This window comes from Butyrivibrio sp. XBB1001 (assembly GCF_000424505.1).
Classification (GTDB): domain Bacteria; phylum Bacillota; class Clostridia; order Lachnospirales; family Lachnospiraceae; genus Butyrivibrio.
Genome location: NZ_AUKA01000003.1, coordinates 1 through 57,671, shown reverse-complemented (window position 1 = coordinate 57,671; position 57,671 = coordinate 1). Strand labels below are relative to the sequence as shown.

Genomic DNA, 57,671 nt, shown 5'->3' with positions numbered 1-57,671 from the left:
AAATGCAGATGGGGCGCCAACTTCTCAGATCCTTTGACCTGGGCTGAGCCCTTTACAGATGACTATGAATATACTTTTTGGAATAGATGTAGTGATACGAAGATTTCTTTTTTAAATGCCAGATGGAATTCCATGATCCAGCAGGCCAGCAGTATCAACTACAGTCAGAAGCGGCGCTATATCGCCTTTGCAGAAGCTGAGAAGTTCCTGATAAATAATGCGATAATCGTCCCCATCTCCATAATGAATGGTGATGGCTACGAGATGTGCAACCTGAACGAATTCGAAGGAGAGTTCGCACCCTACGGCGCAGCAAGGCGCCGCTACAAGCACATGCATCTATATAATAGTTCCATGAACATGGACGAATACAAGGCCGCCTATGATCAGTGGCTGAAGGGATTCTGATATATTTGCTAAAAAGGGTAACAGCAACATAAAAATACAAAAAAATCATCCATCTCAGGACTTCCAGCGACCGTACTTCCAGCAACTTCCTGCGGACAAAATCAGAAAAAATCCAGCATATCCTAATTCAAACATATTAATCCAAGACATGAAGCGAAAGATCATGATACTCGGAAGAAAGCGAGAATCTCTCTGCAACTCCTGGGGTTATGTAGACATCGCCCTCAGTAGTCACAAGGATCATGTCAAAAGAGCTTTCCTGTCCCGTAACATCTGCGCCATTTTCTGTGCCATCATTAGCTACAATGTCACCATTCGCGCCATTTTCTGTTTTGTCATTGGCTGCGCTGTCACTATCTTCAATATTTCCTTCTTTGTCATTAGCTGCGCTGCTTGAATCTGCGCTGGCAGCGGAATACTTGCGGTAATAATCTATAGCCCCATCACGTCCTTTTACAAAAAGAGCTGTGGAAAGGGCGTCACACATAAGGCCATCCTTACCTATTATGGTAACGGAGATAAGGCCGTTCCTTGCTGGTTTTCCAGTTGAAGGATCTATGATGTGCCAGTAAGTCTCACCATTTTCCTCAAAATATCTCTCATATCCGCCGGAAGTGATTATTGCCTCGTCAGAAGCCTGTATCACACCAAGGATTCCACTATCACTATCCTTAAATGGGCTCTTTACAGCCACATTCCACTTGCTTCCATTAGGCTTATTGCCCACACACTCTACATTTCCGCCAAGATTTATTAGTGCGCTTGTAACTCCATTGTCGCGGAAGTATTGGGCTAGCTTCCTGCTGGTGTAGCCCTTGGTTACACTGCCAAGATCAACCTGCATTCCCTTTGGAATTGTGCAGAGTGTTGCTGCGTCTACTTCTTCAAGCGTCACACTTCTGTAATCCACATTTTCAAGGAGTCCAGCAATTTCCTCATCTCCAGGCACCTGGTACTCTCCAGTAGTAAAGCCCCAGGCCCTGAGCACTGGGTAAATTGTGATATCAAGAGCTCCGCCTGTACTATCGCAATATCTAAGGGCTTCCTTCATGATCTGTGCTGGCTCCTCGGAAAGCCTTGCTGATCCTGCTGCGTTAAGCCCTGCAATCTCACTATTTTCATCTGTAACAGACAGCTCTTTTTCCAAAGTGCGGATCTGATTCTCCGCATCTGCCAAAAAACCTTCCGCTTCTTCACCGCCATACACCTGAATATCCATAACCGTATCCATGGCAAATATAGTGCTGACGTGCATTATCTCCTCACCAACTACTCCGCCGTCTACAACCTTTGGAAACTGCAATTTACCAATTCCGCAACCAGAAAGAATGGCAACTGATAAAATCAGCGCCATTCCAGTCATTGCTTTATGTTTTATATTTCTTCTTATCTTTTTAAAGCTAAACCACATATATACTTTCTTCCACAAATCTTTTCTGTTCCTCGATGTGATTTTTTGCCAGAGTTGATCATTACTTGATGCACTTCGCTTATTGGTTTTCACTCAAAAGCTCCGCTCACCGCATCATCCTGAAACTTAACTATCTCAATGGCAGATATCATGCCGCTTTCAATGGTGACATTAACGCCAATCTTGCCATTATTGCCCATTCCCTCGCCGTAATAGGTTCCATCTATATAATGATAACTTTCTGAAGACTCAACTTCAACTTTTTTTGGTCCAGAAGCCAATATTTCTCCTGCATCTTCGCGTTCACTTGTTCTATTTGTCGATTCTGCATTATCACTTATTTTTTTGTTTGCATCTTCGTTTTCACTAATTTTTTGGGACTCTTCATCGTTTTCACTTGTTCTTCTGGCGCCGGCAACCTCTGGATATTCCCCATCATTACCATAAGAATTCCCGCCATCAGCCTCGTTATCCACAATTACTGTCGGTAAGTTCCCACCATTATCCACATAATCCTCTGATTTGTTATTCCTAGCATTATTTGCCGCCACAGCAAAACTCCCGGCCACAGCAATCAGCAGCACCGCCACCGCAGAAATAACCTGGGCTCTTAACATTTTTTCTTTTGCATTCTTATAGACCGATCTGAAAATCACTAGCACCTGGGTAATGCACAAATCAAATTTTCCTTTATTCTGCATCATTCCGCCAAGCCACTGTAATGCAAAACAAGTAAAAAATTATTTTTGCATCATTCTTTGGCACTCGAGTAATGCACAAATCAATTTTTTCTCTTTTTTGCATCATTCCGCCAAGCCACTGTAATGCAAAACAATTAAAAAAATATTTTTGCATCATTCTTTGGCACTCGAGTAATGCACAAATCTAAATTTCCTCTTTTCTGCATCACTCTGACATGTCCAAATAATGCAAAACAAGTAAAAACAAAATTCTTGCATCATTCACTAGCACCTGAGTAATGCACAAATCAATTTTTCCTTTATTATGCATTACTCGAGCTAGTCTTAATTATGCAAAACAAGAAAAAACACTACTCTAGCATCATCATCCGACGCTTGAGTAGTGCATATATCAATATATTCCATTTCTTGCATCATTCAATTGAACCTAAGTAATGCACAAATCAAATTTTCCTTTATTCTGCATCATTCCGCCAAGCCCCTGTAATGCAAGTTTTAAAATTTCTTAAGTTCCGTATAAGCCATGGGGATTGCAACGAACAAAGATAGCACATCTGCGCAGGCCTGGGCCATCTCTACGCCTGTGATGCCAAGGAATGTAGGCAGGATCAGGATCATAGGAATAAAGCAGATTCCGTTTCTGGCGGAAGCTGTGATAGAAGCCTTGACGCCCTTGCCGATAGACTGCAGCATCATGTTACTGATGACGATTGCTCCTGAAAGAGGAAGTGTGCAGGCCTGGAATCTAAGAGCCGCAACACCAACAGTAATCGCAGCAGAGTCCTTTGAAAAGCCAGAAATAATGTATGGAGCAAAAATGAAAGCTACGGCGCCGATACCAACAAGAACAATTGTTGAATACTTGACGCAGAACTTAAATCCCTCTTTTACACGGGCTGTGAGGCCTGCGCCGTAGTTAAAGGAGCAGACTGGCTGATAGCCCTGGCCAAAACCGATAAGAGCTGCTGCCAGCATCATCATGATCCTGCCCGCAACACTCATACCTGCAATTGCAGCATCTGAGCCAATTGAGCCTGCTGTATAGTTTAGGATAAGTGTAGAAATAGCGGCAAGGCCCTGACGGAAAAGAGATGGTGCCCCGCCGTTAATGATTTCTTTTATATAATGCCAGTTGAGATGCACATTCTGAGGAAGAAGCTTTATGTTCTCCCCTTTGCTAGTGCCAATAAGAAGAACCAAAAAGCTGGTTCCCTGGCCCATACCTGTTGCAATGGCTGCGCCTCTTACTCCAAGATGGAACACCAGAATAAGAAGTGGATCAAGTATCATGTTCATAACTGCACCGCACATAAGACCAATCATGGCATAGTAAGCTGCTCCCTGGAATCTGAGCTGATTGTTTACCACAAACTGTGCCATCATAAATGGGGCGCCAAAGAGAATTATTCTCATATACTGCATTGTAAATTCAAGAGTCTGGCTAGACGCTCCTCTTCCAAGAAATCCCGCAATTGGTCCTGCGAAGATATTTCCAACAATAGCAAATATCACACCCAGGATAAGTGCTAGCGCAAAGCCTGTAGAAGCCATTTCGCTGGCTTCCTTATAATTGTCTGCTCCTAGCATTCTTGATAAATAGTTGCCTGAGCCATGTCCGCAAAAGAAGCCTGTAGCCTGGATCAGTGCCATTATTGTAAATACAAGTCCAACTGCTGCTGTGGCAGAAGTGTTGATCTCTGCAACGTCAGATACTCTGGCAACAAAAAAGGTGTCCGCAGTATTGTAGATTGCTGTCACCATCATGCTGATAATTGTTGGAACTGACAGTGTCAGTATCAGCTTGGGCACAGGAGTCTGTGTCATGTATTCTCTTCTGTTTTTACCTGTAACTTTTATTGCCATTTTTATTCCTCAATTTCTTTTATTTCCAACAAATATGTACTAATCATGCAGAATGCAGGATACGCCCCTCGCTATGCGAGAACCTAGTCCAGTATGATTATCGATTTTATGAGGAAAATCAATAATCTATCTTCCTGCACAATTCACACAACAATAACAGCTCTGCTGCCACCACTCTTTTCCTTGGTGACAACTATCTGCTTGTCGATTTTTTCCTTAAGCTCTGTGACATGGGATATGATTCCCACCAGGCGGTTACCCTCAGTGAGCCCTGCAAGAGCATTATAAGCAAGCTCCAATGAGTCAGAATCCAAAGTTCCAAAGCCCTCATCCACAAACATTGTATCGATCTGAATGCCTCCGGCAGATGACTGGATCTCATCAGAAAGCCCCAGTGCCAGTGAAAGAGCTGCCATGAAGGATTCTCCTCCAGACAGAGTTTTGACGCTTCGTCTCGTACCATTGTAGTGATCGATGACGCCAAGGTCAAGTCCGCTCTGCCCCTTGTTATTAGTAGCCTCTTCCAGGCGCTTTAGCTCGTACTGGGCATCAGACATCTTCATAAATCTAAGGTTCGCTCTTGCGATTATCCTGTCAAAATATGTGGTCTGAATATAGGTCTCCAGCATGATCTTCTCCTTGCCGGAGAGCTTGCCGCTTGCAGTATCTGCAAGAGAATTCATCCAGGACAGGCGCTTTTCTGCCTGGGATAGCTCTTTTTGCTTTTTCTCAATACCTACTCTTACCGCTTCGTTGCTCTCAATCCTTGCGTTTGCGCTGGTATAAGCATCAGTCTGTAAAGACCTCTCTCCCTCAAGCTCACTCTTTTTAGTAAGAAGTGCCTCCATGTCAGGAGCCTTAGCACCTTCAAGAGACTCCTCAAGTCCCTTGATTTGCCCCTTTAAGAGGCTTATCTTCTGGGCATGGCTCTTAAGCTCTTTGTCTGCCTTGTCAAAAGAGCTTTGTATTGCCGTCACTTTAAAGCCCAGCTCGCCTATCTTTTCTTCAGCCTTAGCCCTATTCTCAAAGCTAAATCCTGCCTTTAGGCTCTCGCACTGCTTCTTATCAGCTTCACGGCGGCTCTTATCTGCTGCAAGCTTCTCCTTCAGAGAGGAAGCCAGCTCTTTTAACTTATTAAGCTCACTTTCAGTTTCAGGAACAATCTTTTCAAGCTGAGCTTTTCTGACTATGCGCTGGTCCTCAGCCTTAATAAGGCCGGCTACCTCCGAAATCTTCTCAGATAAACTTTTCGCAAGCTTCTCCGAAGACTCTTTCATATCTTCCAAGCTAAGAGGCTCAGGGCCTTTCATATCATTCCTATAATCTATACCTGAAAAAAGCTGCCCTTCACCATCGTAACTCTTTCCTATACCGCCACCAGCAGCATTCTTACCTATTCCACTATCCGCAGCAGTACCACATGCAGCAGCATCACTTCCAGCACCGGCACTTGTGATAATATCTCCCACAAGCTCCTCATACTCTCTCCTTGCATGCTCAAGGCTTACGTCAAAAGAGCTGCCAAGCTCGCTGCACTTTCTGCTGGACTCTGCTACCTCTTCTCTGGCTATGTCCGCATCTTTCTTGGCCTTTTTAAGCTCAGCATCAGTTGGAACCTCCATTGACAGTGACGCAGGACTTGGGTGATTTCTTGAACCGCAAACAGGGCAAGGCTCGCCTTCGACAAGGGTTGTGGCAAGCACTCCCGCCTGGCCATCTCTGTAGAGCTTAAAGATATGCTCATAAAGACCGTTCTTTTCCTGGTAGATACGATCAATATCTTTATACTCTTCCCTGGCCTTTTCCAGCGCCTTCTCATCCCTTTGAAGTGCTGTAACCTTCTTATTTAGGACATCCAGCTTGTCTTTCCTATCTTCAAGACCCTTTTTTTCTGATAAAAGATGTTCTTTATTTGCTCCAACATCCTGATAACCAGAAAGTTCCTTTTTAAGCTCCTCAATTTCAGAAGCCTTTTCCTCCTGAGCCTTTATAGAAGCCTCGATACTCTTTTCCAAGGCTACTATATCTTTTTCAAGCTTACCAGTAGCAAGAAGTACTTCCTCATATTCCATATATCTTGGAAGTTCTGCCTCTATCTGGGCCTTCAGCCTGCTGTAATCATCCTTTTTAGGAAGCTCTTTTTCCGCATCTTCAAAGGCTTTCTTAAAGCCCTCTTCCCTTGGAAGCTCCTTTTCAAGCTCTGCCCTGGCTTTTTCAAGGTCTGCTACAGCTTTTTCAAGCTGCTTGGCCTTTCCAATATTCTCATTTACTTCTGAAAGCACCTTATCAAGACCCTCTATCTGCTGCCTTGCCGCATCCTTCCTGGCCAGGTCTCCAGACAGGAGCTTTTCAATAAGCTCCATCACATCGTCTATGACCATCTCTCCGGCTCTTGCCTTGTCCGCTTCCAGCATGAGCTGATCATCAGCCATGCAGACTATGCCTGAGATGTACTGTTTAACACTCTTTCTGGCATCCTCACAGGCCACATAGCTCTTTTTGCGCTCAGCCTCAAGCTGATTCTGAAGAGTCTGATAGCACTCAGTCTTAAATAGCTTTCTAAAAATCTCCTGACGCTCCTTGGTATCAGCCAGAAGGAGCTTTAAAAAGTCTCCCTGGGCCAGCATTGCTATCTGGCTAAACTGGCCTCTGTCAATTCCGAGAAGCTCAGTAACTGCGCTGTTTACGTCCTTGACCTTGGTTATCACCTTGCCATCAGGCATGTGAAGCTCTGCGTTTGGAAGCTCTTTTTTTAGTCCCTCTCCGCGCTTTGCAGGGCGCATGTACTCTGGATTTCGCTTTATGAAATACTCTTTTCCCCCATGGGTAAAAGACATCTCGACAAAGGTAGGTGTGTCGTCATCTGCGTACTTGGAACGCAGCATGTTGGCTTCCCTGCTGCCTCCGCTGGCCTCTCCGAAAAGAGCAAAACAGATAGCGTCAAAAATAGTGGTCTTGCCTGCTCCGGTATCTCCCGTTATCAGGTAAAGCCCTCTTTCGCCAAGCTCATTCATATTTAAATCTATAGCCCCGGCATATGGTCCAAAGGCTGAAATCTTTATATTTTCTGGTCTCATCTCTATTCCTGTATTCTCCCCTACGTTCCCCTTTATTATCTCAAGATACTTACAGTCTATTAGCTAGCTTCTCTTTATTTATTCCAGATACTCTCTATTAGTCCGCTTACTAGCTCACGCTGTTCATCGCTCATTTCCTGGTTGTTCTGCTTTTCATAGAATTCCTCAAAAAGCTCTATTGGAGACTTCCTCTCAATATCTGTAGCCCCCTCGATAACCTTATTTTCCCTGGTTCTCGTATTATCATAGGTAAGCTTCATAAGATTGGGATAAATGATCCTGAGTTTACTGATGGCATCAGGAATATCCTCTTCATCAGTCAGAACAGCATGGATGTAATCTTCTCTCCTTGTTCCCTCGTAGTTTCTTTTATCTGAAAGTTCCTCGTAGGTTCCTCTGATCTGGCGAAGGTCTCGCAGAGGCTCAAAGGGCACAAGCTCTATCTGGACCTGGCCTTTTTCTTTTACCGTGACAACTGTCAGCGACTTATGATGGTCCTTCTCGGAAAAGGAGTATTTAAGGGGCGTTCCGCTATATCTGATTGTGTCCCTCTTAACCTTCTGAGGACCGTGGATATGTCCAAGGGCCACATAGTCGAAATCATCAAACACAGAAACATCGACGTTATCAAGGCCGCCAACAGTGATTTCCTCTGATTCGCAGCGCTCTGCCCCGGTGACAAACTGGTGGGCAACCAGGATGTTGCGCTTTGTAGGATCTATACTACCGTCTGCATGCTCTAGCGCAACCCGCACTGCATCTGTGTAGTCCTTAATATCCTCCTCAGGGTAAAAAGACCTCACTACTGCAGGCTTAATAAAGGGCAGCATGTAAAGATTTACATCACCGCTCTTTTCTGAGTACTCATCAGGTATTGTAAAATGCATAAGTTTTCCATCATAAGCTGGAGATAAGTGGATTCCTGCCTGGTCTATGATACGTGAGTTTTGCGCAAACCTCACAGCAGAATCATGATTGCCACTAATGGCATAGACTTCAAGCTTACGCTTTGCAAGCTTACTTAAGAAATCATCCCATAGCCTTACAGCTTCCTCTGAAGGCACGGATTTATCGTAGATATCCCCCGCAATAATCACTGCGTCGGGCTTTATCTCATCAATTCTGTTGATGATCTGTATCAGAATGTATTCCTGATCTTCTATCATTGAAAATTCGTTGACTCTTTTTCCAAGATGAAGATCTGACAAATGTACTAGTTTCATGAAACTCCCCTACTTTCTGCAGTTTCAACCTGCACTTAATTAGTATAACATATAGGGGTCTTCAATGTGGTCCAATAAATAACCCACCTTGCCATTCATAGATATTTTACTTGAATGCTAAGGTGGGTATGATTTCAAATTAAGGACTCCCAGTATCTGCTGGCTTCCTCCATCTTTTTTATAACGCCCTTATCTCCTGGTCCTTTTACATTTTCAAAAAGACTGCTGATACCTTCTACAGCTCCGTGGCCCAGATTATCATATATAGGGTACTTGTAGTCCTCTCCGGCATGCCAGAATTTTATTTTCCCATTAAAATCATTGGAAGGTTTTTTATCGTACTCTTTAGCCAGTTGATAAGCAGTATCAAGGCTCTTTTTCATATTATCATAGTCCTTATAACAGGACTGATTTATGGCCTTGAGAGCAAGGCAGAATACCTTGACCTTTGTAAGATAGCTTGTCTTCCCATTGGAAGTGGCATCAACTATATCTATGCACCAGTCCATGAGATCTGCTGCCTCATTGTAGGAGGCTGGCTTATCCATGGCCATAAGGCTTACATTCATTCCGGTAGCAAACTCTATACTCTGCACGAGTATCCCTGAAAGGGCCCTGGTATACCTGTCCAGGGTTTCTTCTTTCTTGCCCAGCGCGCGATAAGCCTGGGCAATGCCTATTTCCGCAGCACCTCTGTAGTTAATCTCTTGAAATTCCTTGATAGACTCATTGGGATAGTCGCTTATCTTGAGTTCTGCAATCTTGTATCTTATTGACATTTCATTGTCATCAATTCCAGTATTCTGATCCACATAGCGAAGTGACTCCTCAAATAGCTCAAGGGCTTTCTCCCTATATTCTTTCTTGAAGTTCTTAACAGCGCTGACCGTCACATAGGCATTGGCGCATTTATTTAAAATACGGTAGTTCCCTGGATATCTGACTATAGCCTTTTCCGCTTCCAAAATTGCCTCATCATAATGACCGTCAGACAAAAGTTTATCTATCCTGTCTATAATGTCATCTACATTCTTGGAGGAAATGGTATAGCCAAGTAGCGTATCAACAGATATGTCAAAAAAGTCTGCCAGGTCCATAAGGGTCATAATATCAGGGATGGTGCTGCCACTCTCCCACTTAGACACAGCTCCTACAGTAATACCAAAGGCCTCAGCCAGTCCTTCCTGGGTTAGCCCCATTTCTTTCCTGTATTTCTTTATATTCTCATGCAAGTTAAGCTGCATTTAAAGATTCCTCGCTTTTTAACGTATTAGTCAAAGTGCGTGAAACAATTATGTATAGGCAGACCACAAGGTCAAAGATTCCGGCAAGTACAAATATCGCACCTATTGGAAGGAATGCTGCCAGAGCACTCACAACAAGAGACATTATTGGTGTTACTGCTTGTCCTATGGCATTCATAATAGATGCTGCTCTTGCAAGATACTGTTCCTCGATCAGTTCAATAAATTCTACTTGTAAAAAAGCTGAGAGGAGCGAAATAAATATTCCCAACATAAGGCTTATAAAAGCCACAAACACATACATAAATACTACACTTTCGTAAGCAGGCTTTGCAACAATAATGGAGATAAAATATAAGCCGATTGCAAGTCCTCCACTTATCACAAATATTTCTTTTCCTATAAATTTGCTAAGAATAGGATATGCAACAGTACCTATGAGACTTCCAACAGTAACTGTGATACCAAGAACTGATAAAACTTCTGCGCCACCTCCGAGAACTTCGCTTGCAAGTGGAGCCTGAAGGCTGTTAAGCGGAACCAGAATTCCGTTTAAAAATGCTGTAAACATAACGAGGAATCTGGCAACTTTACTGCTAAGGACATATGAAAAGCCCTGCTTAAGTGTTGAGAAATAGTTACTTAAATTGCCTTTTGCATCGGATGGCTCATCATTTCTAATCTTTACAGTTGAGATCAGAAAGGCTGATAAAAGAAATGTCGCCATATCTATATAAATTGCTCCGGCAGTACCGATGAAAGCAATGATACCTGCTGCAATTCCCATTCCAATAAGTTCAACTATAGTACCAAGTGCTGTAGACAAAGACATTCCATAGGATAAATCCTCTTTATCCAGGACCTTAGGTGTTACTGCTGAACCTGCAGGAAGTCTAAAGGCCTCTGCTGTTGAAATCACAAAAGTTGTAATAACAAGCATCCAGGCTTCCAGAAAGTTAAGTAAATAGCCTGTTGCAATAAAAGCCACACATATAGCTCTTATGATATCAGTAACAACCATAACCGTTTTCTTGCGCTTTCCTTCTACCCACGCCCCAGCAAGTGGCATTATCAGAACTGACGGAAGCTTGTTCACACCATATATGACAGCTGACCACATAGCATTGCTGGTAAGCTCATAGATAATCCAGGCTGATGCAATCGCATCTACAGAATCACCAAAACGGTTTATCAGTGCTGCAATCATCAATTTCATGTACTGAAAATTCTTTAATATGTTTTTGTATCCTGTACTTTTATTCATATACGCTTATCTCCTTGCTTTTTGATAATTAAATTCTATAAAAGGCAGCGATAAAGCGTAATACACAGGTATTATCAGTAGGAGTAGTAAAACTTTCCTGTTAGGAAAGTTTTATTCCGCCCTTGCAAATCAATAGCATAAAGTAAATTATTATAATTATTATGTAATATATACTTGACATATTGCTATTAGGGTATTATTATAAAATCACAACAAGAGCAAACGACGTCGCGATCAAATAATATTATCAATGAGTAATCTTTGGAGGTGTATGATGGGAAACAACATTTTTGACATTTTGACAACAGTAGCAGTATTTCTGGCACTCTTCCTAATTATCGTAATTATCAGGAAGAAGCTAGCAGGAGACAAGAAGCATTATGACGAGAGGCAGATTCTTGAAAGAGGCAAGGGCTATAAGATCAGCTTCATGACAACAATATTGCTCAATGTCCTTTACTCAGTCTTCTTTTATGGTCCTACTAAGGATATTGTGTCACCACAGTTTGTAGTAATAACTATTGCCCTTATCGGAATCGCTATCTACGCAATTTACTGTATTTTCAATGATGCATATCTTCAGGTTGGACAGAAAGTCGGTACCTGGATGACACTAATTGCATTTGTAATAGCCTGCAATTTACTGGCATTTTTCGCAAATAGTACCAAGGGCTTTACTGAGGATGGGCTTGCAACAGGCAGCTCTATTAACCTCATGCTGGCTGTATTGTTCGGCGCAATCCTTGTATCATTTCTGATCAAGCGCTTTATGGAAAAGAGAGGTGACTCACATGAAGAATCTTAAGATGAAGGCTGCCAGAGCGGGCATGGATCTGTCACAGCAACAGCTTGCAGAAATGTGCGGAGTCTCCAGACAGACAATAAATGCTATAGAAAAGGGTGATTACAACCCCACTATCAATCTTTGTATTTCAATTTGTAAGGCCCTGAACAAGACCTTAGATGAACTGTTCTGGGAATAAGTCGAGTAGAAGGCGATTAGTCTTCAATAATGAAGCCTGGAGCTGCTACAGTTCCAGGCTTTTTGCATTATGAAAGTACAATATTACGGATTCTTCTGGTAAGATGACCTGTGCCATAATCTCTCATCTGTGTCAGCATGATCATGGTTGTCCTGCTCTCCGGGTCATTCATAAAGTAAGCTCCCAGCCAGCCATCCCAGCCGTATTCACCCTTGTGGCCGATGATAAGGGCCTGTTCAGGGTTAGTCATGATACGCATGAGATTTCTGTATGAGTGTCCCTCGAGACCATGCCAGTTATCGAAGGCGTGCTGAGGGCCTTCCTTGAGGGAAGCATCAGTCATAAACTTAACTGTAGCCGGAGTCAGGATTTCTTTTCCCTTGTAGGTTCCGTTATTAAGTAGCATCTGCCCGAAGTGAGCATAGTCATCAAGTGTTGAGAAAAGGCCTGCTCCGCCTGATTCAAAGGCATTTGGGTTTCCATCATTTCTTATGATGAGATGGTCTCCTGAAAATTCTCTAAACTCTCCGCCGTGAACCTCATAAACTCGTGACAGGCGGGATTTCTTTTCCTCAGGAACAAAAAAGCCTGTATCCTTCATTTCAAGAGGGTCGAATAGTCTCTCCTTCAAAAAGTCGCCAAACTTCTGGCCTGTAGCCTTCTCAATTACAGCTCCCAGAACGTCTGCGCTTGTTCCGTACTGGAAATAGCTTCCGGGAACAAACTGAAGTGGGAACTTACCTATCTCATCAGCAAATTCAAGAGTTGTCATCTGATGCTTCTGTCGCTCATCCTCAGACATTTCCTTATAATCTGCAACATCATATGGATTTTCAAGCCTTCTAACAGCATCTATAAAAAGAGCTGACGTAGCTCTCTCAGCTTCTGTGTTAATTCCAGGATAAACAAGTCCTGAAGTCATGTTCAGAAGGTCAAAAATTCTCACCTTTTTATCATCAGGTACCTTCTGTATCTGGCCATCAATAAGGCACGTCTGGTTCTTGAAGCCCTCAAAAAAGTTTTCCACAGGCTCATCCAGATCAATGATGCCATCCTGCATAAGAAGCATTGCTGCTGCCGCAGTAACTGGCTTTGACTGGGAGTAAAGGTGAACAATAGTGTCACGGTTCATTGGTATATCTTTGGCTATATCAGCGTGACCACTCTGGGCATAGTAAGTTTCCTGCCCGTCCTTGATCACAAGAAGGTTAACTCCTGCAACCTCCTTATTGGCCACAGCCCTGTCCATGGCCTGCTGTATCAGTTTCTGCTTGTTTCTCATTACATAACCCTCGCTTTAGTTGTAATTGCTCCATTCATTTTAGCTCAAAACAATTACCATATCCACAAGGATTCATAAATAGCTCTTTTTTGTTTATATTTTTACTCTTTTACAAAGTGGCAACCTTGATTTTCTTCATGGCTGCCCTGACTGGCCTATACAATACCAGCATCAGTACAAAGTTTCCAGCGCAGTGGATAAAATCCCAGGGAATCCCGGCTATCCACCATACAAATCCGGCTCTGATGCCGCTTGCAAAGCCGCCGCTGCTCCAGCCTATCACCACATAAGGGATGGAACATAATGCGCCAAAGCAAAGTCCGAAGATTCCTGACACAATAGCCCAGAAAATAGCCGAATCATTCTTCCTGAGAAGCCAGGCTATCAGTACCAGTAGCGGCCAAGCATAGAGATACATTATCCACCACAGATTCATGCCGTAAATACTGCCCTCAATCAGGATAAAAACAGGCACAACAGCCACTATTTTCCATCCAAAAAAGAGTGTGAACATGATGATCCAGAAGCTTGTGAGCTCAATATTGGGTAAAAAAACAAGTGCTGCCTTGGAAACCTCTATTACCGCAACCATAAGCCCTATCTGGGCAATATCCAGTATTGTTATTCTTCCAGAAGTACTATTTGACATACTATAAATTACTGTGCCTTTTCATAAGTCCATGTGTATGTATCGCCATCAGTTACAGGCTGTGAATCGCAGCCGTACTGGCCATATTCGCCGTTAACATAAAGAGCCCAGTAAGCTCCGTCTGTAGCATAGTCTGCTGTCTCGCCGTTAATAGCTGAGATCATGATTCCGTACTCAGAATCTGTTCCATCATAGCTAAAGCCCTGGTCATGAAGCTCATCCATAGCGATACGGAGGAACTCTGCATCTGTATCAAGTTCGTAGTCAGTTGTAGCGCCTTCACTGTTAACAACCTCAACTGTGATGTGCTTCTCACCCTTTGTAGCCTTTGGTCCAAATACCTTCCAGCATACTGCAAATGCAGCTACGAGAACTACAAGACATACTAATCCAATAATAATCTTCTTTGTGTTGTTTTTCATAATATTCTCCTTCTTCCAACATTTTTCCTATCAAGAATATCACAGAAAAAATCCTGAATCAAATAGGCCTCCATGCTAGATGAAGGCCTGTTTATACTAATTTACTTGACTAGATTGTAGCAGGATTAATTTGATGTTGCTGATACTGTAGCCAAAGCTGCGATAAGAGCAACCATCATTACTTGCTGCGCGATCAGTATCGAAATTGCCCCGCTCGTTACAGAGGCATTTGCTGCAGGCTGATTTTCTCCATATACAGTGCCCACAATCATTGTGCCCAGCATAAGCTTGATCTGGGGAGTCATTTCAAATATTCCAAATCCCTTTTTGCCCTTGAAGGACTCTACAACCTCTATTACTTCTGCAACTACATCACCTGTCTCTTTTCCAAGATTTACCAGTATTCCAAGTGATGGAAGCTCATAATCTTTTCCATAAGAATATCCAGCATCCTTAAAAGCTTCGAAGAGTTCAACAGCCTTCTTGCTCTTTTCCTTGCTGTCTCCTTCGAAGGTTGTGAGAACCTGAGCCAAGGAATACGCTGCATTATCGTGCAGTACGAAGTCAACTTTAAATTCAATAAAGCTCTCTTCCAGCTCTGTGAGTATCTGCTCAACACTCTTATCTGTCATAGCCAAAAGAACTGCAAATCCCGTGTCCTCATCTGATGTAAGGAAGGGGTGAGAAGCCTTCATTCCCTTTAATATAGCCTCTGTCTTCTCAACAATTTTCTCAACGTCGTTAGCTCTTTTAGCATCGCAAATTGAAGTTGCTGCAAGGGCTCTGTAGCTTGAGCCCAAAATATTCCCGCTCTGAAGCCTTTTATAAACTTCGATCACATCATCAAGGTACTGCTCAGGATTGCCACTGATAGCCATCTTAGCGGAAACTATAAGCTCGTTATTTCCTCTTATTTCTGATAAAAGCCCAATCTTTTTCCTGAGGATCTCTCTGCACTCCTTAACAAGCTCAGGATCTGCGGTTCTATTCCTCTCTGCAAAAGCAGCTCCTGCAACAGCTGTTAAAAGCCCGTCTTCAAATAAAAAAGCCTTATGAAGCAGTGCTTTGTTCTCAACCAGCAGTTCCGCTCTTCTCCTAACAATATCATTCATACTTTCTCTCTCCTTAAACACATTTGTACAGGGCATGGATTCTGTCACGTCCTGCGTAATCCTCGCCCTTCCTACATCATACTCTCTAGTAACTTGATGTAAAAGGAAAACATGCGATGTCATGCGGGTTTCCGGGTGCAACCATTATCGCTTACAAGATGTATAATGTATGATATAGGTGTCAAAAATCAAATATTCAATAAAAAGGTGGGTTTCAATATTCATGGATGATTTATTCGCATATATTCTGATTGGGATTTTAATAATCACTCCTCCAGTAGTCAGCATCTATAACTTCATAGGTCTGTTCCACAGATTCAGGAACAAGGTTGCAAGGAATATCATCTGGGCAGTCACAGCAATAGTCGGTGTTCCAGAAACAGTGCTAAACCTGGAGTTTCTCTGTGATGTAAGTTTTGAAAAGTCCTGGACTGAGCAGCTGTACAACGACATGCTTCATCAACCCATATGGATTGATAGTTACCCTACACTTATTATTCTATGCACTGTGGGAGTCATTGGCTTTATAATCCTGGCTGGAACCGACTCTGCAAAGGTTCCACCCCTTGTCACTGTCTTGTCCATGGCTGCAACTTACATCCTGCTGGGCTTTATGATAGTGTGCTGCATACAGATTTCAAACCATACATTTGAAAAATTCATCGCTCTTAGCTACATACTTCCCATTAACATGATCTTTATAACCTTCAATCTGTTTAGGGAAAAGATAATGGAGTGGAACGGATGTGAGCTTCATAATAGCGACGATTTTGGGAAAAATGCTTTCATCAAAAAGCTTAACGAAAGTCTCCTTCGCTCTGAAAAATGGCCACTTTACGCCTTCATCTTAATGATTCCGCTGCTTGGCATAGTTCTTTTGATACTAATTTTATTTGGTCAGCAGCCAGATGCTGTGATAAAAGCCTTTACAGAGACAACCAACTGGGCCTTGTCAGGTCAGGAGGGCCCACAAAACCTGTACTATGATGAGCACTATCTGTGTACTGTTGCCGCTGGTGGCCATAAAAAGATTGTAAAGCCTGTGAGAAAGGGCATTCGCCACGGACATGACGTTATCGTAAACAGACAGCTCATGATAGCTAACGCCTTTGAAAACGTTCTTGAAGAAAAGACACCACGCTTCCACAGGGCAGTTCGCAATTTCTATGATAAATACGGCTTCCCAATTGCTGACCACATCAGGCATAACAAGGTTGCCTGTGATGTAACTTATTTTGTTATGAAGCCTCTTGAGTGGATTTTTCTTGTAGTTCTATATCTTGTGGATGTAAATCCGGAGAATAGGATTGCAGTGCAGTACCTGCCTGAGATGAAGAGTCACTAAAAACATAAGGGATTGGAGAACATATGATAAAAGAAAAATTGTATAAAGCCTGCGCAGCTACCTTATCACTTCTTATGCTTACAGCCTGCACAATGCCTAAAGCCAATGAATCTGAAACCAAGTCCAATCAAGATTCAAAATCACAACCAGATAATGCTTTAACTGTATCGTCATATACCGATGAAAATGCTCGCGCAAGAGAGTTTTCCACAGACACCGAGTACGGAGTTTACATTGGAGTTGAATATGATGAGCTGCCAGAGGATATCAGCTATGATGTACTGGTAATCGACGCCCAGTACTACACTAGTGAGGAGCTTGATCAGCTCCATAAGACCAACAAAGAAATCTATTCTTATCTCAATGTTGGGTCCCTTGAAGACTTTAGGCCTTATTATGATCAGTTTAAAGATATAACTCTTTCCCCTTATGAAAACTGGGATGGAGAATATTGGATTGACGTCTCCAAAGAAGAATGGCAGGAATATATTGCCAAGCAGATTGCTCCTACTCTTGCAAGAGGCGGAGTAGATGGTTTCTTTATTGATAACGCGGATATTTATTACATGTATCCTACAGATGAAATCTATGATGGTCTCACAACCATCCTAACCACAATAAAGAAACTTAACAGAAAGATCATCATAAACGGTGGAAACGACTATGTCACAAGATACCTTGAAGAGAATGGCACACTTACCCCCATCCTTGACGGTGTCAATCAGGAAAGCGTATTTACCTCTATCAACTGGGATGAGGGCACTTTTACCGAAAGTGCAGCTGATGACAGAGAATACTTCCTCGACTATCTCTCCCAGGTAGCAGCAGATGGCAAAGCGGTTTATGTTCTTGAATACACTAAAGATGAAGCCCTTGCGGAGATGGCAAAATCTAAGTGCCACGAGCTTGGCTACAAAGTCTACGTTTCAAAAAACCTTGAACTAACTGGTGATTAAAAAAAGGGCCAATGATAAAGCAACTGTCATTGGCTCATTTTTTATCTTTTTCTTGCTGCAGCTCTTTTTTCTGCAATCTCAGCAAGGCGCTTGTTTATCTGATTACGTATAAAGTCTTGATCTGACTCTTTTACCAGGTAATACATATATGAGTCTAAAACAAGACTCTGAGGAAGTCCTCTTCCTACCACCTTAAAATTCCTAAAGCCCAGATCTATATAATCCTTCATCTGGTCTCTGCTAATGAAGGCGGGCTTATCTTTGCAGTCGGCAAAAGATCTCTTTTCCTGCCTGTTAGGGCAGTTAAAGGGCCTTGCTATCTCGTATTCAAGCTGGTGAAGAGACTCATCCTTGTAGTGGTCTATTCTCTTTGGACAATTAGGGAAGCATATTTCATCCACCAGAATTTCCACTCTGTCAGCCACAGGTCTTAGGCTCTCCAAGACTTCCCTGTTATGATTCAGGTCATAGTCAAGAACCACCATGAAATAGTCCTTTTCAAGCTCTTCATGGAGCTTATCAGGATCAGTTATCCTCTTGGTAGTAGAGGATATGAACTTGAAATTCGGATACTCTTTTCTAAGATAATCCTCCAAAACAGGCCTGTTGACCAGAACCTGATTCTCCCCGTTATCAGCAAGACGCATTATCAGGTTACAATAGGTGTCGTAAACGTGCTTTTCCTCTATAAGAGAGTTGGTCCAGGTAAAGCGCACAGGAACGTGTTTGGAGTTAAAGAGCTTTATAGTGCGCTCAATCTCGTTCTTTGGGCAAAATCCCAGAACTGTTCTGCCTCCGTTCCATATTGCTCCCGGAAAAGTGCCATAAACACTCCCCACGCGATAATTGTCATAAAAGCTGCTTGGAAATTCCCTCATCAGATCGATAAGGGTGCTGTTAAGATCCCGGAATACGCTAAATCCAGGCAAATGCCAATAAATATAATCCCTCATGTTTCCCCCGAAAACTTTATACCTTCTACTGATCTTATGTTTCTCCCCTGCACAAGAATCAGCTTGCTCGTACCCCATTACAAGCATATTTAATTATACACTCGAAGGCAGTATTTTACTAGGAAAACTATGAGGAATTTCCATCAAAATCCTTCTTATTTATTCGTCTTCAGGATTGTGCCCTGATTTAAAATCAAAACTGTCAGTCTGCTTGTAAAAATATACATCACCGGTTTGGTTTGTCCACATCTTTTCCCCATCGCAGGAAAACTGAACTCCAAATACCATGCCGCAGGTATAGGCATCTAAAGTAAGTTCATACATATAATTTCCATACCTTCCATCGCTAATACCAACAAATTTATCTAATTCAACATCTGGAATGCTCACTCTGCGTTGTCCATCTTCATCAATATAAAAAACTATCTCACTTCCATCCTTGCTGACCCATGTTCCAAGATACTGATCAAATATCTGTTCCTGTCTTGCCTTTTCTTTAAGGGCCTCTTCTGCTCTCTTTTTACTAGCAGCCTTTTCTTCCTCTGTATAAAAAGTATCAACATCTCCTGATAAGTGGTCTCCGCCGGCAGTGTCATAGCTTGTCTCTACAAGGGAATAATTATCTGAATCTAAATATCTAACTTCAAAATCTCTCCAGTCGCAACTATCCTTGAATCTAAAGGATGTAACGCTCCTTGGATCATCAGAGTATATGATGATCCTGTTACTCTTTACCTCAACGTTATCATAGTTAAAGTTCTCCATTTGGTCGCTTTCTAGGTCTCCTCCCCAGTAAACCACAACCTTTTTAGGATAGTAGATTGTTTTGATGATATAAAAAGAGGTTAGGTTGTCAGTCGTTTTCCTATCCTTGTATGTATAAGTATCACGAACAGGGGATTTCTTTTTATCCTGCTTGTTTTCAGGTGTACTTGACTCTGAACTGTCTTCATCTATATTTGATGCATAAATATCATGCTGTTCTGAGGCTGGCTTATCCGGATCAGCATAGACATCCGGCTGTTTGGCGCAACCTGTCAGCAGAGCCAAAGAAATAGCTCCAGTAATTATCATTTTCTTACCTAATACTGCGTTATTCATTGTGTTATCATAGCCTTTCAACTCTCAGTTTTTCGTAACATACAATTTAATGCAGAAGGGCACCTTGTTTGCGCCCTTCATTAATATTACATATGGCATTGGGATTTTGTCCCACTTTTTATCCCTTTACCTCAATAAAGTCTGTCGTATTTTTTCTAAATATGGTATTGTATGATGTAGGCATCAAAAATCATAAATGCGTACATGCTTGCATGTTAAGCATTTTGACTTTATGATTCGTATATCATCATATTTTTGTAGATAGAGGAGAATTTCAATGAGTGATCAGTATATCGGTACAAAATGTGTACAGGCTGGCTACACACCAGGAAACGGCGAGCCTCGTCAGATTCCAATAATCCAGTCCACAACTTTCAAATATGATACAAGTGAAGATATGGGTAAGCTCTTTGACCTTGAGGCTTCAGGATATTTCTATACAAGACTTCAGAATCCAACAAATGATCATGTGGCTGCCAAGATTGCAGCTCTTGAAGGGGGAAGCGCAGCAATGCTGACATCTTCCGGACAGGCAGCGAACTTTTTTGCCCTGTTCAATATCTGTGAGTGCGGAAGCCACATCGTAGCTTCATCTTCAATCTATGGTGGAACCTTCAACCTTATTGCTGTAACAATGGCTAAAATGGGTATCGAGGTAACATTTGTATCACCAGATGCATCAGAAGATGAGCTCAATGCAGCATTTAAAGATAATACAAGAGCTATGTTTGGTGAGACTATCGCAAACCCAGCTCTTACAGTTCTTGATATTGAGAAATTTGCCAAGGTTGCACACGCACATGGCGTTCCACTTGTTGTGGATAACACTTTCCCAACACCTGTAAACTGCAGGCCTATTGAATGGGGTGCAGATATCGTAACTCATTCAACTACCAAGTACATGGATGGACACGGCGCTGCTGTTGGCGGAGCTATTGTTGACTCAGGAAAATTTGACTGGATGGCTCATGCTGACAAGTTCCCAGGTCTGTGCACTCCAGATGATTCCTATCACGGAATTACATACGCAGAGAAATTCGGAAAAGAGGGAGCTTTCATCACTAAGTGTACAGCCCAGCTTATGAGAGACTTTGGCTGCATTCAGTCACCTCAGAATGCCTTCATATTAAATCTTGGCCTTGAATCCCTTCATGTCCGCATGCCTAAGCATGTAGAGAACGGACTTGCTGTTGCCAAGTTCCTTCAGGAACAGCCTGGTGTAGTCAAGGTTAATTATCCTGGTCTTGAGGGAGATAAATACTACGAACTTGCCAAGAAGTACCTTCCAAATGGAGGTTGCGGCGTAGTTTCATTTGAGCTCGAAGGCGGAAGAGCTGCTGCCGAAAAGTTTATGAAGAAGCTCAAGGTATTTGCAATTGAAACTCACGTAGCTGACGCTAGAAGCTGCTGCCTGAATCCTGCAACTTCTACACACCGCCAGATGACTGACGAGCAGCTTGCTGCAGCAGGAATTCCTGCAGGACTTATCAGAATCAGCTGTGGTCTTGAGGACAAGAACGACCTTATCGCAGATCTTGCTAATGCACTTGCGTGATCACTGCATTACTAGAGGCTTTGCAATATATCTGCCACTTAGATTTGGGTGGCAGGTTTTTTCATATCATAAATTGTCTTCGCCCCACTTTTTCATCTGTAAAAGAATAGGTATAAGGCTCTTGGCTTTTGAGGTAAGATTGTATTCTACGCGGACAGGCATCTCATCATACTGCTTTCTCTCAACAAGGCCGTCTGCCTCTAACTCTTTTAATGAAGTAGCAAGCATGGTATTTGTTATGCCACTTACTGCGCGATTCAGTTCTCCATATCGCACCACTTCTCTGTTGTCGATAACACAGAGGATCATTATCTTCCATTTTCCTCCGACAATGTCCAGGACTTTCTTAAGTCCGCATCCCTTACCCGCAATATCTTCACACAATGGCTCTTTTTTGGCTATTTTACTCATGGTATAGTTTTCCTTACTAGGTATATATTTTTTGCGTACTTGATATACTTTTTATACCACCTATAATAAGATCGTTGAACAAAGAAAGCAATAAGAATCTTTCAAGGAAATTATTATGAAAAAGGCAATTAATGACATTAGTAGATGCGTGGCTTGCGGCGTCTGCGCTCTGCAATGTCCCAGAGAAGCAATACAGATCTATAGAGGCTGTTATGCCCTTGTAGATGAGGCAAAATGTGTTGGATGTGGCATGTGTGAAAAGGCCTGCCCTGCTGGCACTATAAAAGTAGAAAACAGATAATTTTGGGAGGCGTTATGACATCAAATAAGAAAAAGCACTGGTATGATTACCTGTGGATATGGTCAATTGTGTATTTTGCATTAGGCTTTTTTAACATTCTATTTGCATGGCTTGGCATGATAGATTTTATATTGCCACTGGTGTTTGCAGCAGTATTTGGAAATAAGTGGTTCTGCAATCATATGTGCGGAAGAGGTCAGTTATTCTGGGTCCTGGGAAGAAAAGCTAAATGTTCCAGGAGAAAGCCTGCGCCAAAGTGGCTATCTTCAAAGTGGTTTCGATATGGCTTTTTAATCTTTTCCTTACCATGTTTGGAACTATGATCTTCCAAACCTATCTGGTCTTCTCAGGAGCAGGGACACTCAAAAAGGCGATAAAGCTCTTTTGGACGTTTAAAGTTCCGTGGAAGTGGGCGTATAATGGTAGTATCTTCCCTGATTGGGTGGCACAGTTTGGCTTTGGGTTCTACAGCCTTATGTTAACCTCAACTCTCATAGGTCTTATTGTGATGGTACTGTATAAGGAGCGAACCTGGTGCACTTTCTGTCCTATGGGGACAATGACACAAGGCATATGTAAGATCAAAGAAAAGAAAGGTACGGAGAAAAAATGACATTAAATGAAAGAGCTAATAAGGCAGTAGAATTAAAGACTTCAGGCAAGTTCAACTGTGCACAGTCAGTAGCAGTTGCACTGGCTGATGAAACAAGCCTGACTGAGGAACAGTTGCAGCAGCTTACTGCAGGTTTCTGCGCAGGAATGGGCAATCTTGAAGCTACCTGCGGTGCACTGATAGGCGCAGGTATGATAACCGGTCTTAAAACTCAGGGACAGGGTACTCTTGGTAAAACAAAGCAGATTCAGGAAGAGTTTGCAAGAAGATGTGGCGCACTTAGATGTAAGGATCTTAAAACAGTCACTGATGGAAAGCCTCTCTGCCCTTGTGAAGAGTGCGTTAGAAATGCAGTAATGGTCTACGGCGAAATAATGGGCCTTGAGTAAAAAAAGTATGTTTATCAAAAGCCATGCGTGTTACTGCGCATGGCTTTTCTTAGCAAATCCTATTTCTTCTAGTTTATCTATCATTGCTGTTGCTAAGGCCAGGTGGCCCTTCTCGTTAAGGTGCTCATCATCTACGGGACTTGGCTCAGCAAAATCTGATGCCGCAAGAAAATGCGTTCCACGCCTTGCTGCGATCTGCTTATACACAGCTTTTAGCTGTCTGCTGACTTCTATAGAAGTCTTGTCGAACTCAGGATCCTTTTCCGGAAGCCATACCTCTTTTCCCAGAGCAATTGGAGAAACCACCAGGATATTCTGAGGTTTGAGGAATTTCTCAAGTTCATCCAGGCACATTTCAAGCCCTTTTCCAATGACAAAAGAGCTGGCATTGAAAACCTTTTTGCAGTCGTTTGTACCTAGCATGATAACTGCTGCATCCAGTGGATAATTGCTCTCAAGAGAAAGCCTCAGTGTCTCTGCGCCTCTCCTAAAGGGTCTTAGAGCATCCTCAAATATAGTTGTTCTGCCACAAAGACCATCCTCTATGATCCTGGTCTCTGGAAGTGCCTGCTGAACAAGGCTGGTCCACCTTGTGCCCCAAGGGTATCTTTCCATAGTTCCGGGGATAAGTCCCCATGTATTTGAATCACCAAAAAATAAAATGTTCGCCATTATAACCCCTCATAGTAAAATGCTGCGTAACCAATTGGCCTAAAAAAACATGAATCTCATTACGCAATTAGCTTACAAATATATTATGAGAGTATTATGGCGAACCGTAAAATAAACAAATCTGATAGTCACATATAACGCTTGGCTATCACTATTATAGTTCTATTCTGATCAAGGCTTGCAATTGTAGCTTTTCACATGGCTATAAGATCTTTTATAACTTCGGAAGCAATGATAAGTCCTGCAACTGATGGAACAAATGATACGCTTCCCGGGGTGCTGCGACGAGGGTGTGGATTGTTTATGTTACTGGTATTATCTTTGGATTCAGGCTTTATTGGCTCTTCTTCAGAATACACAACCTTTAATTTTTTGACTCCTCTTTTTTTGAGTTCTCTTCGCATTACCTTAGCCAGAGGGTCTACATTAGTCTTGTAGATATCAGCCACCTTAAATCTTGTTGGGTCTAACTTGTTTCCGGCTCCCATTGAACTCATGACAGGGACATCTTTTTCTTTTGCCTTCATGATAATCTCAATCTTGGCAGTCACAGTGTCCACCGCATCTATCACATAATCGTAGTCTTCAAATGGGAACTGGTCTGAGTTCTCAGGCAAAAAGAAACACTGATGGACGTTGACTTTAAGTTCTGGGTTGATGTCCAAAAGGCGTTCTTTCATGACTTCAACCTTGCTTCTCCCTAAGGTGCTGTGAAGAGCAATAATCTGCCTGTTCAGGTTTGAAAGAGCCACTGTGTCGTCGTCGCAAATGTCTATTTCTCCAATTCCAGCACGGGCTAGAGCTTCACAGACAAATCCGCCTACGCCGCCTACGCCGAAAACTGCAACTCTTTTATTTGAAAGTTTATTTACTGCTTCTTCACCCAGAAGAAGCTCAGTTCTTGAAAATTGTTCGTTCATGTTTTCTCCGTTATTATCTGCCTTGTCAAAAAGTCTCGACAATGCCCGCTTACTTCATACCAAAACGCTTTAGATCTACCTTGCCATTTATGACTGTTACACCTTCCTCATACAGGAATTTCTCCTGCATGTTCACGCCGCCAAACACAAAGGCTTCTGCTAATTCGCCTTTAGAGTTGACCACACGGTGACAGGGAATACTGTCGTGATCAGGATTCTTGTGAAGTGCATTGCCAACGGCTCTTGCCATCTTCCTATCTCCCGCCATCTCTGCTACCTGCCCATAGGTTGCAACTTTCCCCTTAGGAATCTTTTTAACTGCCTCATATATGCGGCGTGTTGGGGTATCTGCAATCATCTTGTAACTGTCATCAATCCGCGCTGTGACTTGCTCAAGCTCTACTGTCCCGTCCAGAAGAATTGTCAGCCAGTTGCGCTTGTTCATATGGTAGCCCGGCATAAAACCTGGCGTCCGCCCCATCATCATTATGATCTCCGGATCTGCCTTGACATTGATGATTGGTATTTCGTCGTCGGTTGGTAGCCCCAGCTTTTTTCCTGAAACTGACATTATTATGGCAAACCATTTCTGTGAATACAACTCCTTGAATGTAGCATAATCCGGGTACTGATGCCAGGGGTGTTCCGGGGAAATGTTGTATTTTTTCTTTATGTAGGATTGGACGGCTTTTGTGAGGCCATTGGTATCGGTGGTATCAATGATGTTCTTGCTACTACTCATGAAAATGCCTTTCTTGCCTTTTTCGTGTAAGGTGTTCTGAGGAGCCTATAAATTTGTCACTAGTTTATCTTCGCAACTTCATATTCTTCCAGGCTTCGGCCCAAAAGCTCAATTATCCTGAGTTCATCAACTGCGTCATACACAGCATTGTGGACTTCGCAGTACCGCATGTCTCCTGACAACATTCTTGTAATGGGCTCAACGCCGTAATTGGACTTAAGTCGACCAGTCTTGCAACATGGAAGGGAATCATCAATAGCCCTGTTATACTGCTTGTAGGCTGCAAGCCTCATGATATCGTACCATTCAAAGCCACCAAGCTCAGGCAAATGGCCAAGATCAAACTTGCCATTGTAAGCGTAAATACTGCTGATTCCAAGCTCTTGCAGATAGCTTTTTATAGCTTGAAGAGCCTCTTTTCGAGATGCTACATGTTCTTCTGTAGATAAGAGCAGTTCCTCACTCGATGGCTTGCCTGACTCTCTATAGTTAAGTGGGGCTTCACATATATTTCTTTTTACATGATAATGCAATACCCCAGAATACATTCCGCCTGATCTATATTCAGGATCGATGATGTAATACAGGCAGTCTGTACATTTAAAGGTCGTGGCATCTGCAATTGCCACTCCTATTGACATTACCTGATCTCGCCAGTTAGTCTCTGTATCTATTACAGCAAATCTGCTGCCTATAGCAGATTTCGAAGTTTTAGGCGAAAGGCCCTTGCAATTCTTGTTTTGTAGTTTATCTTTTACTTCTGGTGTAGCCTTTTCTAGGGCTTTACTTGAACCGTTAGTACTATTTGCTCTATTTGAGGCTCTTGTTGCACTTCCTGCTGCCTGTCCCTTAGAAGCCCCAGCTTTTAACATTTCCAAAAAATCTATTGATGGATTAGAACTCATTATTATCTCTTTCTTAGGTTTTATCGTTTGTTGCAATCACACTCCGATTCAAACAGAATTGGGCAATTAGAATTTTTAGCCTTTTCTAGATAATTCTGAAATTCTGAGGTCGCATTCCTGTCTAGTAATCTCGCCATTGTTGCATAGAGCCATAAGGCTCACACTATTATCTCTTAACTTATATCCAAGCACCAAGATAATGATGGCAAAAACAGGTCCGATTGCACTAATCCATGTTAGCACATTCCAGCAGCCATATGCACCTGTTTCATCAACGATTCCTGTAACAGCATCTGCGTTAATTGCCTTGAAACCAAACAGGGCTAAAAGAAGTAACGATATACTGCTCATAAGAGCCGCTGACAATTTGGTAACACAAGTCTGGATGGAAAATGTTATGCCCTCCTGTCTTACGCCCGTTACATACTGACCATATTCCACGCAATCTGGAGTAAACATATACACTAGAACGTTATATCCAACAAGTCCAACTCCTCGAAGTGCCATGGTAATACTAAGTGCAACAAAGCTGCCATATCCCATAAAAAACTGAATTACTGAGGAAAAAACAAATATCGCAAGACATGCAATATAGAGCCAGAATTTGTCTATCTTTTTGGAGAGCACAGGAATAAATGCAGCAACCACAATTGCCGGAATTATTGCCATAGCAAGAAGAAGTGTCCCTTTTTCCGTATCCCCCAAAACATACTGCGCAAATGTTGGAATAACCGTCTGCACTGTATTTGTGAGTCCAACCAGGAAAAAAGCTATGTAGAAAATAATAAGATATTTATTTTCAGAAAGCGCTCGAAGCATTTCTTTTGCTGTTGGAGATTTTGTTTGCACCTGAGATCTTTCTTTTCCAAATATGAGAATAGGAAGCATCATTGCCATTGAAACTATAGAAAGAGATATGGATAGCAGTTTCCACCCCATGCCTATATAGAGGCTTTCAATTGCCAAAGTCGCCACAACTGCACCGGATGTGCCTGTTACACGGCCAATTGAGAGTATGGAATTTCGTTCATCAACTTTATCAGTCATGGCTGTTGACAATGCAAAAATAGGTGTGTCGCACATAGTGTAGGCCACAGACCACAGGCAATATCCTATTATAACCCAGGCACACTTAGCAGAAATACTAAGTCCCTGAGGCATGCAAAAGATAAAAACTGTAGTAAGCGGGATAAGAAACCAGGATATTTTTAGCCAAGGCATGAATTTGCCGCCTCTCAAATGACACTTATCCACAATTCTTCCAAAGATAATATCATTGATAACATCCCATATCTGAGGTGCAATGATCACGGAAGCAGCAACCTTTTCACTTATCCCATGATTTAGTAAAAATAGACTGATGTAGCTAGCGATAATCATATAGAACATATTTTGACCAAAGAAATACAGATAGTAGCTTATTCTTTCTCTTTTCGATGTTTGCATGCTTTACTCCCCAACAGTCTATGTAAGATGCTGAAAATATCAATTCAGAAACCACTAAACTTTTTACTCGTTGTCACAATATCGTTTACTTAGATTATATCAGATTATTTGCATATAAAAATCCCCGAAAAGCCACCATTTGTGGCCTCCCGGGGAACTATAAATACTCTCTAATACTCTCTCAAATCCTTAATGTGAACTTATTCCACTACCCCAAATCCGAGGATAGTAAACTTCTTGTCTTCGTGGCCTTTAGCCATGCAAATCTCAACAACGTGGCTTGTAGATTCCTTCTCGTTAAAGAGGATAACTGCGTTGCAGTGAGTCCAGCCAACCTTGAGTGGATCGGCGTCCATAATCTTCTGGCCATCAACATAGACTTCTGCTGTGCCATAGGCTGTGCTTCCCGAATCCTTAAAGAGGAGGAGGAGCTTACTACAGGTGAGCTTTAATCTGAAGGGGTCATTTTCTGTACTAGCATGTGCCCAGTTGTATGGGAACTCAGCTACAGGCTCGATCTTCTTGTCCATTTCAACCATCTGAAGCTCTTTATCTTCGCTGTTAAAGGAGCCTTCACTCATAAGAGTAATGTGGTATTTTCTGGATAGTCTCTTAAGCTCGTGTTTATCAACAAGTTCAACCTTCTCAAAATCGGCGCCGATGACAGGTGTGATCTTATCAAGTTCCTTCTCATCAAGGCTAAAGCTCTCGCTTACAGCTTTTCCATTTACTTCATCAACAAGATTGATGAGGCAGTCGCTCATGACTTGGTGTCCAAGGTTACTAGGATGGAACTGGTCATAGAAGAACTGGTTCTTGGATATTACTCTTCCATCGTTTGGAAGAAGTGTAAACTGAGGTGTAACTGCATCCATGATGCTGACCATAGGAAGGTCATAGCGAACTCCTACTGGTCCTAGTCTGTCCTGAAGATTCCAGTCAAAAGAAAAGACTGCAAACAAAAGAACTACCGCTGGCTTCCATGGAAGTGCAAGGGCCTTTCTTACAAGGCTCTCATAGCATACGCCCTTTGTTTCATCTCCTTCATCATTTACAGCAAATTCTATTACAATAAGGTCTGGCTGCTTGGCGCCCTGGCGGAGAATATCTCTTTCAAACCTGCACATACCAAGCTCAGAAGGTGTTCCGCCTACACCAGCCTTAATAAAATCAACTTTTCCGCCATTTGTGTATTTCTTTTCAAAGGTCTCTGCAAAAAGCCTTGGATAACACTTTTCATGGATGGGAATAGCACCTGCTCCCTGTGTTATTGAGCCTCCTATAAAGGCAAGACATACGTCCTCTCCCTTTCCAGCCTTCTGAAGAACTTTTTCAAGTCTTGCTGTGTTACCCGTCTGCATAAGGCTTCGGTTTATCATTTCCTTATAACCCTTGGATGCAAAATCAACCATTGTATCAATAGGCTGGATTGGAGCTACAAATCCATTATTCAAATAAAATCTAACATCTACAGATGCCTGAATTCCGGGCTCCGGGAATTCAAATCTGATCTGACCAGGCTCCTTGTCGGAAGCCTTCCAGTCAACATCTGACATCTTGATGATTCTTTCCATTCCATCAGTTTCAAAGTCCAGAGTAATCTGTGTGGATGTTGGATCTGTCTGTGTTTCTCCATACATCTGAAAGACAAATCTTACCTTTTCATCTGGCACTCTGCTGGATACACTAACTCCGATCGAGTGTACCATTTTCCTAAAGCCCTCTGTGGTCTTAAGGAGTTCTAACATGTAGTCATCTGTGATATTTCCTGAAAGTCTGGCTGCATTTATGAGTCTTCCATCACTCTCATAAATAAACTGTATTCCTCTTCCATCTGGCTGAGGTGCACCGTATATATCTTTTCCCTGCATGATAAAGAAAAATGGTTTTTTCTTGATAGGATCCTTAGGTGCCTTGGGTCCTCTAACTTCTTCCGTTCCCATTACGAATACCTTCCCGTAAAAGCTTTCTTCAAATTATCTGTGAAAATAGGTAAAAAAAGGTAAAAAAATGGAGCGGCGCCGAAACGCCGCCCCAAAAACATATCAGTTTTAATTATTTGTTAGCTTCGTCAACATAAGCCTTCCATGTATCACGGATAGCTTCAACCTGCTCTGATACAACAGCGCCAGGTCCGATGTTCCATACGAAGTCTGAACCAAGGTTAAGGTTAGGAACCATTCCGTGGAATGCAACTGTACCCTTCTCAGTCATCATTGTGATTGTCTCATCAACTGCTCTCTCATCGAACTTACCGTTTCTAGCTGTTGAGATGTATCCGTTGTAATCAACGTACTCAGCATCAGGAGCGTTTGTCCAGAGGTTCCAAGCAAATGCAAGCTTCCAAGCCTTCTCAGCATCGTAGCAAGCTGGGATAGCAACTGGGTTGTTTGACCAAACGTTGATGTAGTCATCCATCTTAGGTCCCTTAGGGAACATTACGAAACCAATTTCATCCTGCATATCCTCAAGGAAGTTACCAGGGCATCCTGCATACTCATCCTCTACAAGGAATGCTGCCTGACCGTTAATGAACTGCTCTTTGTAGTAATCCCACTCAGCGCCCTCTGGGTTAGCAACTTCTGCATCATACTTATCAAAGATGCTTACTGTCCACTCAAGAGCTTCAAGTGTCTCAGGAGACTCAAGGTTATAAACGAACTTGCCGTTTGCATCCTTATCGATGTAAGAACCGCCGTTTGAGAATACAGCTTCTGTTGTCATAACACCTTCGTTAAGTGTAAGACCATAGATATCTACTGTACCATCGTTATCCTTATCCTGCTGAACCTTTGAAAGAAGTTCTTCGAACTTATCCCATGTCCATGTTCCATCTGCCTGCATATCATAGATTGAATCAGGATCGATACCAGCTTCTGTAAGGATTCTCTTGTTGAAGTATACACCAGTTCTTGCCTCTGAATATCCAGCGAACATAGCATAGATTGAATCTCCCTTAGCATACTGCTCATGGAGAAGGTTTCTCTGGAACTTGTCCTGTGAGAAATCAAGGCAATCAAGTGTTGAAAGGTCATACATAAGGCCGTTAGCCATAGCAGATGTGATAGCTGGATCATCACGAAGTGTGAAGATGTAGTTCTCATCGCCACCTGTTGTAGCATAGTCTACGAAGTCTGTAGGTGTTGAACCCCAGTCTGACATAGCCTGTGACTTCATTGTGAAGTTGTATGTCTCCTGAAGCCAATCTCTGTAGTTCTTAAGAGATTCTTCATAGTCGTTCTGAGGCTCTGCCTCATCGCCTGACCACCAGTCACGGATAATGATTTCCATTCCGCCGAGGTCGATTGGGTTGCCGTCTGCATCTGTAATGATCTTATATGGATCATATTCGTCAGATGTAGTTTCCTCTGCTGCTGCAACTTCTGTAGAAGCTTCTGCAGTAGCTGTTTCTGTTGTTGTCTCAGCTGGCTGCTGAGAATCTGTTGATGCTGGAGCTTCTGTCTGAGGTCCGCATCCTGCCATGCTTGTGAGCATAGCTGCTGCTGCGATAGCAGCTGTTGCTTTTGTTGTTAGAGACTTTCTCATACTCTAATCCTCCTTGTTAATGTAATCCCCTTAGGATATGTTTAACGGAAAACATCTTAACTTTTATTATAGTTTTTTGCATGGTTTTCCGATAACCAACTATTGCTAAAAAAGAAACAAAATTCTCAAATATTGCTAAAGTTGTTAGACAACTTTAACGAGGTTTCTCACCGATAATATACGGTGGTAGTGGGTGTATAGGTGCTTCTCACTACTATGTTCGCGATATCACGCATGGCTCCAAAGTGCTTCTCACCACTTTGTTCGCGATATACGCATAGCTCCACGCTTCGCGTTCTCGCTATGCTACGTCCATTCGGAACTCGGAATACTCATTTCATTCGTATTCCTTTATTCCTCATGTCCGTTATGTCATTTCATAAACACAGCTTTTTGTGCGAGCACAAAGCTGTGTTTACTCATTCCAAATATCGCTCACATCTTAATTCCCGTTGCAGAAATACTCTCAACGAATGATCTCTGTGCGAAGAGGTAAAGAATGATCAAAGGTACGATGATCATGAGTGTACCTGTTGCCAGGATACAGTTTGAATATGCTATTGAAATTGTTGTCTTAACTCCGTTGATTCGCTGGATGTAAGCACCAAGGCTGTCTACGATTCTTGAAAGAGCTGTGCTGACAAGCTTGGTATTTCCAAGGAACATTCTGGAGTAAAATCCGTCTGTCCACTGCCATACAAATGCGAACAAAAAGCAAGATGTGATAATTGGCTTAGCCTGTGGAAGCATGATTCTGATGAAGGTCTTAAGTGTTCCGCAGCCGTCTACATATGCAGCCTCTTCAAGGTCTCCAGGGATGTTACGGAAGTACTGACGGATCATGTAAATGTAAAGACCGTTCTTAAGTCCCATACAGCCTGCGCTCATCAGATAGTAAGGAATCTTTGAACCACGAAGGTTGATGCCTTCTCCATTGATAAGCTTGAAGATTCCAAGGATATCAAAGTATCTGAAGTGAAGGTGCAGTGAGCTTGCGATTGTCTGTGGTGGGATAAGGATTACAAGGATAACCATTGCAAACCAGAATTTCTTTAAAGGGAACTCGAATCTGGCAAAACCATATCCAACTAGTGTACATACAGCAATCTGAAGGCCTGCTATTGTCAGGGAGATAAGAAGTGAATTCATAACTGCCTGCTTGTAGCTCATAAGCTCTGCTGCGAGTCTGTAGTTACCTGTTGTAAAGTGCTCAGGAATTGAAATAACTATCGGGTTATAAAGGTCTTTTTCTGTCATAAAGCTGACAGAGATTTTGTTTAAGATAGGCTGGAGGATAAGGAAACACATACCAAACAAAAGTATGAATCTTACAATGCTTACTCCCCATTCCATTATTACCTTCTTAAGAAGGTATCCACCTGAGAGTCTATTTCTTTCCCAAAATGTTAACTTTTTATATCCTGTTTTTGATTCCATATTAGTCATAGTAATAAACCCTCTTAGATATGAAGAATGATGTAACTCCTACAAAAGCAAGTACTAACAGGAAGTATATCCACGACATTGCTGATGCATTTCCGTATTGCTGCTGGTCGATCATAACCTTCTGGATCTTTGTGATTACTTCGTTATCTGATCTCATACAGAAATCAACAACTGTGTAGATCCAGTTTACAAGGAACAGTGAGCTGATCATTGGGAAGGTGATCTTCCAAAGGCTCTCCCACTTTGTACATCCTTCGATATCAGCAGCTTCATACATACTTGATGAGATTGTCTGAAGTCCTGAGAGGAAGATGATGATCTGAATACCGGAAGCAAGTGCTACATCATAGATGTTATCAATTACTTCGAAGACCTGTTCATAAGCTCTTACACCGACGCCTGCAGTTCTGAGGATTGTCTCAAGAGCATCTGTTACGCTGATGCCGCTTGTTGTCTGCTCGATAGTGCTTGCAAGCTGGTCCATAAGCTGGTTGTTGGACTCAAGTCCAACGATAACACCAGATGAAAGGATAACCGGCAGGAAGAAGATTGCTCTTACAAGTGCTCTTCCCTTGAACTTCTGGTTAAGTATCAAAGCTACGAAGAAGCTGAATACTATGATTGCCAGGGAGTAAACCATCATTCTGGTAAGCTCCTCCCAGAGCAATCTGTTGTACTCTGGGTCTACCCTGAATGCAAATATGTAGTTTGTAATTCCATTAAGAGTCTTTGTAACCTGTCCTGCTGCAAGATCAACCTGGCAGAAACTCATGTAACATGACTCAAACAGTGGCTTGACCATAAAGACCAAAAAGCCGATTATGAACGGTGATATGAAAAGATATCCCGATAATGCCTTACGCTTTTGCAAGCCGGCTAATTTGTTTTTCTGCTTACTCATGATAAATGCCTCTCTTATCTTGTTACAACATAGTCTCTTGCTGGAACCTTGACTCCACCAACTGTGTACTCACTGTAACCATAGTTTACATAAACCTTAGTTCCATCTGCATATTCTGTGCAGGAAACGTCTGCATTTATGTTTTCATGTCCAACCATTTCCTGATTGAAGGTGTGACCAAGTTCGTTGTTGTATCTGGTGTAGATAGCTAAAATGTTGTCCTTCATTGCATCGTAGTATGCACCATAGTACTGGGTGTAAAGTGTCTTCTGTGTTGCAAAAGAGCTTTCTTTCATTACTTCGAAGCAAAGGCCTGCGCCGTACTCTGCTGAGTAAAGGACTTCGTTTTCCATGTTTCCACATGTATTTACAGGACTTCCTGTGTAATCTACTCTTCCGTGGATAGCCAGCTGGAAGAAAGGAATACACTCATCAAGTATTGTATACTCTGAACCTCTAAGATCCATTCTTGTAACCATCTTTGCAAAAGGAACTGCATAATCGTTACCCATGTTGATCATTACTGGGGTTCCGTTGTCGTTGTAATTCTTAAGCTGCTCAACCTGTTTGTTAAGAACTGCCTCACGAGAATTCATATTCTTTCTGTAGAAATCAGATGAAAGATCCATTCCAAGATCATCAAATGATGCTCCAGCGCCATACTTCTGTGCTGCCTTAACCAGGTTATCTGAATACTTACCAGCAAGATCTGTGTGAAGCAGGTAGTATCTGTTATCTGAGTTTTCTCTCTCTGAATAAGTTACGTTACTGTAAGCATAGAGCTCAGCTCTTTCTTTACTGATAAGCTTAGCTGCATCTCTGTAAGAGAAGAATCCATCAAGTAAGTTACTATCAAAAGCGTACTGTGTGATACCGTTGAGGTATACCTGATTTCCATTTGCCTCTGCAGCACTTACCATGTTTGTCAGATCTTTTTTGCTGCCAAGAGCATGTATTGTCTTGACCTTGCTAAGAACCCTCTGGTTGACACCGCCGTTGCACCAGCCAACCATCTTGATGTGCATGTTTGTTACTCCTGAGTTAGTAAGATCTGTAATGATCTCAGAAGCTTCATCATAGCTTGTAAGCTTTAAAGGTCTTGATACTGGAATACCAACAATCTGTTTTACCTTATCGATAGATCCGATAACTTCGATTGCTACTGGTGTGCTTGTATCATCTACAAGATCAAGGTAACCAGCATATTCTTTCTGGAGATACTCGCCATATTTCTTGGCCATATCTACATAGCTGCCTGAGTTAACAAATGAATATCTCTGAACCAGTGACTCATCAGGAAGATCTGTTATGTACTCGTAGATCTCACTGTTTGCGATATCACCAACATCGTACTGTTCTCTCTGGCAGATGCTGTACTTGGCATTTACGAAGTTGTAGCTGTGGTTCTTGCCAGCAACATCGGCCTGAATTGATGCATAAGCTCTGCCGTTTTCAAGGATACAGATGAAGGAATCATTTCCTTCTGAAACACCGTATACTCCGTAGTATGCTCTGGTGTTATGTACTACAGCGTCTCTTGAAAGGCACATATCCCAACCATATACGTTGGTGTAGTAACTACTCTGTGAAGTCTTACCGTTGTTAAAGTTTATCAGCGCTCCGCCGCCTTCTGGAACAACCATGAAGCCCTTATCATTAGGTCCGCCTGCTCCAAAATATGGAAGAGGAGTGATTGTGTAAATAGGTGTCTCAGGATCATAATCAAGGTCTGAGAAAGGAACTTCTACTACCAGGTCTTTTCCGTCAAGCTTGTAGATGATACTTGCGTTAAAGATAGGTGTGTCTGATGACTTGGATGAAAGATCAAGTTCTTTATCTGCTGTGTAGTCATCGTAGGTGTAACCTGCTGCTGCGAACTTATCCTGAAGTGTCTTTCTTACGTTTTCCTTGGCTCCTGAACGAAGAACATATATTACTTCTGTCTCAAGGATAGGATAATTTGCAAGAAGTTCATCTTTGTTATCCTTGGCTGTGAGCTTGTTGATGTCGTACTTTTTGTAGTACTGCTTGATGTAGTCGACATCTTTTTTCTCCATATTACCAGTAAACTGCTCAAATCTTGCCTTAGTAAGAACTGGTGGAATAGTGAACTCTTTTTCTACACTACCAAGTGAGTAATTAACTCTGATTTCGTTCTCTCCAGGAACAATCTCGTAAATTCCGTTTGTAGCACTGAATGCATATGAGTTATAAGTTGTCTCCAAGCCCTGTGTTATTGAGTAGGACATGATAAATGGAGACTGGAGGAAGTTCTTTTGATCATCAAGCGCTTTCTCATCCTCAGCTGCATCCTTGGGATTTGAATACCAAACCTTGCCGCTGTCCTTGACCTCAAGTGAAAACTCTGTGGTCTTGGGATCCATTGTAAGTTTGAGTTGTCCGTTATCTACTACTACCGGATCCTCGCCGCCGCCAAAAGCATAGGGAGGAATTGGCTCTTTTACCTCTGTGGGAGTCTTTGTGTTAGCCACATATACTATCGCCCCCACAATTACCAGAGCAATTATTATAGAAGGAATAAGTGGCTTAACTGCCTTCCATATTTTCTGAAGTACTGGATTTAGTTTTTTGTTTGTGTCTTTGTTCTTATCTTTTTTCAACTTCGTCACCCCTTCATTCCTACATTCGGAACATCAATTCTTTTGCCAGGGAAATGAAATATGCAACTCCCTGTGAAATCATGCTAAAGAAGATCATCAGAATAAAGATCATGACTAGCATTGCAAACAGTGTTGCCACTGTGAAAAGAATATTCTTTCCAGCGGAGTATTCGTGGATCTGCCCCATGGCTGCGATGACGAGAAGTGCTGCCCACACAAGGGATAATGCACTGACTACGCTGTAGAATTCCGCTTCCTCAACAGTTACGAAGTTACTAAAAATCATAAGTGGGAACTGGATAAGTGGATAAGGAGTAAGTGCGTAGCAGGTTGCCATGTATACCTGGCCCAGCTTACCTTTTCCATCAAACAGTGTTGTCAGTCCCCAGTTTCCTACTACCCAAAGGGCCAGTGGGAAAAGAATACTTGCAAGATACAGGAAGATGTTAATGCCTTCCCAGTAAACAGTTATGAAAATGAAGCTTGTGTAGCGGAGTTTTAAGATTCTTATAAGAAGTGTAAGGAAAAGAATCGTATTAGCCGCTGCCATCGTGCCTCTTTTTTCATGAGTCAGATCCCAGAAGCCATCCAGCGGATGTGTGATGCAATAGAGCGCATACTTCAGGGAGTCAATATATTTATCTTTTGGATTATCAATCGGTTTAGTGTTTGCTATCATATCTCTCACCCTTTTTTCTCTACTACAAATATATCTGCTGTATCTATCTCGTGGCGTATGCTCTTGACCTTGCCAATGCTGAGAGGAACAAGGAATAACAGAAGGATTACTGCTACTATCCAGCCTATATGCTCCTCAACCCAAATCTTTCTGTACTGCTTGTAAGCTTTGGAGTAGTTCTCAGCGTCATATTTAAGTTCGAAGTACTTCATGGCTTCTTCATAATTTTCCTGACGAAGAAGTGATCTTCCGATTCCGATATAAGCCAGATCGTAGTTACCGTTCTGGTTCAGAACTTCCTGCCATGCATCACCTGATGTCTCATAGTTACCTTTATCGAATTCCTCTACAGCCTGGTAAACAAGATTACCGAACTGTGTTGGAACAAGGACTGTGATTGAGCAGTCAAGACTATCAACTACATAGAGCTCATGACCGATGTGCTCGATGGCTGAAGGTCTTCTGAAGTAACCATCCATGTTTCCGTTACCACCAAAGGCAAATACCATCTTACCCTGGTCATCGTAACCAAAGAGTCGTCCTCTGTTACGGTCAAGACATACATATACGTCGTTGTCCATAACTGTGATATCAGTAAGGATTGATGGTCCTTCATAACCACCACCAGATCCAAGATAAAGGTCTCCACCTACAGACCAGTCGCCGTTTGAAACCAGGATGTCATTGCCCATGAGGTTAAGCTTTCTTACAGCGTTTTCATCTGCCTGTGCCTGTTCAAGAGTACGAGCCTTTGTTGCATATATGAAGCCTTCATAGTCCATGAAGATGTTCTCATACTCTGTAGGAACGAAGGATTCCATCTTGGCTCTCTGTTCCTGAGATGCCAGTTTCTTCCATATATAATCTGTCCAGTCAAAGGTTACTGGTGTAGCTCCTACAAATCCTGAGAAAGTACCATCATTCTCATACTTTATAAGACCTTTGTTGATACCAGTTGCTATGCAGTAAACACGCTCTGCTGTGTCAACCGCAAGCTTGGTTGGCTGAAATACAAGCTTGGGATCAAGTGTGTTGTCAGTTGGCTTAACAAATTCCATGATGAAGTTCAGGTCTTTATCAACCTTGACAACTCTTGCATTTCCATTGTCTGCTATGAAGATGTTTCCATCCTCAGAAACAGCTACATCTGTAGGGTTATTCAGCTCTTTTGGTCCGCTACCACCATTTATCTTGTCGATAATTCTCACAACCTCAAGCTGTTCTGGTGAAACCCTGTTAAGTTCTATGATTCTGTTGTTTCCACTGTCGCACAGGTAAAGTGTATTACCTTCTGCAAAAAGACCTTGTGGATTCTTGAGCTTTAGATCAAGTCCAAGTTCTGATGAGGTGAACACTTTGCAGGGATTATAGAAATCTGCACTGTTCACATAATCGCCCCAGTAATCGTAATTGTAGGTGTATCCACCCTCACTGGTACTTGTTGCTTTAACCTGAAGTGGCTGAAGAAATGCTGCAGTTATCGCAAGTATTGCCATTCCAGTTCTCATTAAGAAATTCTTCTTACGCATATCGCTTCAACCTTTCAAATTAGTCCTTAAGTCCTGAGCTTGCCATTGTTTCAAGGATCTGGCTCTCAGAGAATACAAAGATGATAATAGGAACTATCATTACTACTACAAGAACCGCAGCTCCCTGACCTGTTCTTGCGATACCACCTGCCTGAATCTGCTGAAGAGCAAATACAAGGGTTTTTCTTTCTTCTGAATAAATATATGTTGATGCTTTGTTATTCCACAGTCCCTGAACTGAGAAGATGATCAGTGTCATCCATGCCGGCTTAACGTTTGGCATTACGATTCCTGAGAATACTCTCCACTCATTGGCTCCGTCGATCTTGGCAGCCTCAATAAGTGATGTAGGAAGTCCTTCCATGAACTGCTTCATAAGGAAGAGTCCCATAGGAGAAGCAAAAGCAGGAATGATGATTGACCAGTATGTATCGATCCATCCCAGTTTGTTGAGGATCAGGTAGTTAGGAATTGCTGTAACCCAACCTGTGAACATCATGGCAACTGTTACAATCTTGAAAAAGACCTTGTTGCCAGGGAAATCGTACTTGGCAAGTACGAAAGCACCCATTGATGCGATTATAAGGTGTCCTGCTGTTCCGCAGAATGTGATAAATACTGTATTGAACAGGTATCTTGTAAATGTTACCCAGGATTTGCCCATTGTTACGAACAAATCTGAGAAGTTATCAAGTGTAGGATGCTGAGCAAAAATCTTTGGTGGGAATTTGAAAAGCTCATCCAAAGGCTTCAGTGCAGCATTTACTGCATATATAATTGGGAATGCCATTACAAATGCTACCAGCAGGAGGAAAATGTAAAGAGCTATATCTCCGGCTATTGATCTGTTTGGCTTTCTTTTCTTTAATATCTTTGCGCTCATATCAAGTACCAACTCTCCTTAATAGACTCTGGATTGCCTTGTTACAAAGTATCATCATAAGGAACAGGATTGTAGCTATTGCACAGGCATAACCCATTTCAAATCTGGAATAACCATAGTCAAACAAGTGTGTTACGATTGTTCGTGCTGCATAGTCTGTACTAGGATATCCGCAAAGTGCCATTGTTACATCTGCCACACCAAAGGATGATGTGATGGTCATAACAGCACCGAACATAAGCATTGGCTTCATGCTTGGAAGTGTTATGTACCAAAGTTCCTGCCATCTGTTCTTGATACCGTCCATGTAACCTGCTTCAAACTGTGATCTGTCAACACCCTGAAGACCAGCTACGAAGGAAAGGAATCCGGATCCCATACTCATCCACAAAATAACCAGCATACATATAGGAAGCATGTACTTTGGATCAATGAGCCAGAGCCTTGGTGTATCAATGATTCCCAGGTTCATCAAAAACGCGTTTACATATCCGTAAGCATCTCCTCTAAAGAACACTGAGAAGATAACATAGCAGTTACCCGCAATGGATGGGGCGTAGAACACGATGACGGCTATGCTTCTGATCCATCTGGGTAGCTCATTTATGAGCCAGGCAAAAAGGAAGGATAGAATATATCCAAGGGGGCCTGTGATCAGAGCTATCATCAACGTGTTCTTAACGCCTATCAGAAAAATATCGTCCTGAAGAATCAGTGAGATATAGTTCTGCAGTCCAATGAACCGAGGAGGTTCAAGTATGTTGTAATATGTGAAGCTGTAATAGATTGACGCTACTACAGGGAACACATAAAACATCGTAAAAAGTATTGCGTAGGGTGCCAGGAAGAGGTAGCACATCTTACGGAGCTTTGCCTTCTTCCAGGCTACTTTCATATTATGTTTTCGAAGTGTCAAATACTTCTGAAAATATTCCTTCATTTGCCCTTTTCTCCCAACTTACTTAGTCATCTACTGGCATACCAAATTCGATACGTTTCTTCTTTATCTCTTCATCTATAAGTATTGAGTAGTCAATTATGGTCTCTCGTGAGTCAACCTTCTGATTGATAACCTTTCTTATAGCGTTTGAAATATGTCTTCCAGTGAAGTATCCACCAGGAACCTCTCTGATTCCTACTGTGTTATCCCACTGCTTGCTCAGAACTTCGATATCGTCTGTACTCCAGGAGAGGTTAGCAAAAGCATCTCTGTTAGCTGTTGCATATCTTGCAGATGAACCAAGGAGTGCTTCGATCTCACGACCAAATCTTACCTGTGTATCTGCGTTTGCCCACCACTTCATGAATTCCCAGGATGCAAGTCTTAATGCTTCATCATCTGTCTTGATCATCATTGTGGCGCTACCTGTGATGAAGTCTGATCTGTCAAGCTTGCCATCTCTGTATGTTCCAGGAATAAGAGTGAAGTCCCAAAGACCTCTTATCTCAGGTGCTGAAACCATAAGTGTGTTATAAGTAGAATAAGGTGCAATACCAATTGGCATTTCTCCTGAACGGAATCTACTTACAAAGTCATATACTGTAGGAATACCGTAATCATTAAAGTATCTAACGTAGTCATCAAAGGCTGCAACGCCTGCCTCTGTATTAACTGTTGTCTTGGTTCCTGCCTCGTTGTACATATCTCCACCGTACTGATAGAGAAGTGAGAAGTACATTGAAAGGTCAGGTGCGTTTGACATAACTGCTGTTGTAGCTGCTGTAGCACCGCTGCTTCCTGCTGCTGTAGGGATACCGATTGAAAGGTTGTTACCCTGAATTGTAGGAAGAAGCTCTATAAGTTCTTTCCATGTATTAGGAACTTCAAGTTCCATTTCCTCAAGTACGTCTTTTCTGTAGAACATTACGTTGAAGGTCTGTGTCTCTGGAATACCATAGATGTGACCATCAAGTCTGTACTGCTCGTAGGAGCTTTCTGAGTAGTGGGAAAGAACTTCTTCCCAGCCCTCAAACTGAGTGATATCTTCTGCTGCTCCACGGAGTGCGTAGTTAACTGGCTGATCTGCACCAACTGAAAGAACTACGTTTGGTCCACGTCCAGCAAGTACTGCATTAAGAAGTGCTCCTGGATCAACGATCTCTACGTTAACCTTAACTCCAGTTGAAGTTGTGAAATCATCATCTACCATTGTCTTAAGGATTGTACCCTGGTCACGACCTGTAAGTACCCAAACCTTAACTACTTCATCGCCGCTCTTTTCATCGTAAACATCACCGACTGAGTTGTAGTCTACAAAGAATGAAGCAACGAAGGACTTGATCTCGTGTCCTGCCTTTGTAAAGAAGTTTGCTTTATCCTTCTTTGGAGTAACATCTGTTCCTGAAATTACCAGGTAATCTACATCGAGCTTGGTCTCACTCATGTTAAGTGAAGCTGTACCCATTGATGTGATGTTGTCCTTAAAGGTTGTAAACTCTGTTGTGATCTTCTGTGGCTTTTCACAGAATCTTTCAAGCTGCTGTGCAATAGTCTGTGCTGTTGCTACGTTGTCAGCCATCTGTCCTGAGTAAGCAACCATATCATCGACTATCTTGTAAAGTCTCTTTGACTCAAGTTCCATAGCCTGCATGATCTCAGGATATGTTGTATCAATATGGTAATCTCTGTATACATCAGGTGCTGCACCTGTATAAACAAGGATTCTTCTATATATCTGGTTAAGTCTGTAAGTGGAATCTTCCATTTCCTCAAGGATTGCACCCATTCCTCCAAGAGTTGCCTCAAGTCTTATTGTGTGCTGTCCCTTTGTAAGATAGAAGTTATAAGGTGTTCCATCTTCAGCTGCAAGATCTTTGCAATCCCAGTCGTTTGCATATTCAAAAGAGATTTCTGAAAGAGCATCAAATGGAACCTGTCCATCAATAAGAACTGTTCTGTTTGATACTGAACCTCTTGCGTAGTTCTGACGTGCCTTGATCATGATGTTGTAGTAACCATCCTCTGGCACTTCGAAGTTCCACTCGATCCACTGTCCTGAGCTTCTCCAGGTCTCACCACCAACGTAGTTGAGAACTGTTGTTGTTACGCTGTTAGGTACTGTGGTTGGCGAGGAACGATCGTATTTAGCATATAGGGAGGACTCTGATCGAAGGCTGGAATCCTCGCCCTGTACCACCAAATTAAAGTTCCTTGCTGCATCTGATCCTGCGTTCTGAGGATTCTGCGCAAGGTATTCCTCATAAGTAGGTGTTGCCTTGATGGCCTTAAGCTCAACATTTGAAATAAGCATTGGCTCATTGTCCGCATTGAATGTCAGCTTGTTCTCACCCTTATTAAAATAGAAGACATAGGGTTCAGCTACAAATCCCATATCGTCTCTGAAATATGCACTCTGCCATCCGAAGTATTCAACCTGACGAGGTCTGATCTCATTGCCCTGATTATCAACCTTGACATCGCCACCATCCATCCACATTCTTGTAAAAGAAATGTTTCTGGCATCCTCGAAAGGAAGCTCTCCGTTGATCATAACTGTTCTCTCAGCAGGAACTCCTCTTGACTCTGGAAGCTTGTAATCAACATAGAGTCTGTACATTCCAGCTTCTGGAACTTTTACATTCCATGTTATGCTAGAGCCTGTCTCTGTAAATACTGCATCCTTCTTGTCATCTGTGGCAGCCTTCTCAACCTTTACAATTCCGGTTGATTCATAGTCAAAAACATCTACCACAACATCTTTTGAAGGATGAGCATCTTTCATGTGCTCGTTTACATATCCTGTGTAAGCTCCAACTCTTTCCATACCCTCAATTTCCTGGGTGAGATCAGTTCCTTCGTATTTCTCATGGAAGTCTGTTTTCTCACGGTGAGAAAGAACTACACACAAACAAATAATTGCTGCAAGAATACCAAGTACTATCAATAGTTTTTGTAAAGTCTTATTCATATCCTTAAGTCCTTTAGTTAGTTTCTGCAAAAACCCAAAACGCTGGCTTCGGTTTGTATAGATCATCAAATAGTAGCGGGCATTGGGCTTTTTCTTTATTGCTTCCTCCACCTACTGTAGATCTGTGCTGAAGCCATGAATACTTGTCAACAGTTCCCCAGAAGGTAATACCTGTAACCTGTACGCCGGATTTTTGAACCTCTTGAAGTGCGTAATACTGCAAATTGTACTGTTTGCGCATCTTCTCGTACTCTTTTTCCTTGGACTCGGGGCTTCCGTCGTAGTCATCACTGGAGCTTAGATCCCATTCAGTTATCTGAACTGCTCCAACCACATCTCCATAAGCCTTTGCTGATGTCTCTACTTCTGTATAGGATGGTGAATCGCTACTGTAGTGACCCTGCATGCCCATGGCTGTGATCCTGGTTCCTACTCCAGGCTCGCCTTCCTGGTCCTTGACCGCTTTCAAAAGAGCTACAATTCCGTCTCTTTTCTTTGCCATACATTCGTTGTAATCGTTGTAGTACAGCTCAAGTTCTGCCGGAGCGTATTTGTTGGCGTATTTGAAAGCATTTATAATGAACTCTTCGCTTTGGTAAACGTGCCACCAGCTGGAGTTATTACCATGAGTGTCGTTCGACAGTGGTTCGTTTGGATTCTCATTATCAGACCTGTAAGTCCCTGTTCCATCTGAAACTGCCTCGTTGACTACATCCCATCCATAGAAAAGATCTTTATATGGACTGTCCTGCCCAGTGAAGTGAGTAAGTACTTCTCTTATGTACCACTCCTGTCTCTTATCCATTTCTTCCTTGGATACGTAGGGCTTATTCTTGTCGTAGTCTTCATGGAAGAACCACTCAGGTGTCTGTGAATGCCAGACCAGCACATGACCTCTTACCTTAATCTGTCTGTCTGGATGAGCCTCGTTCCATTTGAGAAACTTGTTAAGTATCTTCTCCGGATTATCGAAGTTCATCACAGGAACTGTAATGGTCTCACCGTTAAGCTCTGCTTCTGTAGTACCCGGACACGCTCCGTTGCTGTAGCCAAAGAGCGAATCAGGTTTAAGCTCGTTTCCCAGTGTAACTGCATTAAAGTGAGTAGTTACCAGATTCCATAATGGAATGTCCCAGGGTTCCTTGCCGGTAATCGCACATCCTATCCGGCATCCCATCTTCTCCTCTACGCTATCACGCAGGGCCGGGATTTCTTCCTCTTTTTCCTCACCAGCTTCTTCTGTGGAATTTTCAGAGGATGAGCTTTCTGTAGTATTTAGTTGTTCTGCGGAAGTTGACAAAAGTGAATTGTCAGAAGCTGCCTCCTGGGCATCTGATTCCTGCATAGCTGGCGCATCCGTCGCAGTGCTGTTTGCGCACGCCGTTGCTGTCAGCATCACAAGAGCTCCCAAGGCGGCAACTATAGATCTGCCCCGTTTATACACTCCTTTTTTGCCTCCCAGTTTTTGTTACTCAAAATTTGCTACCATCGACCCCCATCGATAGTTATAAGCATAAAGGCTTTGCGCGTTTTGTTCCTACCAGTTTTTGCCTAGCAATGTGCAGATGTTGCTTTTTGTTGCCAAAAATTGTCATGCATTTTTTGTGCACAATTCACAAAAAGGGCACTATTTTTACTGCGCCATTTATTTAATGTGAGCATTAATTAGGGAATGATAGCAATAATTGAGAAGAAAGAATTGTCAGAAAATGATATGATTTGCAAGTAAATAGTTGGCGGTGCGGCATATTTTTTGCTGCAAAAGCGTTCGCAATATTTTGGTAATGGGGACCAATAGAACGCTGAAAAAGTTGTTATTAGGGGAGGAAACGCCGATGTCAAAGAGTTCAGACAGCAACGTAACCTTAGATTATTACCAGCAGAACACTGACTATAGCTCACGTGTACTTGAGGGTAATAACGAGAAGTCTATTTTTCCAAAGGATAGTTCAATCCGAATCTGGTATAACGAGCAGGGATATGACTATCCATCTCACTGGCACAACGCTCTTGAGATCATTGCACCTATTGAGAATCACTATGATGTTGAGATTGAGGGTGAGATGCATCATGTAAAGCCAGGAGAAATAATCTTTATTCCACCAAGAAAATCTCACTATCTGCATTCACCTGGATCAGGCAGTAGATATGTATGCCTCTTCGATATTGATTTCTTTTCATCGGTAAGAGGGTATTCAGGCCTTATGAACATGCTCAAGGACTGCATTCATATCACACCAGAGTTCTATGCACCTATTTATAATGAAATCTTGAATCTGTTCTCACAGATTTGGAACGAGTATTTCCAGAAGACCGAATTCTACGAGTTTTCCATTTACTCACACCTGTTCCAGATCATGACCATACTTTCAAGATATCAACTAAACAAGATTAATCTTTTTACAGAGAGCACGCCAGTTAAGCGCAGAGAGTATTTCGAGAAGCTCAACACTGTTATTGATTACATTGATGAGAACTACGCTTATGATATAACTCTTGAGAATGCCGCTTCCTACAGTGGTTTCTCCAAGTTCCACTTCTCCAGATTGTTCAAGGAGTACATGGGCTGTACCTTCTATGATTATCTTATCAATCAGCGCATCAAGGCAACTGAAGTCCTGCTGACAAGAGATGATCTTTCAATCACAGATATTGCGCTACAGTCCGGTTTTTCCAGCATCTCAACCTTTAACAGGACTTTCAAGCTAAAGAAAGGCTGCACACCTGGTGAGTATCGTTCCTTATTCTCAGGTGGCCTCGGCAAAGAAAAAGGGGATGTATCAGCAAAAGTAGCCAAGTAATGACTCGGCGATATATAAATGCTCACGTTTCCTCGTCGTGATATGTTAAATTCAAAAACAGATAAATGTCTCATTTCATTTTATTCAGAGAAATCGACATTTATCTGTTTTTTCATTAATCATATCATCGACTCGTGCAAATGATTCGCATTTATATATCTGCCATCGTAGTTTTCTTTATTTTCTTTATTTTCTTTATTTTCTTAATTTGCTTCATCTCGCAATCCAGGAATATACTTCGTAGCCTTCTCCGGCGTAGATGAAGTATACGTTATGCTGTCCTGTTATGGGCTCAGGAAGCTGAGCTTTTATCTCAAGTCCTTCTGCTTTCTCATTTGGTATAACTGCGTAACCAACTGCTTCTCCAGATGGGCTGTCCAGGCAGATTTTGATTGCTCCGCGAAGGTCACTGTCTGCAGCTGTTTCTTTTACATCAATGGTAAAAGAAATCTCTTTTGCCCCAGCATCACCAAAGTCTGCGCAGCTAACGCTTGTCCACTCACCATCTGCGATTCCGCAGAGAATCATGTCTCCAGAGCCGCACTCTTTAGCGCTTTCTCCGTACTGTCTGGTCTTAATTCCCATAGAAGCATTTGAAAGGGTCACAGCCTTAACTTCTTTGTAGGGGTCAAGTGGGCGCAGCTGCTCTACACCGCTCTTAGTTCCAATGCTTGCTGAGGGCTCATTCTTTTCATTGAGAACGAGTCTGTTAACGTTTGTGCTACGATAGCCGCCGTCCATTCCAAGGCCTTCCTCAAGAATTCTTGAGTGATAGGTTATGTAGTACTGGCCTTCAAATTCAAACATAGCGTGGTGGTTATTACCGCCTCGGCCAAAGAACTTCTCAGGGTTTTTGAGAACAGGATTGCATCTCTCAAAAGGTCCCATGGGGCTGTCTGACTTCATAGTCACGATCTCACCAGACTCAAAGCCCAGTTCCTTGGTAGCTTCCGGTGTTACATTAAAGTTTGAACAATATGAATAATAGTAAACGCCATCAATCTTGTTGATTCCTGAATCCTCGAAGAGGTAATCCACATTTTCGATGGGGATTGGATTGCCCTCAAGGCTCATCATGTCTTCACCGAGCTTACAAACTCTTGCTGTTCCTGGGTTTGCAGCCTTATCAGGGGAAGGTACTCCGCCGCCAACGTAGATATAGGCTGATCCGTCATCATCCATGAGAACTGCCGGGTCAAAAAGCCATGTGACCTCTGCGCAATTGGGGGTTTCTCTGGAGATAAGGGGATGTCCCAGCTCATCTACGAATGGGCCTACTGGTGAATCTGATGAGAGAACACCGATGCCGTTTCCATTATTTGCAAAATATAAAAAGAACTTATCTTTGCCATCAATATTTTTCCAGGCAGCTGCAGGTGCCCAGGAATTTGGTCCCCAGCTTGCTGCGCCGTTATTTCCTGCAGCATAAACAGTTCCGTGGTCTGTCCAGTTTACAAGGTCATCAGAAGATACCACGTTTATAGTATTTATGTTGCCATAAGTGTTTTCTTTTAACGAACCATCTGCATTGTAGGATGGCTTGTCGCCTGTCATATAAAGGTATACTCTTCCGCCATAAACAAGGGCGTAAGGGTCTGCTCCAAAGCGCTGCACCATAACCGGGTTGTGATCAGTTATTGCTTTTGCGCTCTTATTTAATTTGATATTTTCAAAAGTTGTCTCTGGATTTACTGCCATTTTTGTTTCTTTCTCCGTTTCAACTGATTCTTCTGCTTCTGTTCCTGTATCAGCATCTGTTTTTGCAGTCTGAACTTCGCCACATCCACAGGCTATAACTATAGTCGCAATCAGCGCTCCGATTAGTTTTTTCTTTTTCATTTTCCAAATCCGTTTCTGCAAGATTTGCATCTGTAACATCGTTGCTTAGATTCCAGGGGTCGATTAGTATTGTGAACGATGTTAAACGATTTACAAGAATATAACGGTAAAAGAACTATCCTCGCCACCAAAAATTTGCGATGTTTTTCTCGTAAATTGCGATATGCCCAAAGATAGCAAGTACTAGTTTGTTTGTAGCAATAATTGGGGCTTTAGTATTACCCAATTCATAAAACTTAGCACGGATTTGCGAATATGTAGCAATAATTCGGTGGATAGTAGATGCCAGAAAAAGATATAAATTTAGTAGGTGGAAAAATGTGTATTTTGACACCTGATGAGATATAAAAACAGTTCAGATAAAAAGCTGAATATAGCAAAGAGTATGTTGGGAGAGGGTAAAAAATGCTTAGAGAAACGACTGTAAAAAATGGTAAGGTCCGCGGCCTTGCCGGAACCGATCCAAGAATTACTGTATTTAAGGGGATTCCATTTGCTGCTCCGCCAGTTGGAGAAAACAGATGGCGCGCTCCACAGCCCTGCAAAGACTGGGACGGAGTTTTAGAGTGCAACAATTTTGGTCCTATTTCTTATCAGGACAGGCCTGGTATGGGCACAGATATCTACTGCAGAGAATGGCACGTTGATCCTGAGGTTGAGCTGTCAGAGGACTGTCTTTACCTTAATATCTGGACTCCTGCCAAAAGAGAAGGCGAAAAGCTTCCAGTTTTAGTATGGTACTTTGGAGGTGGCTTCCAGTGGGGATATACAGCAGAGATGGAGTTTAACGGCGAGCAGCTTGCAAAGCGCGGTATCGTAGTTGTGAGTGTTGCGTACAGACTCAACTGCTTTGGTTTCCTTGCTCACAAGGATATTACAAAAGAGGCGCCTTCAGCTCCAGCAAACTTTGGTCTTATGGATCAGTGTGCTGGCCTTAACTGGGTTCATGATAACATTGCTGCCTTTGGCGGAAATCCTGATCAGATCACAATCGCCGGTCAGTCTGCTGGAGGATCTAGCGTAATGCACCAGCTGACCCACAAGGGTAATGAGAAGCTTATAAAGGGCGCAGCTATTTTTTCAGGTATCATAAGACTTGCTGACCCCAAAGATGATATTTTCAAGCCTCTTGATCTTACAAAGGCTGAAGAGCTTGGTGATAAGTTCTTTAAATCTTTAAGGGTAAAAGATTTAGAGGAGGCCAGAAAGCTATCTTCTAAAGAGGTATTTGATGGCTACAACCGCTTTGTACAGGAAAATCCAAGAATGTTCCCAATTCAGGATGGTTTCTTCTGCGAAGGAGATCCTGTTCAATTATTTATGGACAGGAAGTGCGCAGATGTTCCTGTTATTGCAGGTAATACTACAGATGAGTTTTCTATGGCAGGTGTAAACAGCGTTGAACTTTCTGTTAAGACTGTTTTCGAAGCAGCCAGCAAAAATGAGCCTTCCCAGAAGTTCTTTTACTATAGATTTGATCCGGAGATTCCTGGAGACGGATACAAGGGTGAGAGCTATCCTGGCACTTTCCACTCCTGCGATCTGTGGTTCTTCTTTGGGTCTCTTGATAAGTGCACTCGTCCTTACACTGGCAAGCATTTTGACCTTGCAAGACAGATGTGTGACTATTTTGCAAACTTCATAAAGACTGGTGATCCTAATAATAATGGCGGAAACGCTGGGCTTCTTAGAAGTGAGGAACATGACAATATTCACAGAAGCGCAATTAGTGGCTGGACCTTTGATGAATTGTCTCCTGAAAAAGTAGGCATTGATTACGTATGCCGCGACAGGGCTTCTCTCCCTGCCTGGGCTCCATACAAGGCAGATAGCCGCTACGAGATGGAATTTCTTACAAATGGCGCAAGGCCTAAGTTTGAGGGTGGCATCAGACAGGGCAGCAAAAAGCAGGCTGTTAACCCTTATCTTCCATCCTGGGAATATATTCCTGATGGCGAGCCTTACGTATTTAATAATAGGGTTTATGTATATGGCTCTCACGATCTGTGGCAGGGCGAAACCTTCTGCCTTGGAGATTATGTGACCTGGTCAGCACCAATTGATGATCTTGGAAACTGGCACTATGAAGGTGTTATTTATCCCAAGACTGCAGATCCTCTGAACAAGGAAGGCCGCATGTGTCTATATGCTCCTGACCTTACAGTTGGTCCTGATGGACGTTTCTATCTCTACTATGTTCTTGACAGAGTCTGCGTAGTTTCAGTTGCTGTCAGTGATACTCCTAATGGGCCATTTAAGTTCTACGGCTATGTACATTATGAGGATGGAACAAGACTCGGAGAAAAAGAAGGTGATGAGCCACAGTTTGACCCAGGTGTACTTACTGAAGGGGATACGACTTATCTTTTCACTGGTTTCTGTGGACAGGGCGACAAGTCAAGGCACGGCGCTATGTTGACAGTGCTTGATAAGGATATGCTGACAATAAAGAGAGCTCCTGAGTTTGTAGCACCAGGTAACTGCTATAGCCAGGGAACGGGATATGAGAACCATGCTTTCTTTGAGGCTCCTTCTATCAGAAAACATGATGATACCTACTACTTCATCTATTCTTCAGAAGTTTGCCATGAGCTGTGCTACGCAACTTCCAAGGATCCTCTTGGCCCTTACAAGTATGGCGGAGTTATTGTTTCCAACTGTGACCGCGGAATTGACAGCTACAAAAAAGCCGCAGATGCAACAGCTTACGGGGCTAATAACCACGGAAGCATTGTTGAGATTGGTGGAGAATGGTATATCTTTTACCACAGACATACAAATGGAACCTGGTTTAGCCGTCAGGGCTGCGCTGAGAAGATTCATTTCGAGGCAGATGGCTCTATCAAGCAGGTTGAGATTACATCCTGCGGTCTTAACGGTGGTCCTCTCTCAGATGTTGGCGAGTATCCTTCATACATTGCCTGCAATATCTTTACAAAAGAGCATGTGGCTTATGTTGAGCCATCTGTGCCAAGGGTAGTTCAGGAAGGCGCTGATGGAGATGCAAATCCTGGCTACATCAAGGCTATCGTTGATGGCACTACTATTGGCTTTAAGTATTTTGATGTTAAGGGAGCAACAGGTCTTAGAATCAAGACCAGGGCTTACTTTGACGGAGATTTTGAAGTGAGAACATCTATTGACGGAGAGGTTCTTGGCAAGATACACGGTGTAAATTCAAATATGTGGGAGTCTAACGAGTGCAGGTTTGATGCGCCTCTATCTGGAGTTCACGCTCTGTATCTGACATATTGCGGCACCGGAACTGCCTCCCTTAAGAGTGTTGAGTGGCTGCACTGATGTAAGTGGCTACGCTGATGTAAGTGACTGCGCGAGTTTATTGGCTACGCGGAAGTGCATGACTTCGGAAGTGTTTGCAGGTGGCTACGCGGAAGTTTGTGATAACGGACGTTCTGCGGCGGGTTGTAGGTCGAAATATGTAGGTCAGTACTCATGGTTCTAAGCACTTCGGAAAGCCCAGAGAATCCATCGTTACGTGCATAGGCACTTACGATGGATTGGTCTTTCCTCCATAGAACCAAAATCGTCCTGACTCTGCATATTCCTTCCCTTACAGCCTCGCCGCAGAACTGTTTTTTTCTCTAAAATTTGTTCGGATATTTTATTATCACTCGCAAGAAATTCTGATACTAAAGCTATAAATGCATCAACTACTTTTGCAATATAAATGATGTAGGTGTCAAAAGTATATTTTGACACCATATGATATACGAATAAGTTATAACTGTTGGTATGGCAGCTTGGTTATGTAAGTGAAATGTTCCATACCTTTAGAGCAATTCCTTTGTAATTGCAGGTCTCTATGAGTTTTCCACCGCAGCTTAGTATTACGTGTTCACTTGCAAGGTTTGAAGGTTCGCAGGCGATAGTTGCCTCTGTCTTACCCTGATTCCCAAGCCATGACAAGAGCTGTCTGAGCATCCATTTTGCATATCCATTTCCCCTATCACAGGGTCTTACTGAATACCCAATCTGAAACTTTGGATCAGCGTCGTATCTGTACTGGATCATTCCCAGCAGGTGATCATCAGCGTTTCTTACGCACAAAAACTGCTGTGCATGGCCTCCAATCTCTGCAGGAGCATCTTTTGCAGCTCGTTTCTTGCAGTTCTCAATATACACAAGGACATTTTCATCTTTGCGCAAGGAGCCGCAACCATCCATATGATCTCCGCAGTCAAGGAATTCCTGTCTGTAGGCGGTTATTTCATCCGCATATTTATTGTCTGCTTCTACTAGTTTTATTTCTTCAATCATATCTTTTCTCTCCACAATATCTTTATCTTTTGCACTTCCACCATCATATACTTCTGGCAATGATTCTGCTAGCACTTTTGTTATTATTCCTACCGCCTAAAAAGATAATACTTGAACAAAAATGTATTCAAATATAGATTAGTATATATACAAAAAAGAAAGTTGAGAGAAGGTATGTTTAAAAGAAAATTAGTATCACTATTAATGGCGCCAATAATGGTCGCAGGGCTTATTACAGGCTGCGCTGGGGGTGCGGCATCATCAGAAAAAGAAGTTGCATCTTCATCTGTGATTTCAGGTTCAGAAACCGGAATAAAAGGTGATGAAGCTTCTGCTACGCAAGCTGGAGCAGCTGATCAGACTTCCGCTGAATCAAATACCGCCAGCATCTCTGATAGTTCGGATGGTTCAGATAGTTCTACCATTGAGAGCTCATCAGATTCGGGTGATGGTGAGGTTATCCAGGTTAAGGGAATTACAGAGAGGAGCGATGAGATGCGTGATATTTCAGCAAAAGAGCTTGTGGCTGAGATGACAGCTGGCTGGAATCTCGGAAATACGCTGGAAGCAACTAGCGCAAGCGGTCTTGCGTCAGAGACAAGCTGGGGAAATCCCAAGGTTACAAAAGAGCAGATTGATGCAGTCTGCGAAAAGGGCTTTGATTCTATTCGCATTCCTATTACATGGGGAAATCATGTAGGGGAAGCTCCTGATTATACAATTGATCCAGAGTGGATGGACAGGGTTGAGGAAGTTATAAACTACGCTCTGGATGACGGCATGTATGTCCTTATTGATTCTCACCACGAGGAATTTTGGAGAATCCCTGACGCTGAACACATAGAAGCTGTGGATGCAGAGAACATCGCTATCTGGAAGCAGGTTGCTGAACGCTTCAAGGATTATGGCGATCATCTTGTTTTCGAAGGCTTAAATGAGCCTAGAACCAAGGGAAGTGCAGGTGAATGGAGTGGCGGAACTCCTGAGGAAAGAGAATATGTTAACCGCTTAAATAAGTCTTTTGTGGACACTGTTCGTGCAACTGGCGGCAACAACGAGCTTCGTCTCCTTCTTGTTACCACCTATGCCGATTCCTCAGTACCAGAGGCGTTAAAAGACATTTATATTCCCGAGGATAAACATATTGCTGTAGCAATCCACGCCTATACTCCATACGCCTTCACCTATGCAAATGGCGAGAGTTGGGAGCTCTTTAAGTGGGACGGAAGTCAGAATAAGGAAATCTTCCAGCTTATGATCGCGCTTGATAAAAATTTCCTTCAAAAAGATATTCCTGTTCTCCTTACAGAGTACGGCGCAGTTAATAAGGATGAGAACACTGAGGAAGTCAGAAAGTGGGCTGAGGTCTACGTTTCAAAGGCTACCGATTACGGAATCCCATGTTTTTGGTGGGATAACGGAATCTATGACCAGCAGGGCGAGAAGTTTTCAATCTTTAACCGTAGAAGCCTTACCTGGTACAGAGAAGAGGTTGTGGATACCATCATAAAGGAAAGCTATTCCAAGGCTAATGGCTGATAAATGTGCTACTCACCACAAGTGCTCTACTGGCATAGATAATCATTATCAAATTTCTGTTGCAGATATAGATATGATGGGTTGCAAATGTCACCAAAGCAATTCAATCACATAAAATTCTTTTTACAGAAAAAATTTTGTGTTATAATCTCTTTAATTTGGTGTTGTTAGCATAGAGAAACAACTAACCAATAGTAATTCTAAGGGCATAGCTCTTTTACGAAATATGTCTTATACAGGAGGATTCAAATGAGTACAAGAATTGGAATTTTAGGTTATGGTAACTTGGGAAGAGGCGTAGAGCTTGCTGTTAAGGCTGCTCCTGATATGGAACTTGTAGCAGTATTCACAAGAAGAGATCCTTCTTCTCTCACAATACAGACAGCAGGTGTTCCTGTGGTTTCAGTTGCAGACGTAGCTGACTGGAAAGACAAGATCGATGTTATGATCCTCTGCGGAGGAAGTGCAACAGATCTTCCAACTCAGACACCAGAGTATGCTAAGCTTTTCAATGTAGTTGACAGTTTCGATACACACGCAAGAATTCCTGAGCACTTTGCAAACGTTGATGCTTCAGCTAAGGCTGCTGGCAAGGTTGCTGTTATCTCCTGCGGTTGGGATCCAGGAATGTTCTCTCTTGCAAGAGTTTACTCAAATGCTATTCTTCCTGATGGAAATGATTATACATTCTGGGGCAAGGGCGTTTCACAGGGCCACTCAGATGCGATCCGTCGTATCAAGGGTGTCAAGAATGCCAAGCAGTACACAATTCCAGTACCTGCTGCCCTTGAAGCAGTTAGAAATGGCGAGAATCCAGAGCTTACAACTCGTCAGAAGCACACAAGAGAATGCTTTGTAGTTCTCGAAGAGGGCGCAGATGCTGCCGCTGTAGAAAAAGAAATCAAGGAGATGCCAAACTATTTTGCTGATTATGACACAACAGTTCACTTCATCAGCGAGGAGGAGCTTCTTACAAACCACAGTGGAATGGCTCATGGCGGATTCGTATTCAGAAGTGGTAAGACTGGTGCCAACAAGGAGCATAATCACATCATCGAGTATAGCTTAAAGCTTGATTCAAACCCTGAGTTCACAACAAGCGTGCTTGTAGCAGTTGCAAGAGCAGCTCAGAGAATGAACGCTGAGGGCACTACAGGATGCAAGACAATCCTTGACATTCCACCAGCATATCTTTCAGATAAGAGCGGCGAAGAGCTTAGAGCGCACCTTCTGTAATCTAGCAATTTTCAAGACACTCATGCAAATGCGTGGGTGTCTTTTTATGTTCCAAACTGCTATACTATATTTTGCTAATAATAGAATCTACTTTTTTAGCAAAAGAGATACTGCATCTTACAGCTGTATCTTTGGGAGGTTACACAATGTCAAAAGTTAAATTTCACTTGCCGGGGCTTCGTTACAATTTTCCGCTGAACATGTTCTGGCTCAGCATGCTGGAGAAATATCCACATTATTTCAGAGAAGGTGTGGAGATTGCATCTTTCTTTGGCTGCTTTCCATTTTCTCTTTGGAACGGAGGAAGGCTGATTTCCGATGATCAGTGCGATGCTGCCTTTGTTAAGCATGTCATTGCCAGCATCAATGCCAAGGGGATTCCTGTTCGTTTCACTTTCACAAATCCGCTCATAAAGGAAGAAGATCTTGATGATGAATTCTGTAATTTCTGCATGAAGGCTGGAGATAATGGCAAGAACGAGGTCCTTGTCTTTTCCCCAATTCTCGAGGAATACATCAGGAAGAACTACCCTTCCTACAAGATAGATTCCACAACCTGCAAGGAAATCAGGGATGTGGAGACTCTTAATAAAGAGCTTGAAAAGGACTACAAATACGTTGTCCTTGATTACAATATGAACAATCAGTGGGATCTTATTGAAGGCTTGCAGCACAAGGAAAAGCTCGAGGTTCTGATAAACGCCCTCTGTGTTCCAAACTGCAAACGCCGCGGCGACCACTACAAGAATATTGCTCTTAACCAGGAGATCATGAGGGAGAACAAGCTCCTTCCACCGGAAAAGAGAAAGCACATTATCCCCTGGACCTGCGAATACGGAGATAAGAACAATCTCTATACTATCCAGGACTACTGCACTTTTGTTTCCCCTGAGCTTATCTGGGAAAAATATGTTCCTATGGGAATCAACAACTTTAAGATTGAGGGAAGAACTGCAAATCTCTTCTCTCTTATTGAGACTTACTGCTTCTTTATGATAAAGCCAGAATATGTTGGCGAGGCAAGACTCCTCCTTCTTAGAAATCTTCAGGAGGCGCATGTCATCCAGGTCAACAAGCCAAGACCTATGGCGTTTAATGGAAAATAATAAGTCTTCAAGAGTAATCAATTAAGACCGTCTACAAACCTGCCAAAAGTTATTACACGGTCTTTTTTGATGCTCATTTTTATATAACTTTGTTACAATTAGCACAAATTCTACTGTAATAAGTATTTTACTCGTTACTGATTATACTTTTGAATCAGTTCTTTTTTCTGATTTCTAGTCAGTTGCTTTATATGCCATTCACGGCTCATGGCCTCTTCCTTGGTATCAAACTCTTCCTGATAAACCAGTTTCACCGGAAGTCTGGCCCTGGTGTACTTGCCACCTTTGCCTTCATTATGAGCCTTGACTCTTTTCTCCAGATCATTGGTCCATCCGCAATAATATGTGCCATCCGCACATTCAAGAATGTAAGTGTAATTCACTTAATTTTCCCTCATGTCCGATTCGCATACCCCATCCTCCACATATGTGATTAAATAATTTATTGTCTTCTAAATATTTGACATATACCCTCAGGGTATTGTTACGTAGATGAAAATAAAATATTTAAAAATCTAATTTGGGGCTATGATCAAATCCACTAATTTACCATGTATATTACTAATTAGTTAAAAAGAAACTTCGACAGTTCATCAACACTGTGGAACACGTAGTCAGTGTTTTCTTTCATATGCTTCTCATTTTCTGGAATATCAAAACACCAGCATGCAGCAGCAAAATCAACGCCTGCTGCCTTGGCCATATCAAGGCCAGGCTTTAAATCATCGATAACCAGGATATCTTTTTTCTCAAGGTTATATTTCTCCATGATCTTGTAAATTGGAACCGGCGCTGGCTTGCGCTCCTCCAGTGGTTGTTCCCAACCAAAGATGATGTCAGGATCAGGAAGATTATTGTGTTTGTAGTCCTTTAGAATGTTCTCAGAATATGAGTGTGAAACAACAGCCACATATCCTCCCTCAGCTTTCTGGCGCTCCATTATCTCTTTTATCCCTGGAAATGCATCGGCTACATGGCTCTTGGCATATTCATACCAGAATATTTCCTCTGCCTTCATCTCTTCATCGCTTAACCCGCACATGTCCTTGAAGAACTCTAATACTCCTGGATAAAAGTTGTACTTAACATACTCTTCCAGAGTGTAGTTGATCTCTGGGTGGTATTTCTTCATATATTCAACAAAACTTGGGTAGTGAATGGTCGCTGTACTGTTTACTGTTGTGTCATCGTGGTCAAAGACCAGACATTTGTATTTCATACGTTGCCTCTCCTGTTACTTGTGATGTATATTTCTTGTTTTCTTTTTCTTGCATCACTCTACCGCATGCCTATCATGCAAATTCTTGCTTTTTGTTTCTTTTGCATGATTTTTACTGACCCCTGTGATGCAAATCTTCTTGTTTTAGTTTTCTTGCATCACTCTGCTGCCCAAATGTCATGCAAATTCTTG

General features: G+C 42.4%; 47 protein-coding genes and 1 pseudogene (1 of these 48 running past the window's edge). 14 read left to right on the top strand and 34 right to left on the bottom strand.

From position 1 onward, the window contains the following. On the top strand, positions 1-408 hold the 3' end of the coding sequence (locus tag G631_RS0105320; RefSeq protein WP_026488581.1) for a peptide ABC transporter substrate-binding protein. The gene continues 1,380 nt to the left of window position 1, outside the view; 408 of the gene's 1,788 nt are visible here — the last part of the coding sequence; the start codon falls outside the window, past its left edge; it ends in the stop codon at positions 406-408. 136 nt (positions 409-544) lie between these two features. Here the strand turns inward: G631_RS0105320 and G631_RS0105315 are convergent, their stop codons facing one another. The 7 genes from G631_RS0105315 to G631_RS0105280 all read right to left on the bottom strand — a co-directional run bounded on the left by G631_RS0105315 (position 545) and on the right by G631_RS0105280 (position 11,191). Next, complete coding sequence (locus G631_RS0105315) at positions 545-1,837, bottom strand: FAD:protein FMN transferase (RefSeq protein ID WP_242829065.1); 1,293 nt, start codon at positions 1,835-1,837, stop codon at positions 545-547. A 71-nt stretch (positions 1,838-1,908) separates the two neighbouring features. After that, a complete protein-coding gene (locus G631_RS0105310; protein WP_155833879.1) occupies positions 1,909-2,523 on the bottom strand; it encodes a hypothetical protein in 615 nt (204 codons plus the stop codon). A gap of 492 nt (positions 2,524-3,015) precedes the next feature. Continuing rightward, positions 3,016-4,383, bottom strand: coding sequence for an MATE family efflux transporter (locus G631_RS0105300; RefSeq protein WP_196803823.1), 1,368 nt, complete (start codon positions 4,381-4,383; stop codon positions 3,016-3,018). A gap of 143 nt (positions 4,384-4,526) precedes the next feature. After that, the gene (locus G631_RS0105295; RefSeq protein ID WP_026488577.1) at positions 4,527-7,460 is read right to left on the bottom strand and encodes an AAA family ATPase; all 2,934 of its coding nucleotides are present in this window, start codon (positions 7,458-7,460) and stop codon (positions 4,527-4,529) included. A 74-nt stretch (positions 7,461-7,534) separates the two neighbouring features. Further along, on the bottom strand, positions 7,535-8,683 hold the full coding sequence (locus G631_RS0105290) for an exonuclease SbcCD subunit D (RefSeq protein ID WP_026488576.1): 1,149 nt from the start codon (positions 8,681-8,683) through the stop codon (positions 7,535-7,537). A gap of 134 nt (positions 8,684-8,817) precedes the next feature. Then, positions 8,818-9,927: a helix-turn-helix domain-containing protein gene (locus tag G631_RS19975; RefSeq protein WP_051196871.1), complete on the bottom strand. Its 1,110-nt coding sequence runs from the start codon at positions 9,925-9,927 to the stop codon at positions 8,818-8,820. After that, on the bottom strand, positions 9,917-11,191 hold the full coding sequence (locus G631_RS0105280; RefSeq protein WP_026488575.1) for an MFS transporter: 1,275 nt from the start codon (positions 11,189-11,191) through the stop codon (positions 9,917-9,919). The genes G631_RS19975 and G631_RS0105280 overlap by 11 nt, the downstream gene beginning before the upstream one ends. Before the next feature lie 271 nt (positions 11,192-11,462). On the opposite strand from G631_RS0105280, the gene G631_RS0105275 reads away from it, so the two are divergent. Beyond that, the gene (locus tag G631_RS0105275; RefSeq protein WP_155833878.1) at positions 11,463-11,996 is read left to right on the top strand and encodes a hypothetical protein; all 534 of its coding nucleotides are present in this window, start codon (positions 11,463-11,465) and stop codon (positions 11,994-11,996) included. Then, on the top strand, positions 11,983-12,174 hold the full coding sequence (locus tag G631_RS0105270) for a helix-turn-helix transcriptional regulator (protein WP_026488573.1): 192 nt from the start codon (positions 11,983-11,985) through the stop codon (positions 12,172-12,174). Before G631_RS0105275 ends, G631_RS0105270 begins: the two co-directional genes overlap by 14 nt. A 67-nt stretch (positions 12,175-12,241) precedes the next feature. On the opposite strand, the gene G631_RS0105265 is transcribed toward G631_RS0105270, so the two are convergent. The 4 genes from G631_RS0105265 to G631_RS0105250 all read right to left on the bottom strand — a co-directional run bounded on the left by G631_RS0105265 (position 12,242) and on the right by G631_RS0105250 (position 15,639). Next, positions 12,242-13,456 (bottom strand): serine hydrolase domain-containing protein, encoded by a 1,215-nt coding sequence (locus tag G631_RS0105265; RefSeq protein WP_026488572.1) that lies wholly within the window; start codon positions 13,454-13,456, stop codon positions 12,242-12,244. Positions 13,457-13,565: 109 nt separating this feature from the next. Next, entirely contained in the window at positions 13,566-14,105 is a 540-nt protein-coding gene (locus G631_RS0105260; protein ID WP_051196869.1) for a hypothetical protein, read from the bottom strand. Positions 14,106-14,113: 8 nt separating this feature from the next. Beyond that, positions 14,114-14,527 carry a DUF4430 domain-containing protein gene (locus tag G631_RS0105255; protein ID WP_026488570.1) on the bottom strand — a complete coding sequence of 138 codons (414 nt, stop codon included), beginning with the start codon at positions 14,525-14,527 and terminating at the stop codon, positions 14,114-14,116. A gap of 125 nt (positions 14,528-14,652) precedes the next feature. Then, positions 14,653-15,639, bottom strand: coding sequence for a DUF4003 family protein (locus G631_RS0105250; RefSeq protein ID WP_026488569.1), 987 nt, complete (start codon positions 15,637-15,639; stop codon positions 14,653-14,655). Between the two features lie 223 nt (positions 15,640-15,862). Here G631_RS0105250 and G631_RS0105245 point away from each other — a divergent pair, with 223 nt between their 5' ends. Both G631_RS0105245 and G631_RS18065 read left to right on the top strand, forming a co-directional pair. Beyond that, positions 15,863-16,984, top strand: a complete 1,122-nt coding sequence (locus G631_RS0105245; RefSeq protein WP_026488568.1) for a DUF6688 domain-containing protein — start codon at positions 15,863-15,865, stop codon at positions 16,982-16,984. 23 nt (positions 16,985-17,007) lie between these two features. Then, positions 17,008-17,940: an endo alpha-1,4 polygalactosaminidase gene (locus tag G631_RS18065; RefSeq protein ID WP_051196867.1), complete on the top strand. Its 933-nt coding sequence runs from the start codon at positions 17,008-17,010 to the stop codon at positions 17,938-17,940. Positions 17,941-17,981: 41 nt separating this feature from the next. Here G631_RS18065 and G631_RS18060 read toward each other — a convergent pair whose 3' ends face one another. Both G631_RS18060 and G631_RS0105230 read right to left on the bottom strand, forming a co-directional pair. Then, positions 17,982-18,893, bottom strand: a complete 912-nt coding sequence (locus G631_RS18060) for a hypothetical protein (RefSeq protein WP_035789366.1) — start codon at positions 18,891-18,893, stop codon at positions 17,982-17,984. Positions 18,894-19,052: 159 nt separating this feature from the next. Further along, positions 19,053-19,994, bottom strand: coding sequence for a hypothetical protein (locus G631_RS0105230; RefSeq protein ID WP_155833877.1), 942 nt, complete (start codon positions 19,992-19,994; stop codon positions 19,053-19,055). Between the two features lie 277 nt (positions 19,995-20,271). On the opposite strand from G631_RS0105230, the gene G631_RS0105225 reads away from it, so the two are divergent. Continuing rightward, positions 20,272-21,549 (top strand): O-acetylhomoserine aminocarboxypropyltransferase/cysteine synthase family protein, encoded by a 1,278-nt coding sequence (locus tag G631_RS0105225; RefSeq protein WP_026488566.1) that lies wholly within the window; start codon positions 20,272-20,274, stop codon positions 21,547-21,549. Positions 21,550-21,615: 66 nt separating this feature from the next. On the opposite strand, the gene G631_RS0105220 is transcribed toward G631_RS0105225, so the two are convergent. Then, positions 21,616-21,960: a winged helix-turn-helix transcriptional regulator gene (locus tag G631_RS0105220; RefSeq protein ID WP_035789365.1), complete on the bottom strand. Its 345-nt coding sequence runs from the start codon at positions 21,958-21,960 to the stop codon at positions 21,616-21,618. Between the two features lie 115 nt (positions 21,961-22,075). Here G631_RS0105220 and G631_RS0105215 point away from each other — a divergent pair, with 115 nt between their 5' ends. The 3 genes and pseudogenes from G631_RS0105215 (at position 22,076) to G631_RS0105205 (ending at position 23,263) form a co-directional block, all read left to right on the top strand. After that, complete coding sequence (locus G631_RS0105215; protein WP_026488564.1) at positions 22,076-22,261, top strand: 4Fe-4S binding protein; 186 nt, start codon at positions 22,076-22,078, stop codon at positions 22,259-22,261. Positions 22,262-22,275: 14 nt separating this feature from the next. Further along, positions 22,276-22,874, top strand: a pseudogene (locus G631_RS21550) (4Fe-4S binding protein). Beyond that, a complete protein-coding gene (locus G631_RS0105205; RefSeq protein WP_026488563.1) occupies positions 22,871-23,263 on the top strand; it encodes a C-GCAxxG-C-C family protein in 393 nt (130 codons plus the stop codon). The pseudogene G631_RS21550 and the gene G631_RS0105205 overlap by 4 nt, the downstream one beginning before the upstream one ends. 30 nt (positions 23,264-23,293) lie before the next feature. On the opposite strand, the gene G631_RS0105200 is transcribed toward G631_RS0105205, so the two are convergent. The 16 genes from G631_RS0105200 to G631_RS19965 form a co-directional block, all read right to left on the bottom strand. Next, the gene (locus G631_RS0105200) at positions 23,294-23,935 is read right to left on the bottom strand and encodes a GDSL-type esterase/lipase family protein (protein ID WP_026488562.1); all 642 of its coding nucleotides are present in this window, start codon (positions 23,933-23,935) and stop codon (positions 23,294-23,296) included. Positions 23,936-24,129: 194 nt separating this feature from the next. After that, positions 24,130-24,855, bottom strand: coding sequence for a tRNA threonylcarbamoyladenosine dehydratase (locus G631_RS0105195; RefSeq protein ID WP_026488561.1), 726 nt, complete (start codon positions 24,853-24,855; stop codon positions 24,130-24,132). A gap of 49 nt (positions 24,856-24,904) precedes the next feature. After that, entirely contained in the window at positions 24,905-25,597 is a 693-nt protein-coding gene (locus G631_RS19970) for a methylated-DNA--[protein]-cysteine S-methyltransferase (RefSeq protein ID WP_051196865.1), read from the bottom strand. A 59-nt stretch (positions 25,598-25,656) separates the two neighbouring features. Beyond that, on the bottom strand, positions 25,657-26,502 hold the full coding sequence (locus G631_RS0105185) for a hypothetical protein (RefSeq protein ID WP_242829064.1): 846 nt from the start codon (positions 26,500-26,502) through the stop codon (positions 25,657-25,659). 75 nt (positions 26,503-26,577) lie between these two features. Continuing rightward, positions 26,578-27,948: an MFS transporter gene (locus tag G631_RS0105180; RefSeq protein WP_026488559.1), complete on the bottom strand. Its 1,371-nt coding sequence runs from the start codon at positions 27,946-27,948 to the stop codon at positions 26,578-26,580. A 200-nt stretch (positions 27,949-28,148) separates the two neighbouring features. Then, the gene (locus tag G631_RS0105175) at positions 28,149-29,891 is read right to left on the bottom strand and encodes an SGNH/GDSL hydrolase family protein (RefSeq protein ID WP_026488558.1); all 1,743 of its coding nucleotides are present in this window, start codon (positions 29,889-29,891) and stop codon (positions 28,149-28,151) included. A 112-nt stretch (positions 29,892-30,003) separates the two neighbouring features. Beyond that, on the bottom strand, positions 30,004-31,494 hold the full coding sequence (locus G631_RS0105170; protein ID WP_026488557.1) for an ABC transporter substrate-binding protein: 1,491 nt from the start codon (positions 31,492-31,494) through the stop codon (positions 30,004-30,006). Between the two features lie 435 nt (positions 31,495-31,929). Continuing rightward, a complete protein-coding gene (locus tag G631_RS0105165) occupies positions 31,930-32,940 on the bottom strand; it encodes a carbohydrate ABC transporter permease (RefSeq protein WP_026488556.1) in 1,011 nt (336 codons plus the stop codon). Further along, positions 32,933-33,841: a carbohydrate ABC transporter permease gene (locus tag G631_RS0105160; RefSeq protein ID WP_026488555.1), complete on the bottom strand. Its 909-nt coding sequence runs from the start codon at positions 33,839-33,841 to the stop codon at positions 32,933-32,935. The genes G631_RS0105165 and G631_RS0105160 overlap by 8 nt, the downstream gene beginning before the upstream one ends. A 14-nt stretch (positions 33,842-33,855) precedes the next feature. Then, entirely contained in the window at positions 33,856-36,462 is a 2,607-nt protein-coding gene (locus tag G631_RS0105155; protein ID WP_026488554.1) for a DUF5696 domain-containing protein, read from the bottom strand. Positions 36,463-36,481: 19 nt separating this feature from the next. Further along, complete coding sequence (locus G631_RS0105150; protein WP_026488553.1) at positions 36,482-37,141, bottom strand: YIP1 family protein; 660 nt, start codon at positions 37,139-37,141, stop codon at positions 36,482-36,484. A 5-nt stretch (positions 37,142-37,146) separates the two neighbouring features. Continuing rightward, positions 37,147-38,670 carry a hypothetical protein gene (locus tag G631_RS0105145; protein ID WP_081671247.1) on the bottom strand — a complete coding sequence of 508 codons (1,524 nt, stop codon included), beginning with the start codon at positions 38,668-38,670 and terminating at the stop codon, positions 37,147-37,149. A gap of 19 nt (positions 38,671-38,689) precedes the next feature. Further along, complete coding sequence (locus G631_RS0105140) at positions 38,690-39,553, bottom strand: carbohydrate ABC transporter permease (RefSeq protein ID WP_026488551.1); 864 nt, start codon at positions 39,551-39,553, stop codon at positions 38,690-38,692. A gap of 1 nt (position 39,554) precedes the next feature. Further along, entirely contained in the window at positions 39,555-40,493 is a 939-nt protein-coding gene (locus G631_RS0105135) for a carbohydrate ABC transporter permease (RefSeq protein WP_026488550.1), read from the bottom strand. Between the two features lie 22 nt (positions 40,494-40,515). Continuing rightward, complete coding sequence (locus G631_RS0105130; protein ID WP_026488549.1) at positions 40,516-43,461, bottom strand: extracellular solute-binding protein; 2,946 nt, start codon at positions 43,459-43,461, stop codon at positions 40,516-40,518. Positions 43,462-43,474: 13 nt separating this feature from the next. Then, positions 43,475-44,905, bottom strand: a complete 1,431-nt coding sequence (locus tag G631_RS19965) for an endo-1,4-beta-xylanase (protein WP_155833876.1) — start codon at positions 44,903-44,905, stop codon at positions 43,475-43,477. Between the two features lie 391 nt (positions 44,906-45,296). Between G631_RS19965 and G631_RS18040 the strand changes: the two genes are divergently transcribed. Further along, positions 45,297-46,262, top strand: a complete 966-nt coding sequence (locus G631_RS18040) for a helix-turn-helix transcriptional regulator (protein WP_035789364.1) — start codon at positions 45,297-45,299, stop codon at positions 46,260-46,262. A 213-nt stretch (positions 46,263-46,475) separates the two neighbouring features. Here the strand turns inward: G631_RS18040 and G631_RS0105115 are convergent, their stop codons facing one another. Next, positions 46,476-48,101 (bottom strand): glycoside hydrolase family 43 protein, encoded by a 1,626-nt coding sequence (locus G631_RS0105115; RefSeq protein ID WP_026488547.1) that lies wholly within the window; start codon positions 48,099-48,101, stop codon positions 46,476-46,478. Positions 48,102-48,506: 405 nt separating this feature from the next. On the opposite strand from G631_RS0105115, the gene G631_RS21505 reads away from it, so the two are divergent. Then, entirely contained in the window at positions 48,507-51,401 is a 2,895-nt protein-coding gene (locus G631_RS21505; protein WP_155833875.1) for a carboxylesterase family protein, read from the top strand. A 465-nt stretch (positions 51,402-51,866) separates the two neighbouring features. Here the strand turns inward: G631_RS21505 and G631_RS0105105 are convergent, their stop codons facing one another. Continuing rightward, the gene (locus G631_RS0105105) at positions 51,867-52,439 is read right to left on the bottom strand and encodes a GNAT family N-acetyltransferase (RefSeq protein WP_026488545.1); all 573 of its coding nucleotides are present in this window, start codon (positions 52,437-52,439) and stop codon (positions 51,867-51,869) included. Between the two features lie 114 nt (positions 52,440-52,553). Between G631_RS0105105 and G631_RS0105100 the strand changes: the two genes are divergently transcribed. The 3 genes from G631_RS0105100 (at position 52,554) to G631_RS0105090 (ending at position 56,260) form a co-directional block, all read left to right on the top strand. After that, positions 52,554-53,918 (top strand): glycoside hydrolase family 5 protein, encoded by a 1,365-nt coding sequence (locus G631_RS0105100; RefSeq protein ID WP_026488544.1) that lies wholly within the window; start codon positions 52,554-52,556, stop codon positions 53,916-53,918. 249 nt (positions 53,919-54,167) lie between these two features. Then, on the top strand, positions 54,168-55,154 hold the full coding sequence (locus G631_RS0105095) for a diaminopimelate dehydrogenase (protein ID WP_026488543.1): 987 nt from the start codon (positions 54,168-54,170) through the stop codon (positions 55,152-55,154). A gap of 146 nt (positions 55,155-55,300) precedes the next feature. Next, on the top strand, positions 55,301-56,260 hold the full coding sequence (locus tag G631_RS0105090; protein ID WP_026488542.1) for a hypothetical protein: 960 nt from the start codon (positions 55,301-55,303) through the stop codon (positions 56,258-56,260). Between the two features lie 134 nt (positions 56,261-56,394). Here the strand turns inward: G631_RS0105090 and G631_RS0105085 are convergent, their stop codons facing one another. Continuing rightward, on the bottom strand, positions 56,395-56,643 hold the full coding sequence (locus tag G631_RS0105085) for a GIY-YIG nuclease family protein (RefSeq protein ID WP_026488541.1): 249 nt from the start codon (positions 56,641-56,643) through the stop codon (positions 56,395-56,397). A 182-nt stretch (positions 56,644-56,825) separates the two neighbouring features. Next, a complete protein-coding gene (locus tag G631_RS0105080; protein ID WP_026488540.1) occupies positions 56,826-57,479 on the bottom strand; it encodes an HAD family hydrolase in 654 nt (217 codons plus the stop codon). Between the last annotated feature and the right edge of the window lie 192 nt (positions 57,480-57,671).

Coding starts and splice junctions, on each gene's coding strand:
- G631_RS0105310 (WP_155833879.1), bottom strand. CDS start 2,523: ATGATGCAGAATAAAGGAAAATTTGATTTGTGCATTACCCAGGTGCTA.
- G631_RS0105300 (WP_196803823.1), bottom strand. CDS start 4,383: ATGGCAATAAAAGTTACAGGTAAAAACAGAAGAGAATACATGACACAG.
- G631_RS0105295 (WP_026488577.1), bottom strand. CDS start 7,460: ATGAGACCAGAAAATATAAAGATTTCAGCCTTTGGACCATATGCCGGG.
- G631_RS0105290 (WP_026488576.1), bottom strand. CDS start 8,683: ATGAAACTAGTACATTTGTCAGATCTTCATCTTGGAAAAAGAGTCAAC.
- G631_RS19975 (WP_051196871.1), bottom strand. CDS start 9,927: ATGCAGCTTAACTTGCATGAGAATATAAAGAAATACAGGAAAGAAATG.
- G631_RS0105280 (WP_026488575.1), bottom strand. CDS start 11,191: ATGAATAAAAGTACAGGATACAAAAACATATTAAAGAATTTTCAGTAC.
- G631_RS0105275 (WP_155833878.1), top strand. CDS start 11,463: ATGATGGGAAACAACATTTTTGACATTTTGACAACAGTAGCAGTATTT.
- G631_RS0105270 (WP_026488573.1), top strand. CDS start 11,983: ATGAAGAATCTTAAGATGAAGGCTGCCAGAGCGGGCATGGATCTGTCA.
- G631_RS0105265 (WP_026488572.1), bottom strand. CDS start 13,456: ATGAGAAACAAGCAGAAACTGATACAGCAGGCCATGGACAGGGCTGTG.
- G631_RS0105260 (WP_051196869.1), bottom strand. CDS start 14,105: ATGTCAAATAGTACTTCTGGAAGAATAACAATACTGGATATTGCCCAG.
- G631_RS0105255 (WP_026488570.1), bottom strand. CDS start 14,527: ATGAAAAACAACACAAAGAAGATTATTATTGGATTAGTATGTCTTGTA.
- G631_RS0105250 (WP_026488569.1), bottom strand. CDS start 15,639: ATGAATGATATTGTTAGGAGAAGAGCGGAACTGCTGGTTGAGAACAAA.
- G631_RS0105245 (WP_026488568.1), top strand. CDS start 15,863: ATGGATGATTTATTCGCATATATTCTGATTGGGATTTTAATAATCACT.
- G631_RS18065 (WP_051196867.1), top strand. CDS start 17,008: ATGATAAAAGAAAAATTGTATAAAGCCTGCGCAGCTACCTTATCACTT.
- G631_RS18060 (WP_035789366.1), bottom strand. CDS start 18,893: ATGAGGGATTATATTTATTGGCATTTGCCTGGATTTAGCGTATTCCGG.
- G631_RS0105230 (WP_155833877.1), bottom strand. CDS start 19,994: ATGAATAACGCAGTATTAGGTAAGAAAATGATAATTACTGGAGCTATT.
- G631_RS0105225 (WP_026488566.1), top strand. CDS start 20,272: ATGAGTGATCAGTATATCGGTACAAAATGTGTACAGGCTGGCTACACA.
- G631_RS0105220 (WP_035789365.1), bottom strand. CDS start 21,960: ATGAGTAAAATAGCCAAAAAAGAGCCATTGTGTGAAGATATTGCGGGT.
- G631_RS0105215 (WP_026488564.1), top strand. CDS start 22,076: ATGAAAAAGGCAATTAATGACATTAGTAGATGCGTGGCTTGCGGCGTC.
- G631_RS0105205 (WP_026488563.1), top strand. CDS start 22,871: ATGACATTAAATGAAAGAGCTAATAAGGCAGTAGAATTAAAGACTTCA.
- G631_RS0105200 (WP_026488562.1), bottom strand. CDS start 23,935: ATGGCGAACATTTTATTTTTTGGTGATTCAAATACATGGGGACTTATC.
- G631_RS0105195 (WP_026488561.1), bottom strand. CDS start 24,855: ATGAACGAACAATTTTCAAGAACTGAGCTTCTTCTGGGTGAAGAAGCA.
- G631_RS19970 (WP_051196865.1), bottom strand. CDS start 25,597: ATGAGTAGTAGCAAGAACATCATTGATACCACCGATACCAATGGCCTC.
- G631_RS0105185 (WP_242829064.1), bottom strand. CDS start 26,502: ATGAGTTCTAATCCATCAATAGATTTTTTGGAAATGTTAAAAGCTGGG.
- G631_RS0105180 (WP_026488559.1), bottom strand. CDS start 27,948: ATGCAAACATCGAAAAGAGAAAGAATAAGCTACTATCTGTATTTCTTT.
- G631_RS0105175 (WP_026488558.1), bottom strand. CDS start 29,891: ATGGGAACGGAAGAAGTTAGAGGACCCAAGGCACCTAAGGATCCTATC.
- G631_RS0105170 (WP_026488557.1), bottom strand. CDS start 31,494: ATGAGAAAGTCTCTAACAACAAAAGCAACAGCTGCTATCGCAGCAGCA.
- G631_RS0105165 (WP_026488556.1), bottom strand. CDS start 32,940: ATGACTAATATGGAATCAAAAACAGGATATAAAAAGTTAACATTTTGG.
- G631_RS0105160 (WP_026488555.1), bottom strand. CDS start 33,841: ATGAGTAAGCAGAAAAACAAATTAGCCGGCTTGCAAAAGCGTAAGGCA.
- G631_RS0105150 (WP_026488553.1), bottom strand. CDS start 37,141: ATGATAGCAAACACTAAACCGATTGATAATCCAAAAGATAAATATATT.
- G631_RS0105145 (WP_081671247.1), bottom strand. CDS start 38,670: ATGCGTAAGAAGAATTTCTTAATGAGAACTGGAATGGCAATACTTGCG.
- G631_RS0105140 (WP_026488551.1), bottom strand. CDS start 39,553: ATGAGCGCAAAGATATTAAAGAAAAGAAAGCCAAACAGATCAATAGCC.
- G631_RS0105135 (WP_026488550.1), bottom strand. CDS start 40,493: ATGAAGGAATATTTTCAGAAGTATTTGACACTTCGAAAACATAATATG.
- G631_RS0105130 (WP_026488549.1), bottom strand. CDS start 43,461: ATGAATAAGACTTTACAAAAACTATTGATAGTACTTGGTATTCTTGCA.
- G631_RS18040 (WP_035789364.1), top strand. CDS start 45,297: ATGTCAAAGAGTTCAGACAGCAACGTAACCTTAGATTATTACCAGCAG.
- G631_RS0105115 (WP_026488547.1), bottom strand. CDS start 48,101: ATGAAAAAGAAAAAACTAATCGGAGCGCTGATTGCGACTATAGTTATA.
- G631_RS21505 (WP_155833875.1), top strand. CDS start 48,507: ATGCTTAGAGAAACGACTGTAAAAAATGGTAAGGTCCGCGGCCTTGCC.
- G631_RS0105100 (WP_026488544.1), top strand. CDS start 52,554: ATGTTTAAAAGAAAATTAGTATCACTATTAATGGCGCCAATAATGGTC.
- G631_RS0105095 (WP_026488543.1), top strand. CDS start 54,168: ATGAGTACAAGAATTGGAATTTTAGGTTATGGTAACTTGGGAAGAGGC.
- G631_RS0105090 (WP_026488542.1), top strand. CDS start 55,301: ATGTCAAAAGTTAAATTTCACTTGCCGGGGCTTCGTTACAATTTTCCG.
- G631_RS0105080 (WP_026488540.1), bottom strand. CDS start 57,479: ATGAAATACAAATGTCTGGTCTTTGACCACGATGACACAACAGTAAAC.